Consider the following 57,671-nt stretch of genomic DNA (forward strand, 5'->3'; position numbering starts at 1 on the left):
GCCGTAGCTGACCGGCAGGACCAGCGTCAGGTCGTCGCCGTCGCGGCCGAAGACCTTGTCGGCGCGGACGTGCACGGTGACGAACAGGTCACCGGACGGGGCGCCGCGCAGTCCCGCCTCGCCCTGGCCGGCCAGCCGGATGCGCTGGCCGTCCCGGACCCCGGGTGGGATCCGCACCGTGATGGTGCGGGTGCGGTTCTGGACACCGGACCCCCGGCAGTCGGTGCACGGCTCGTCGATGATCGAACCGGTGCCCCGGCAGTCGTCGCACGGTTCGGAGAATCCGAACGCACCCTGGTTGCGCGAGACGATGCCACTTCCGTTGCAGCGCGGGCACACCCGCGGGCTGGTGCCGGGACGGGCACCGCTGCCGTGGCAGGTGGTGCACGGCGCCGGGTTGGTCAGCCGCAGCGGGACGGTCACCCCGAGCGCTGCGTCGCGGAAGTCCAGCGTCGTCTCGGCGTCCACGTCCGACCCGCGACGGGGTCGCGACGTGGTGCGCGCGCCTCCACCGCCGCCGCGGTTGAACAGACCGCCGAACAGATCGCCGAGACCGGGGTCGCCGGCCCCACCACCCCCGCCGCCGAACAGGTCGCCGAGATCGAAGGTGGTGGTGCCGCCGGAGAACCCTCCGCTACCGGCACCGGGACGGAATCCGCCGCCGAAGCCGCCGGAGGCGAACATCTGGCGGGTCTCGTCGTACTCCTTGCGCCTGGCCGGATCGGACAGCACGGCGTACGCCTCGCTGACCGCCTTGAAGCGCTCCTCCGTCTTGGTGTCCCCGGGGTTGGCGTCGGGATGCAGGTCCCGTGCCAGCTTGCGGTAGGCCTTCTTGATGTCGTCGGCCGACGCGTCGGAGGAGACACCCAGCTCCTTGTAGAAGTCCTTCTCGATCCACTCCCTCTGGCTCACCGGGTGTCTCCTCCTCTCGCTTCTTCTCTGTACTTACTCGTTGTCCGCACCGGAATCCGGCTTTTCGGCCGGTGCGTCGCCCGAGGGGACCGTGTCCGTCACGGTCACCATCGCGTGCCGCAGGATCCGCTCACCGAGCCGGTATCCCTTGCGCAGCACCGTGTCGAGCACCGGATTGGCGCCGTCGCCCTCCATGTGCACGGCCTCGTGGATCTCCGGGTCGAAGGCGTCGCCCGGGTCACCGAAGGCCTGGAGCCCCAGGCCCGACAGGACGCCGGTCAGCTTGTCCGCCACCGACTTCAGCGGCCCCTGCTCGAGGTCGCCGTGCGCGCGGGCCCGGTCGAGGTCGTCCACGACGTCGAGCAGCTGGGTGACCACCGAGGCCTTGGCCGCCTCGGTCGTGGCCACCCGCTCGCGCTCCACCCGACGCCGGTAGTTGGCGTACTCGGCGGTGAGGCGCTGCAGGTCCGCGGTGCGCTCGGCCAGCTGAGCCGATTCGGGCGACGGCTCGGCCGCGAGCGCGGCCTCCTCGTGTTCTCCCGCAGCCGGAGCTTCGGTGTCCGCCTCCTCCACAGGCTGCGACCCGGCGTCCGGGTCGCGCACCTCGAAGGTGTCGGGGTCGATCCGACGCTTGTCGGTGACGGTCACCGGCTCCTGCTCGGGCTGCCCCGCCGTCACTTCTTCTCCGAGTCGGTCGGCTCGTCGACGACCTCGGCGTCGACGACGTCGTCCGAGCCCGCAGCCGCGCCGTCACCGGCGGCAGCACCCGCGTCGGCGGCCTGCGACTCGTACAGGGACTGACCGAGGGCCTGCGACTCCGTCGCGAGCTTCTCGACGGCGGTCTTCACCGCACCGATGTCGGTGCCGGCGAGGGCGTCCTTGGTCTCCTTGATCGCGGCCTCGACCTTGCCCTTGGCGTCGGCAGCGACCTTGTCCGCGTTCTCCTGCAGGAACTTCTCGGTCTGGTGCACGAGCGACTCGGCCTGGTTGCGGACCTCGGCCTCCTCGCGACGCTTGCGGTCCTCCTCGGCGTGCGCCTCGGCGTCCTTGATCATCCGGTCGATCTCCTCCTTGGAGAGGCCGGAGCCCTCCTGGATCTTGATCGTGTTCTCCTTGCCGGTGCCCTTGTCCTTCGCGGTGACGTGCACGATGCCGTTGGCGTCGATGTCGAAGGTCACCTCGATCTGGGGGACGCCGCGCGGAGCCGGGGCGATGCCTCCGAGTTCGAACGAGCCGAGCAGCTTGTTGTGCGCCGCGATCTCGCGCTCACCCTGGAAGACCTGGATCTGCACCGACGGCTGGTTGTCGTCGGCCGTGGTGAAGGTCTCCGACCGCTTGGTCGGGATGGTGGTGTTGCGCTCGATGAGCTTGGTCATCACGCCGCCCTTGGTCTCGATGCCGAGGGACAGCGGGGTGACGTCGAGCAGCAGCACGTCCTTGACCTCGCCCTTGAGGACGCCGGCCTGGAGGGCGGCGCCGACGGCGACGACCTCGTCCGGGTTCACGCCCTTGTTGGGCTCACGGCCACCGGTCAGCTCGCGTACCAGGTCGGTGACGGCGGGCATACGGGTCGAGCCGCCGACCAGGACGACGTGGTCGATGTCCTTGACGGAGATGCCGGCGTCCTTGATGACCTGCTGGAACGGTGCACGCGTGCGGTCGAGGAGATCGGAGGTGATCTTCTGGAACTCGCTGCGCGAGAGCTGCTCGTCGAGGAACAGCGGGTTCTTGTCCGCGTCGACCGTGATGTACGGGAGGTTGATCGACGTCGACTGCGAGCTCGACAGCTCGATCTTCGCCTTCTCCGCGGCCTCGCGCAGACGCTGCAGGGCCATCTTGTCCTTGGTCAGGTCGACGCCGTGCTGCGCCTTGAACTTCTCGACCAGCCAGTCGACGACGCGCTGATCCCAGTCGTCACCGCCGAGGTGGTTGTCGCCGGAGGTCGCGCGGACCTCGACGACGCCGTCGCCGATCTCGAGCAGGGACACGTCGAAGGTGCCGCCGCCGAGGTCGAAGACCAGGATGGTCTGTTCCTTCTCGCCCTTGTCCAGGCCGTAGGCGAGGGCGGCAGCCGTGGGCTCGTTGACGATGCGCAGCACGTTCAGACCGGCGATCTGCCCGGCCTCCTTGGTGGCCTGGCGCTGCGCGTCCTCGAAGTAGGCGGGGACGGTGATGACGGCGTCGGTGATCTCCTCACCGAGGTAGGCCTCGGCGTCGCGCTTGAGCTTCATGAGCGTGCGCGCGCTGATCTCCTGGGAGGTGTACTTCTTGCCGTCGATCTCCACGCTCCAGTCGGTGCCGATGTGGCGCTTGACCGAACGGATGGTGCGATCGACGTTGGTGACCGCCTGGTTCTTGGCGGGCTGGCCGACCAGCACCTCGCCGTTCTTGGCGAAGGCCACGACCGACGGGGTGGTGCGCGATCCCTCGGAGTTCGCGACGACTACGGGCTCGCCGCCCTCCAGCACGGAAACGACGGAGTTGGTGGTTCCGAGGTCGATACCGACCGCACGAGCCATAGTGCTTCTCCATTCTTCGCTGCGGCACGTCCGTGCCACATGGGTGTTCATGCACAACCTGAGCCGATCCGACTCAGCTGAGCGCAGTCGACTCAAGCTTGCACCCGCCGGGAATCCCCAGTCAAGTCAAAGTTGAGTCGTAGTCGCTCAAGTTGTCTGCCTTCTCCAACGGCACACCACCGCAGGTTGTTCCCGCCGTGATTCGCATCACACGAAATGCCGGAAGCTACGATCCCGGGGTGAGCACACGTCCGCAGCCGCCGCGCCCGGAGTTCTCGGTCACCCCGCTCCGCACCGCCGACACACCCGGCCCGCGCATCGGCGCCGCGGTCTCGGCCTGGGTCCTGTCGTTCGTCGTCTTCGCCGGTCTCCTCGGCGCCGTCTACCTCGACCGCGAATCCGTCCGGGACGCCCTCGAGCAGTCCCTGCGCAGCGCCAACCCCGGCACCACCGCCGAGAGCATCGCCGACACCGTCGCCCTCACCCTCGCCGGCTTCGCCGCCGCCGGCCTGCTCCTCGTCGCGCTCGCCGCCGTCTTCCTCGAACTGCTGCGCCGCGGCCGGCCCTGGGCCCGCCCCGCGCTCGCCGTCGTCTCCACCGCCACCGTCGCCACGGCCGTCGCCGCCCGCAGCGTCCTCGCCGACGCCGGCGACGCCACCGCCGGCGTCCTGCTGTGGGCTCCCCTGCTGTGGGCCGGGCTCACCGTCGTCGGCGCCGTCGCGGCCTGGCGTCGCTGACCTCACGGCTCGTCGCGCGCGAAAGTGCCGTTTGCGCTCGTTCTTACGCGCGCAAGAGGCACCGACGCGCGCAAGGAGTTGTCCACAACCGGCGGCTTCGTCCACAGATCCCGCCCGCACGCGCGCTGAGCGCGCATCACGGACGGAGGTAGACCGCACGCTGAGCGGTATGAACAACCCGACTCCACTACGGCGCGCGGCCCTGATCGCCTCCGGACACACACCTGCCGAACTTCGCAACGCCCTGCGAACGGGACGGCTGCGGAAGATCGCTCCGGGCATCTATCTTCGCCGGGACGAGACCGACGGCCTCGACGACGTGGACCGGCATCGGCTGCGCCTGGAGGCCGTGGCTCCCACGCTGGACGCCGACGCGGTCTTCAGCCACGTCTCGGCCGCCGTCCTCCACGGCTTCGACCTGTGGAACGTGGACCTCTCCCGCGTGCACGTCACCCGCGGACGCACGTCGGGGGGCCGCCGGACTCCCCACCTGCACGTCCACGTCGGTGGCTGTGCCGCCGACGAGATCGCCAAGTGCGACGGACTGCCGGTCACGTCCGCCGCCCGCACCGTCGTCGATCTGGCCCGCACCCTGCCCGCGGACCGCGCCACGGTGATCGGCGACTCGGCACTGCGCCTGCGCCGTGTCGACCCCGGCGCGCTGTCCGCCGCGCTGTCATCCGCGGGGACGAAGGCCGGCGTCGCCTCCGCACGGCGGGTGGTGCCCTTCCTGGACGGACGTAGCGAAAGCCCGGGTGAATCCCTCAGCAGGCTGCGGATTCTCGAAATCGGGATGCCCCGGCCGCAGTTGCAGCACGAGCTGCGGACCGGCGAAGGCCGGTTCGTCGCGCGCACCGACTTCTACTGGGAGGGAATCGCCGGCGAGTTCGACGGCATGGGAAAGTACGGTGCCGACGAGCCCGGTGCGACCGCCGAGATCGTCCGCCGGGAAAAGCTGCGGGAGGACGCCATCCGGCAGCTCGGCTTGGAGGTGATCCGGTGGACGTGGCCGGATCTGTTCCGTTTCCATGTCGTGCAGGCGCGGTTCGAACAGGCGGCACAGCGGGCGCGACGTTGAAGCCCACGAGCCTTGCGCGCGAAAGTGCCTCTTGCGCGGGTTCTTACGCGCGCAAGAGGCACCGACGCGCGCATCAGCCTGCGACGTCGGCGAGGATGCCCTCGCCGCTGCGGGCCGCCACGCTGCACGCGTTCGCGGTGAACCGGTCGAGCAGGGGGTGCTCGGCGCGGGCGCGCCAGGTGCGGACGGCGGCGACACCCGCGGCGTGGATCTCGGCGACGGTCGCATCCGGCGCGAGACCCAGGCGCTGGGCCGGGCCGATACCGAAACCACCGATCAGCCGCTGCAGTTCGAGCACGTCGTCCTCGCTCAGCGTGACCCGGGTCGAGCGCAGACGGCCGAGCAGGCGCAGCTCGGTGAAACCGTGGACGTCGGCGAGCAGCCGCTGCACGGAGGCGAGCAGAGGGCCGTCGTGGTGGGCGCGCAGGACCCGTTCGAGCGACATCAGCGCCGAATGGGCCTTGAGCTGATCGGCGCGCTGGCCGAACTGCACGTCGATCACCTGGCGCAGCTCGTCGAGCCCGCTGCGCGCCACCAGTTCCGCGGCCAGCGTCGGCGAGTCCCGCACGCCCAGAACGATCAGCGTGACGGCCATGCGAATCCCGAACAGGCCGAACCGGTCGACGAGGTGCGCCCGGGTGCCCGGGTCGACGGGCAGCGCGATGTCGGGACGGGCGAACCGATCCGCCGACAGCATCGCCACCTGGAGGTCCTGCGACGGCACCTGCGCGAGCGCCTCGAACGCGGCGAACTCGCTCTGCCGCAACGTCCGCGCGCCCAGCGCGAGCAGCCCCGCGACCGGCACCACGGCCTGGCACAGTCCGGTGCGCTCGAGCTCGCCGGCGAACCGGGCTGCCACCTCCTTGGCCGACATCATCGCGTCCATCCGGCCCGCGCCGACCTCGTCGGCACGCGAGACCACACCGATCACGCCGAGCGGGCCGGATTCGCCGCCCACGTGCTGGCCGATCCGGCCGAGGAACTGCACGTCGGCGGCCCCGAGGGTGCGCATGAGGTAGACGACGGCGTCGGCGCCGGAGGCGTCGTCGTCGGGGGTCAGCAGCTCGAACGTCCGGGCCGAGACGTCCTGTGACAGCGACGACGTGCCCGGTGTGTCGATGATCGTGGTCTGGGACAGCGCACTGGCCGGCCATTCGACGTCGATCCGGTCCACCCGGTCCGCGGTCAGCTCACCGAGATCGAAGGTGAGCCGGCCGTCGCGGCGCTGCACCGGCACCGGCAGGATCCGGTCGCCGTCGTAGTGGGCGGTCACCGAGGGGGTCGAGCCGCTGCGATACCACGTGACGACGCGCGTGCACTCGGTGGCATCGGTGGGGGCGATGTCCTGTCCGACGAGGGCGTTGAGCAGCGTCGACTTGCCGGCCTTGAGCGATCCGGCGAGCGCGACGCGCAGCGGCTGTTCGAGCCGCGCCGCGCACAGCGCAAGCTGCTCGGCGGCGCGCGGGTCGCTTCCGTACCGGGCACGCGCGGCCGCGACGAGTTCGCGGGCCTGCTCGACACTCACGCGTCGACCCCGGCCAGCTGTGCGGCCCGTTCGCGCAGCGTGGTCAACGCCCGCACGTGCGTCTCGAGTTCGGCGACGCGACGCTGCCGCTGCGCTTCCTCGACCGTCGCGGCCTCCTGCGCGGCGCGCAGCGACTCCGACAGCGACCGCAACGTCTGCTCGGCCAGCTCGGTGAAGTGGTCGCGCAGCTGGCGCTGGATCAGCCGGAGCCGGTCCTTCGACTCCTTGCCCACCTGGAACCCGACGTCGTCGGTGAACTTGCGAACGGCGACCTTGGCGTCCGCGCGGCGCTTGGCGATGCGTGCCTGCTTGTCGTCGCGATAGGCCTTGGTGCCGAGCACAACTCCCGCGCCGACGGAGATCGGGTTGACCAGGGCCATACCCATGAGCGTGGTGATCAGCCCGAACATGAGCACGCCGCCGTAGGAGCCCTTCATTCCCACCAGCATCTTCTGGCCGACACCGATGCGGCCCGATTCGAGGTCCGAGAGCCGGGAGACGGGCTCGAGCAGTCCCTCGAGGTCGCCGAGGTGCAGATCGGGCAGGTCCACGGCACCGCTGTCGGCGAAGTGCCCCGCGACGACCTCGGCGAGCCACACCGAACGCTCGTGGGCCCACACGAAGTTGTCGCCGACGGACTCGGCGACCTGCTCCCCGAGCCATTCCCCGATCCGGGGCCACTCCTCGCCCGGGTCGCATTCGTCGACGGTGGCTTCGGCCTCGCGGGTGACGCGGCGCAGCCGGTCCCGCAGGTCGTGGTCGATGTCGGCGGCGAGGTCGGCGATCCCGTCGGCCAGGGTCTGCTGCCACTGGGCGGCCCGCGTGCGCAGCGCCTCCGCGGTGGCCTTGGCCCGCTGCAGTTCCGCGACGGCCGCCGCACCGGTCTCGGGATCGCGCAGCGCCGCGAGCTCGCTGCCCAGACTCAGGGCGACGTGCTCGACGACCGACTTCACGTCCAGCGCGACGGAACGCCGGGCGACGTCGGCCCCGCGCGCGACGACCCGCTCGCGGAGGAATCCGTAGACCGATTCGAAGCCCGACTCCTCGTGCAGCGACGCGTCGTCGAGGCGCAGGGCGTGACTGCGCAGCAGCGACGAGACGGGCAGCAGGGGCACGTCGAGGTCCGCGCGCTGCAGGTGCCCACGGTCCGCGGCGACGATCTCGCGCCAGTGCGGGTACAGGTCCGTCTTGGTGATCAACACTGCCGCGGCCGGGCACAGCTGCAGCACCTGCCGCAGGAAGCTCAGTTCCGGCTCGGTGAACTCCTGGCTGGCGTCGGAGACGACGAACACCGCGTCGGCCGCCGGCAGCAGTCCCAATGTCGCTGCGGCGTGCGGGTTTCCGTGTCCACCGACACCGGGCGTGTCGACGAGGACGAGTCCGTCGGCGAGCAGCGGGCTCGGCACGTTCACCTCGAGGCGGAGCACCTCGCGGCCACCCGCGCGCGGCGTGGCGGGCGTGACGCGCTGCAGCTCGTCGACGGGCAGGTCCACCCGGACGGGCTCGCGGCCGGGCTCGGCGAGCACGAGTTCGGCGAAGGTGCGGTCCGCGTTCTGCACGACGGTGGGGACGGCGGTGGTCTCGTCGTCGCCGACCGAGCACACCTCGAGGTTGAGGAGCGAGTTCACGAACTGGCTCTTGCCCTGTTTGAGCTGGCCGACGACGACGACCCGCAGGCGTGGGTCGACGACGCGGGTGCGCGCCGCGTCGAGCCTGGTGGCGAGGTCTCCGCGCTCGGCGGCGCGGATGTGTTCGGCGGCCGCGTCGATCAGGTCGACGAGGGCCGCGCGGCGAGCGGCGGCATCTGCGGAGGACGTGTGCATGGTGATCGCTTCGACTCGCCTTCTGTCGGAGTGCGGGCTGCACCGAGATTATGTCCTCTGCGAAGAACGCCGGCCCCGCGTGGTGCACGCGGGGCCGGCATCGGGGTCCGTGCAGTGAGTCAGCCGAGGAAGGTGTCGAAGTCCGGGTCGGTGTCCGCGCCGGCGCCGGCGTCGATCCCACCGTGCAAGTCGGCACCGGTTTCGGCGGAACCGAACAGGCCACCGGTGCCGCCGGCGCTGCCGAAGGCGTCACCGGCGTCGATGGACGACCAGGCACCGGTCGCGCCGTCGGCGGTGCCCGAGAGCTGGCCGCCGAGCTGCGAGGTGCTCTCGACCGCACCGCCGAGGCCGGCACCGAGCGAGCCGCCGGCGTCGGCGGCACCCTCGACACCGCCGGTAACGGCGCCCTCGATACCGCCGGTGACGGCGCCCCCGAGCTGCGACGCGCCGCCCGCGGCGCCTTCGAGGTTGGCACCGAGGCTGCCGCCCAGGTCGGTCGCGCTGTCCAGGCCACCGGTGAGCTCGCCACCCAGGTCGGTCGCCCCGCCGAGACCACCGGTCAGGCCCCCACCGAGACCCGCACCCAGATCCGCGGCACTGTCGAGCCCACCCGTCAAGCCACCGGCCAGCTCGCCACCCAGATCCGCGGCCCCGCCGAGACCGCCCGTCAGACCCGCACCCAGATCCGCGGCACTGTCGAGACCACCGGCCAGGCCCCCACCGAGACCCGCACCCAGATCCGCGGCGCTGTCGAGTCCACCGGTCAGTCCACCGGCCAGCTCCCCGCCCAGGTCGGCCGCCCCGCCGAGACCGCCGGTCAGGCCCCCACCGAGTCCGGCGCCGAGGTCGGCGACGGTATCCAGGCCACCGCTCAGACCACCGGCGAGATCGCCCGCCGCCTCGCCGCCGCCGGCGAGCTGCCCGCCGAGGTCGAGCGCACCGTCGAGGGCGTAACCGAGCTGACCCGTCAGGTCGGCGTCGACGCCCAGACCGCCGCCGATAGCGGTGGCCAGCTGCGAACCGAGGTCCGCGGTGGAGTCGACGGTGCCACCGAGGCCCGCCTCGAGCACGCCACCGAGCGCGGAACCGAGGTTCGCGCCGGCCTCCCCGCCGACGGAGAACGCGGAGCCGAGCACCGCGGACAGGGTGCCGTCGGCACTCGATTCGACGGATGCGGACAGGTCGAGCGCGACGTCGAGGGCGTTGCCGAGTTCGAGGGTGGCAGAGTTCTCGAGGCCGAGTGCGCCGCCGAGCAGCCCGCCGACCGCGGTGCCGAGGTCCAGGCCGCCGGTGGCGTCGCCGCCGAGGAGGGCGCCGAGGTCGATGCCCCCGACGAGCCCTCCGTCGGCGCCGGCCTCGAGCACGGCACCGAGCGTGCCGCCGAGATCACCGGCGACGGAGCCGCCGGTCTCGAGCAGCGCAGACAACGAGGCACCGAGTCCGGCGGTGACGCCGGTAAGGGCGTCGAGGTCCAGACCACCGGCGAGGCCGGTTCCGAGCTCGAGGACGGAGTCGAGGGCGCCACCGAGCTGGGCGGTGAGTTCGGTGCCCAGGCCGAGCGCCCCGCCGAGGGTCGCGCCGACCGCCGTCGCGAGATCCGCGCCCCCGGCGAGTGCCGCCTCGACGGCGGCGGAGAAGTCACCGCCCGCGGCGAGTGCCGTGTCGAGCAGCCCGCCCAGCGCCCCACCGAGCTGACCACCGAGCTCGCCACCGACCCCGAAGGCGGCTTCGAGCGCACCGGACAGGTCGAGCGCCGTACCGGCCGTCGCCCCGACCGCCGCATCGAGCGCCGCGCCCAGATCGGCGACGACGCCGGTTGCGGCATCGAGTCCGAGGCCGCCGGCGAGTGCACCGGAGAGCACCGCGCCCAGGTCGAGGTCGCCCGCCAGGTCGAGGGCACCGGAACCGATGCCGCCGAGGGCACCGCCCGCACCGAGGGCCGCGCCGAACGCCGCGCCGAGTGCGGCACCGAGTTCGCCGCCGAGTTCCAGCGCCGCACCCAGCGTGCCGGTGAGACCGGCGGCCAGCTCGGCCGCGAAGTCGGTGTCGATGCCGAGCCCGCCGCCGAGTCCACCGCCGACAGCACCGGCGAGACCGAGGCCGGCACCGCCGGCGAGACCGAGGCCCGCACCGCCGGCCAGGCCCCCGGCGAGACCTCCGGCCGCACCGGCACCGATGGCGCCGGCCGCGCCCGCCGCCCCGCCGAGTGCCGCGGTGAGTTCGGCGGCCGTGCCCGCGAACAGTCCGCTGTCGGCGACCAGGGGTGCGACGGCGACGATGTCGGCGTGGCACACGTCGGCCAGTCCGGCCTGGGCCAGGGCGGCGTCGGGGTTCGCGCAGTAGCGGGCGAGGGCCTCCTCGTCGCGCAGCAGGCTGAGGATGAAGTCGAGCACAGCGTTGGTGGACATCGCATCTCCTGGGGTCGGTGTTCTGCGATTCACGCTACGAACGGCCGGTCCCCCGCCCAAGGGGGCCGAGACCCCCATCGGTCCGGGGCCCGTACGGGGGTGCGCGTTAGGGGATCGGGGCGGACAGGGGGATCGCCCCCGCACCAGGGTCGAAGGTCTCGTATCGGGCTAACGAGATCGTGTCCGATGACGACATTCAACGCGACACGGCGGACACGTCCGCCCCGAACAGGGAGCGAAACGACATGGCAGCAGGGCTCGGAGTCACGATCGGTTCGGCGGATTCGGTGGCGGCCACCGCGTTCGATCGCGCCGACACGTACCGCCCGGTCGTCCTCTCCCGTGCCAGCGAACTGCACCTTCCCCCCGACGACGCACCGCACCTCGGTCACCGTCCGGCCGCTCCGGGGGCACTGGTGTTCACCGACTTCGTGAGCCGCGTCGGGGACCCGGTCGGGGTGCTCGCCGACAACGGAGCGTCGTACTCCGGGGCGGACCTGACCGCGACGGCGATCGGCTGCCTGGTGCACGAGGCCTCGCTCGACCTGCCGGAGGCCCCCACGATCACGGTGGCGCATCCGGCGACCTGGGCCGGCTACACCGTCGACGCGCTGCGCGAGGCCCTGGCGCAGGCCGGGCTCGCGGACGTGACGCTGATGCCCGAGCCGATCGCCGCGGTGCGCTGGCTCGAGTCCACCCAGGGTTCCCTCGACGACGGTGTGGTCGTCGTCTACGACCTGGGCGCCCGCACCCTCGACGTCTCGGTGGTACGCACCGGCGCCGAGCCGGTTCTTCTCGGCCGCCCGATCGCGAGTGAGGACGTGTGCGGCGGCCACCTCGACCATCTGGTCACCACCCATCTGCTGGACACGGTGCGCGACGACGTCCCCGACTTCGATCCGTTCGCCGCGCCGATGACGGCGGCGCTGGCGGAGCTGCGTACCCGGTCGAGGACCGCGAAGGAGCAGCTGTCGACCGACACCGAGACGGTCGTCGCGATCGATCTGCCCGGTGTGCGGCGGGACGTGCGTCTCGTCCGCGACGAGTTCGAGGAACTGGCTCGCGGCCCGCTGCAGGAGTCGATGGCGCTGGTGCACGAGGCCCTGCGCGGGGCCGGGGTCGAGCCGTCGGATGTGGGGCGGGTGCTGCTCACCGGGGGCGGCGGCGCCATCCCCCTGGTCGCCGAGCTGCTCTCGGCGGAGCTGGGCGTCGCGGTGGCGGCCGGGCCGCATCCGGCCCACACCGCAGCCCTCGGGGCGGCTCAGCCGCGGGCGGGAGCCGCGGTCGCCGCCCCGGCGGACGACGACGTACCCACCACCGTGCTGCCCGTGACGACGGACCGGCGGACCGAAGCGATCTCGCCGGTTCGCCCGGCAGTCGTCCCCACCGCGACTCCGGCCGCCGCGGCTCCGGCCCCCTCCCGGTCGCGGCGCTACGTGCTCGCGGGGGCCGCGGCCGCTGCGCTCGTCGTGCTCGGTGCGGGTGGCCTCGCGGTGGGAACGCTCGGCACCTCCGACGCCTCGGAGGCCGGCGCGGGCGTCTCCACCTCCGCGACCGTCCCGGGCGCGACCCCCGCCTCGGCCGGGGGGCCGGCGACGACCGCGACCACGGGGTCCGGCACGAGCAGTGCCGTGCCCGGGACGACACCGGGTACCCGGGCCGCGGCCACGGCGGCGACGCCCGGGGCGCCGGGCACCGTCGCCCCTGCCGGGTCTGTTCCTGCCGGCACCTCCGCACCCGGTGCGGCGCCGGCAGCGCCGGCGCCGGGAGCCCCTGCTCCCGGAACCGTCGCTCCGGGTGCCCCCGTCCCCACGACCACGGTCGTCCCCGCTCCGGCTCCGGCACCCGCTCCGGCACCGGCACCGGCCCCGGCGCCCGCGCCGAACTACGGTTCGCAGGTCGGTGACGCCCTCGGCGGTGCCGGTCAGGGTGCCGGTGCGGTCGTCGGCGGCGCCGGCAACGCGGTCGGCGGTGTCGTCGACGGGGTCGGCGGTGCCGTCGGTGGCGTCGTCGACGGTGTCGGCGGACTCCTCGGCAACTGACCGATGCCGCAAACTGTTTCCCTGCCGCGCGACGTCGCGCAGGCCGTCGCCGCGAGCCCACCCCGGCTGCTGCTCACCGGTCCCGCCGGCAGCGGCAAGTCCGCGTTGCTGTCCTCGGTGCGGCAGACGCTCGCCGAGCGGGGCCTCACCGTCGGCACCGATCCGGATTCGTCTGCGACGTCGGCGCTGGTGGTCGACGACGCGCACACCCTGCCCGCCGAGTCCGTCCTCGCGCTCGCCGAGCAGGTGCGGCGTGGCGAGCGGGCGGTGGTCGTCGCGACGGAGCCGCGGCCGCACCGCAGCGATCTGCGCGCGTTGTCGTCCGCGTTCGGCGCGCATTCGGCGCTCGTCGAACTGCGCCCCCTCAGCCCTCGCGAAATCGCCGGTCGGGCAGCAACTCTCGGACTCACGCCGCGCCCGGAACCGATACGCGCGGTGCACCGCCTGACCGGCGGGACCCGCGACGTCGTGGACGCGGCTCTCGTCGCACTGCGCGACGGCACCGATCCCCGACGGGTCGCCGCGGCCCGCGTCCGGGACCGGCTCGCCGGCGGCGACCCGGACCTGCCTCGGGTGCTGGTGCTCGCCGCCCTCGGCGGCACCCTCGATCCCCTCGAGGTCGCCCCCGTCCTCGGCGTCGAGGCGGACCGCGCGCGTGAACTCGTCGACGCCGCGCGGGCCAGCGGTCTGCTCACCGTTGACGGCGACGTCCCGATCCCCGCGGCCGCCGCGGTGCCCGCCACCGTCCTCGGGTCCCACGGCGTCCGCACGCTCGCGCACCGGCTGGCGACGCTGCGTCTCGACGCGGGGCTAATGTCTGCCGACGCCGCCCGAGCCCTCGCCGACGCGGGCGTGGCCGACGCCCGCCTCGCGGACCTTCTCGTGACCCTCGCCGCCGAGGCCGCGCCCGCGCAGGCCCTCGCGCTGTACGACGCCGCCATCCGCGCCGGGGCCGACGCCGACGCGCTCGAGGTGCGCCGCGCCGAGACCGCCGGGCTCGCAGGTGATCTCGCTACCGCCGCCCAGCTCACCGACCGGCTGCTCGACCGCGCCGCGACCCTGCCCGGCGACGAGTTGACCGCCGCGACCCGCATCGCCGCGACCGTCGCCGCGCGCCGCGGCATGCTCGGCCGCAGCGCGGATCTGTACGAGTGGCTCGGCCCGGAACGCGCGGGCGCCGATGCGCCGATCGCCGCGACGGTGCTGCTCGCCGCGGGCCGTCCCGGCGCCGCTGCCCGGTTCGGCACGGCTGCGCCGGCACCGACGTCGTCCGCGGCGTCCGCTCAGCTGCTGGCTGCCGGCCTGCGCGAGTCCGTCGGCGGCGACGGGCGCGTCGCGATGAACAGCCTCACGCGGGCCCTGTCCGTGCACGGCGCCGGCGACCGGACACGGCTGCTGCCGGACACCCCGGAGGCAGTCACGGCACTGCTGTGCCTGCACTCCGGCGAACTCGCCCATGCCGCCGCCGTGCTCGGCCGCGCCACCACCGTGCCCTCCGTGCGGCACCGCCTGCTCGCGGCCTGGACGGCGCTCGTCGGCGGCGATCTGCCGGCCGCCACGGCCGCCGCCGACGAGCTCGCCTCCGCGGTCACCGAGCAGCGGGACCAGCTGTTCCTGCACGGGCTGCGGGTGGGCCTGGCCCGCCGCGGCGGCGACGTCGGCGCGCTGACCGCCGCCTGGACCGCGGCGCAGGGCGTGGTGACCGAGTACTCGGTGGACCTGCTGAGCCTGCTGCCCCTCGGTGAGTTGTGGCTCGCGGCGGTCCGGCTCGGCGAGGCCGACCGCATCGCCCATCTGATCGCTCAGGCGCAGGATCTCCTGTCGACCCTCGACGAACCGCCCCTGTGGGGCGCGACGCTGCACTGGTACGGGGTGCAGGCGGCCATCGCCGCGGACCGACCCGCGGAACTGTTGCCACACGCCCGCGCGCTCGGGGCGGCGGCGGAGTCCACCGCCTACGCGTCAGCCCTGGCGCGGGCCGGTCAGGCGTGGCTGCGGGTGCTGCAGGGCGACGTCGACCCCGTGCGGGTGCAGGCGGCCGCGGAGTCGCTCGCCGCGATCGGCCTGCCCTGGGACGGAGCACGACTGGCCGGCGAGGCCGCGTTGCGGGTGGACGACACCGCGGCGGCGACGGCCCTGCTGCAGGTCGCGCGGGCCGTGCGGCACCCGTCCGCCGGGCCGCGCACCGCCGCACCGGCACCCGCGGCCGAGGCGCCGACGGCCCCGAGTCCCCTGTCGGATCGGGAGGCGGAGGTCGCCGACCTCGTCGTCGCCGGACTGACCTACCGCGAAGTAGGGTCCCGCCTGTACATTTCCGCGAAGACTGTCGAGCATCACGTCGCGCGCATCCGGCGGCGGCTCGGCGCCGGCTCGCGATCGGAGCTCATCTCGATGCTCCGTGCGCTCGGGCACGGGGCCGAGGCTCGGCAACCGGCAACCAGTGGGAACGGGGGGACTTCCGCATGTCCGTAGGCGTGGGCCTGAGAGTCGGCACCGTCGTGTCCGCCGTGGCCGTCACCTCCGCCGAGGGCATCCGTCCCGACCCCGAACCGGTCGAACGCCTCACCCGCCTGCACCTGCACTCCGACGGCACGGCGACGCTCGGCGTCCGCGACCCCGGCACCGGCGTGTGCAGCTCCTTCTCCGGCTTCGTCGACCGGGTGGGCGATCCGGCCGGGGTGCGCGCCGAGGACGGGGCGCTCTCCCGCGCCGAGGACCTCGTGGCGACCGCGATGGAATGCCTCCTCGCCGACGCCGCATCCCTGGTCGGCGACTCCCCGGCGACGGTGGCCGCCGCGCATCCCACCGAATGGTCGCCGGCTACCGTCGCAGTACTGCGCAACGCCCTCGACTACGTCGGGTTGCGGCACGTCGCCCTGGTGTCGGACGCCGAGGCCGTCGCGGCGTGGTTCGAGGCGCGGGTCGCGCAGCAGAGCGGCCGGCTCGTCGCCGTCTATCACCTGGACGCCGGCGGATCGACGGTGACGCTCGTGCGTTCCGGTGTCGCCGCGGGCCGCGCGTTCCGCTATCCCGAGGGCGACGCCCCGTCGGTGCCCTCGCAGCTGTCGGCCGCGCTCGGTGCGTTCGGCTGGCTCGTCAGCAACCTCGACGCCGTCGTGATCAGCACCGAGGACCCCATGGACCCGTCGGCGGCACAACTCGTCGCGCAGGCCGTGAAGGCCGGGATGGGCGTGCGGTGCGTGCTGCCCCCGCAGCCGCAGCATACGGTGGTGCGGGGCGCGGCGCTCGCCGCCGCGGCCGGATCGGCAGACATGGTCGGCGCCACCCGGATCATCCCGGCGGTCCGTTCGGGCGCCGCCGCACGCACACCGCTCGAGCCCCCTGTCGCCACCGAACCGCCTGTCGCCACCGAACCCCCTGTCGACGCCGTCGCGACGACCGTCACCGACCGGACGCCCGCCGAGCCGGACCCCGCCCCGCGCAACCGGCTCGTCGTGAGCGGCGCCGTCGCGGCAGCCGTCGCGCTGCTCGTGGGACTGGGTGCCCTGGTGTTCTCGCTGCGGGACACCCCGGCCGGCACCCCGGTACGGGAGGCGGGCGCCGCCTACGAGTCGCTGTCGAGCGCCGTGCAGGTGCCGTCGACCACCGGGACACCGACCGGCACCACCGCCGCCCCGGCGGCCACCCCCGACGCGGCGCCGGTCGCCGTCGACTCCGGGCCCGTCGACGCCGGGCCCGTCGTCACCGAACCGCTATCCACCGCCGCGGTCGCACCGTCGGTCCGGTCCACCACGTCCCGCCCGGCGCCCACCACCACGCGCTCGACCACTACCGAACCCACCACGAGCGAGGCCACCCGCGACCGGAACCGGCCCACCCGGACGACGACCCCTACCGCCACCACGACCGTCGCGCCGACCACGACGTCCACGTCGACCCCCACCGGAACCACGGAACCGGACCCAACGGACACCACCAGTTCGGAGGCACCGGAGTGATACCCACCGTCCCGTACGCTGTCACACGGTCGTGCTCGCTCCCGCGACACGATCACGCACGAAACCCGTCAACTCATTCTCGAAGGGCCCCCATGCGTTACTCGTCGGCGTCGCGCGCCGCTGCTCGTACCACCGTCCGCCGTGTCGTCGTCGCTGCGGCGTCGGCACTGCTGCTGGCGGGGCCGCTCGCCGCGACCGCCCACGCCGACCAGCTGCCCGCGGATCAGCTGCCCGCCGAACTCGTCGAGGCCATCAGCCGGGACCTGAAGATCAGCGCCGACGAGTACCTCGAGCGGTCCGAGCGCGCCCAGGAACTGGCGGACTACGCGCGCACCTTCCGCGCCGAACGGCCGGACGACTTCGCAGGGGCATGGCTGGGCACCGACGGCCGGCCTGTCGTCGCGGTCACCAACCCCGACGCGGCCCGGCAGGCCGAGAACGACGGCTACCACGCCACCGTCGCGCCGGTGTCCGCGGACGGGCTCGAGCAGTCCCTCGCCGAGCTGAACCGCTGGGTCGCCGCGCTGCCCCGCGAACTGGCCTCCCAGGTGAACTCCACGTCGATCGACGTGTTCAACAACCGTCTGATCGTCGACATCGCCAACAGCCCCGCCGGCCGCGCCCTGAACCTGCCGACGCTGATCGCCAACGTCCAGGTCATGCTCACCCCCGGCCAGCCGCCGAACGAGCCGGGCCCGCTCGGAGGCGACACCTACATCACCGCCGACGGTGACGTCCGCTCGACGCCGCTCGACCGCATCGGCGTGTGCTCGTTCGGCTTCAACGCCGTCGACGCCGACGGATCAGCCGTCAACATCACCGCCGGTCACTGCGACGCGGTCGCCCGCGAGGAGGGCGGCTCCACCGTCTACCTGCCCAACCGGGAGAACATCGACGAGAGCGTGAAGATCGGCGCGTTCACCCGCTCGACCGTCGACGAGGGCAGCACCCTGGACTACGGCATCATCGGCCTCGACCAGGCGGGCGTGGACGTCGGCCTGAACCGGCCCGTGATCCGCGGCGGCAACGGCTCGACGCTCACCGTCACCGGCACCGCGGCGCCCGTCGCCGGTGCCCCGGTGTGCAAGTCCGGGCAGTCGTCGTACTTCACGTGCGGCATCGTCGCCGCCGACCGGATCGAGACCCAGCTGGTCCGCGCCGACGGCACGAGCACCACGATCCGGGGCTTCGCGACCACCGTCTGCACCCTCTCCGGCGACAGCGGCGGTGCCATCGTCACCGGCACCCTCGCGCTCGGGGTGATCAGCGGCTCCAACAGCTCCGGCGCCCCGGACTGCGTCGAGGCCAACCTCGTCCTCGCGCCGCAGGGCGGCACCTCCAGCCTCGGCATCGCGATCCAGGACATCGAGGCCGAGACCGGTGCGCGGGTGCGCACCGGCGCCGCGGCCTGACCGGTCCCGCGCCACGCCGCGCGGCTGGGTGTTCGCGCGGCCGACCCCATATGATCGTCCCGTCCAGCACCGGCCCGCCCGGGGCCGGTATCTCCACGCACCGTCGCGGAGATCAACGAGGAAGGCATCCATGCGACGCTCCTTCGCCCGTCGAGCAGCGGTCTACGGTTCGGCAGCGCTCATGCTGTTCGGCCCTGCCGCCGCCATCGCCCAGGCCGAACCGGCCCCGATCGAGGCGACGGCGCTGCCGAACGAACTCGTGGAGGCGCTGGCCCGGGACCTGCAGATGAGCCCCGAGCGGTACCTGACGGACGCTGCCCGCAGCCAGGAGCTGGCCCGCTTCGCCGAGACGGCGCGGGAGAAGTTCGCTGCCGTGTTCTCCGGGGTGTGGCTCGAGCAGGACGGCACGCCGAAGGTGGGGCTGACCGAGGGTGACGGTTACGACGCTGCCCGTGAGGCCGCCGAGGACGTCGGATTCACCGTCGAGGACACCGACCGGACCGAGACGGAACTGCGCGACGAGCTGAAGGCGCTGAACGACTGGCTGGCCACCCAGCCGCCCGCCGTCGCCGACCTGGTTCGCGGCGTTGCCATCGACGTCGTACACAACGACGTCGTGCTGCGCACCGAGAACGTCGCCGGGATCCAGCTGCCCGACTTCCTGCAGGGCGCCCGGGTGCTGTTCGCGCCCGCACCGCTCGTCCCGGAGCCGGCCGCAGGAGACCTGCAGCCCGTCGCCGATCTCGCGGCCCCGACGGCCCTGTTCGGCGGCGACGCCTATGCCGCTCTCGGTGCCGGCGAGGGTCTGCGCTGCTCGCTCGGCTTCAACGCCGTCGACGGCTCGGACCGGCCGGTCAACATCACCGCCGGGCACTGCGACCCGAACCGGCCGTCGGCCGGCACCGAGTTCGCGTCGAAGGTGTACCACCTGATCGGCGAGGAGCTCGGCCAGCAGGTCGGCACCTTCGAGAAGACCAGCCTGGACGGTCACGACTACGCCCTGGTCCGGCCCACCGGCGAGGCACAGGGGCGGTTCGAGAACAACGGGGTGCGGGTGCCGCTCGCGGCGCCGCTGCCGATCACCGGTATCGCCGAGCCCGTCGTCGGCGCCCCCGCGTGCAAGTCCGGCGTCCGCTCGGGCTACAGCTGCGGTGTCGTGACCGCGTCGGGTCAGACCGTCGAGGTCGGCCACCGCGTGCTGCGGGACGGCTTCTCCACCAACCTGTGCGCCCTGCAGGGCGACAGCGGCGGCACGATCGTCACCGGCACCCTCGCCCTGGGCATCTCCAGCGCCTCGAACGTCGGCCAGTACGGCATGTGCGAGATCGCCGGCGTGGTCAGCGGACTGCTCGGCGAGTCGCCGGAGTTGTTCGCGACGCCGATCTCCGCGATCCTCGCCGAGAACCCCGGCCTGCGCGTGCGTACCTGGTGATCGTCACTGGGTGAGAGCTTCACGCTGAGTGCCTGACGAGGGCCCGCCTCCGATCCGGAGGTGGGCCCTCGTGCTGTGCGGCGTGTCGCGCCGTTCGCGACGACCGGATACCATCCGACCGGTTTAGGATCCTGAGCGTCCCGAGGTCCGGCTGTGGAGTGCTCCGCAGCCGGACTGTTGTATATCCCGGCGTCCGTCGACGGCCGGTTCGACAGAAGGTGAGTGGCCGGTGTCAACAGAGCTTGTGCCTTTGGGCTTGAACTTGATCGTCGCGGCAGGCGATGTCGTGGTGAACTTTGCGAGAATCCTGCTGCTGAAATGGTGAGTACTGACCCGAAAATGTAAGGGCCCCGTCACCGCGTTGGTGACGGGGCCCTTACGGGAAGGAAGTCGTACTTGCTTACTTTTCGGCCCACTGCGTCGTGCCCGGAGGAGCCATGAGGTCCTGAACCAGGCCGATACCGGCCACGACTGCAGTCGGTCCACCGGCCAGGAAGGTTCCGATAGTGGCGCCGGCGCCACCACCCGCTGCACAACCGCCGATGAATCCGGGGACTACTGCCGCGGGGATACCGATTATGCCGCCGATGATGCAGCCGATGATTGCACCCGAAATGGCTCCGATCGCCGTCGCCATACCCACCTGCGAGATGAAGTTCTGCTGCGCCTTGAGGTTCTCCTCAGGCGAAGCAACGTCCTGCAGCTTCAGGGCCACGGGCGTCAGGCCCGGGGTCACCTTGTCCTCGGGGGCAACCGGAGTTGCCTGGGACATGTCGGTGACCGGGGTGAGAGTGAGGGTCTTGCCGTCCTCACTGATCTCCCGCTCGAAGGGCAGCTGCAGGTCGCCGAGCTGAATGGCGAGCGGCAGGCTGATGACTGTGTCACCGTCACCGTTCTGGACCTCCACGCTCTTGCCGTCGCCGGACACGGCGAACGAACCGGCGTCGATGACGGTGACGACGGAGTCGCCTTCCGCCTGGGTCTCGTAGTTGATCTTCTCCGGTGCCGTGACCGCGGGTGCGGCGTAGGACGTGCCGGCGGTGAGGCCGACGGCGGCGATGGTCATCGCCGCCACGGCGGCGAGCTTCCTGAACTTCATTCGATTCCGTTCTGTGACTTCGGCGCACGCCCCCGACGGACGCCCCCCAAGTTCTGACACCAATGCGCCCCTGCGCACCGTAGGCCCTGATCGCGGGTGCGCGAAGCACATCTCGCGCAGCATCATAACCGACATCACAGCGATCGTCGCGTCCGGAATGTGGCGAATCCGTTGCCGGTCTGTTGTCCGACTCGGCAGTAGAGATGCCGAAGCGTGACCGGTTACCGCACGTTAGGTATGCCTGACTCAATGAGTCGAAAGGTTTAACGCTTACCGTGAGCGGACACTCACGCTACGGCGCGATGCGGCAATTCGGCCGCCCCCCACGCGGTCGACCTCCACCAGGCACCGCGCCGCAGCACCGCGAGACTAAACTACCGGCCGGTAACTTCCTATAGCTACCGGCTGGTAACTTAGTTCGGGTTACGATGCGTGGGCTTATACCAGGCGGCCGCGGCCGCCCCCGACACGAAAGGCCACCTATGAATGCCCTGACGATCACGTTGGGCACGATCGGCGTGCTGCTCAGTCTGGTGTGCTGGTACTCGTTCATCGGTGGCGCGATGAAGATGGTGAACGTCGTTCGGATCGGCCAGCCGGCTCCGGATCGGTGGCAGCCGTTCTTCCCGCGCTTCAAGCAGATGCTCGTCGAGTTCGTCGCACACACCCGGATGAGCAAGTTCCGCACCGTGGGCTGGGCCCACTGGCTGGTGATGGTCGGCTTCATGCTCGGCGCGATCGTCTGGTTCGAGGCCTACGGCCAGACCTTCGATCCGGCGTTCCACTGGCCGCTGATCGGCAACACCGCCGTCTACCACCTGATCGACGAACTGCTCGGCCTCGGAACCGTGATTGGCATCACCGCGCTGATCATCATCCGGCAGCTGAACCACCCGCGGAAGCCCGAGCGGCTCTCGCGTTTCGCCGGCTCCGACTTCCGGGCCGCGTACTTCGTCGAGGCCGTCGTCCTCATCGAGGGCCTCGGCATGATCTTCGTCAAGGCCGGCAAGATCGCGACCTACGGCCACGCCAACCCGTGGACCGACTTCTTCACGATGAACCTCGCCAAGCTGCTGCCGGCGAGTGCTGTGATGGTGTCGATCTTCGCGTTCGTGAAGCTGATGTCCGGCATGATCTGGCTGTACGTCGTCGGCCGCAACATCACGTGGGGCGTCGCCTGGCACCGCTTCGCCGCGTTCTTCAACATCTACTTCAAGCGTGAGGACGACGGTGGCGTCGCCCTCGGCGCCGCGAAGCCGATGACGTCGAAGGGCAAGGCCATCGACATGGAGACGGCCGATCCGGACACCGACACCTTCGGTGCCGGGAAGATCGAGGACTTCTCCTGGAAGGGCTGGCTCGACTTCAGCACGTGCACCGAGTGCGGCCGCTGCCAGTCGCAGTGCCCGGCCTGGAACACCGGCAAGCCGCTGTCGCCCAAGCTGCTCATCACCTCGCTGCGCGACCACGGCTTCGCCAAGGCTCCCTACCTGCTCGCCGGTGGCCGTAAGGACCTCGGTGGCGACGAGATCGGACTGGTCGACGCCGAGGGCAACCCGGACGAAGCCAAGCTCGGAAAGATCCCGGCCGCAGCGCTGGCCGAGACCGACCGCCGGCTCGTCGGTGAGACCGTCGAAGGCGAGCTCGCACCCGTCATCGACACGGAGACGCTGTGGAGCTGCACCAACTGCGGTGCCTGCGTCGAGCAGTGCCCGGTGGACATCGAGCACGTCGACCACATCATCGACATGCGCCGCTACCAGGTGCTCATCGAGTCCGACTTCCCGTCCGAGCTCGCGGGTCTGTTCAAGAACCTCGAGAACAAGGGCAACCCGTGGGGCCAGAACGCCAAGGACCGGCTCAACTGGATCTCCGAGCTCGACTTCGACGTTCCGGTGTTCGGCCAGGACGCCGACAGCTTCGCCGACTACGAGTACCTGTTCTGGGTCGGTTGCGCCGGTGCCTACGAGGACCGGGCCAAGAAGACCACCAAGGCCGTCGCCGAGTTGCTCGCGACCGCCGGCGTGAAGTTCATGGTGCTCGGCGCCGAGGAGACCTGCACCGGTGACTCGGCCCGTCGCGCGGGCAACGAGTTCCTGTTCCAGCAGCTCGCGATGCAGAACATCGAGACGCTGAATTCGGTGTTCGAGGGCGTCGAGGACTCCAAGCGCAAGATCGTCGTCACCTGTGCGCACTGCTTCAACGCGCTCAACAACGAGTACCCGCAGGTCGGCGGCAACTACGAGGTCGTCCACCACACCCAGCTGCTCAACCGCCTCGTGCGGCAGAAGAAGCTGGTGCCGGTGGCGTCGGTGAGCCAGGACGTGACCTACCACGATCCCTGCTTCCTCGGCCGGCACAACAAGGTGTACGACGCGCCGCGCGAGCTGATGGCTGCGTCCGGTGCGAAGCTCACCGAGATGCCGCGGCACGGCGAGCGGTCCATGTGCTGTGGTGCCGGTGGTGCCCGCATGTGGATGGAAGAGAAGATCGGCAAGCGGATCAACATCGACCGCGTCGACGAGGCGCTGTCGACGAGTCCGTCGAAGATCGCCACCGGCTGCCCGTTCTGCCGCGTCATGCTCAACGACGGTGTCACCGCTCGCCAGGAGAAGGGCGAGGGTGAGGGCGTCGAGGTCGTCGACGTCGCGCAGCTCATGCTCGACTCGATCACGCGTCTCGAACCGGCGCAGCTCGGCAAGAACCTAGAGGTGATCCCGAGTGAGCGGCCCGCTCCCGCACCGGCCGCGGACTCGAAGGGCGCCGCCGTGGCGTCCGAGGCCGTCGCCGAGACCGAGGAGAAGGAACGCGTCGAAGAGATCGAGGAGGCGGCCGCGACGCCGGCAGCCCCCAAGACGGCCCCGGCCGGCGGTCTGCAGATGAAGGGCGCCGCCAAGGCTCCCGGCGCGAAGCCGGGCGGACTGCAGATGAAGGGTGGACTCAAGGCTCCGGGCGCCAAGGCTTCCGGTGACGGCGCCGCAGCCGAAGCTCCCGCTGCACCCGCCGCCAAGCCCGGCGGACTGCAGATGAAGGGCGGACTCAAGGCTCCGGGCGCCAAGAAGGCCGCCCCCACCGGCGAATCCGCTCCGGCCACCGCCTCCACGGGCGAATCGGCCACCGCCTCGACGGGCGAATCGACCCCGGCGGCACCGAAGGCCAAGCCGGGTGGGCTGCAGATGAAGGGCGGGCTCAAGGCCCCGGGCGCCAAGAAGGCCGCCCCGGCAGCTCCGACCGCCGAGGCCCCCGCCGCCGAGGCCCCCGCCGCCGAGGCACCGGCCGCACCGTCGGTCCCGAAGGCCAAGCCGGGTGGGCTGCAGATGAAGGGTGGGCTCAAGGCTCCGGGCGCCAAGAAGGCCGCCCCGGCGGCCGAGGCTCCCGCTGCCGAGGCTCCCGCTGCCGAGGCTCCCGCTGCGGAAGCACCCGCTGCGGCGGCACCCGTTGCCGAGACTTCGGCGGCTCCCGAGCCGCCGAAGGCGAAGCCGGGTGGCCTGGCCTTCAAGGGTGGAGCAAAGGCTCCCGGCGCCCGTAAGGCCGCCGCGCCGACGGCTCCGGCCGCGACGTCCGAGCCGCCCGCGGAGAAGCCCGAGCCGGCTGAGAAGCCCGCCCCCGCGAAGGCACCGGAACCGGCGCACGCACCCCCGGGTGAGGCACCCGATCCGGACGCCCCGCCGGAGAAGGCACCGGAGCCGGAGACGCCGTCGACCAACGGAGCGGAAGCGTCGGCCAACGGTGCCGAGGCACCGGCCCCGCCGCAGGCCAAGCCCGGCGCGCTGGGCTTCCGGTCCGGCGCCAAGGCCCCCGGCCGGCGCTCGTAACACCCGCGACGCCCCCCACCTCGTGTGGGGGGCGTCGTCGTCTTCCTGAGCAGACACCTTTTCTACCGTGCTTGCACCCCCTGCAACGGGGGCAAGCACGCGACAGGGGGTGCAAGCTCGACGTCAGGGCCGGAACGTTCCGGTGGGCCGCGGCCCTCGCGCGGCCCGCACAATCGCCTCCCGGACACGCTCGGCGACCACAGCGGGTGTGGCCAGCTCGTCCCACACCCAGCGCACGACGGTCCAGCCGGCATCGCGCAGACGGTCTTCGCGCTGCTTCTCCCGCCACACCGTCTCCTCCGGCGCCACGTCGTCGCCCCGGTACTTCACACGACCGTCGAACTCACCGATCACCCCGTGGTCCGCGAGCAGGAAATCGACCCGGGCCAGCCACCGTCCACGGGCGTCGAGGATCGTCGCCTGGGTCAGGGGCATCGGAAGGCCGTCGCGGACGAACAGCACGCGGCTGCGGGACTCGCCGACGCTCTCGCTCCGCCCGTCCATGAACTGCGCCGCGCGCACGCCCTTCGCATGGCCGGGGTGGCGGACGTTGCGCGCCAGCGCATCGGTCACGTCGGCGACGGAGATCCCGCACGTGCGCAGGGCGTGATCCCCGGTGACGACGGCCTGCTCGAACGGAAGGGTGCGGACGAGGTCGGCGACCGTGCGCGCGACGGTGAGCACGCGCGCTCCGTCGACATCGGTGACCTCGTCCGGAGCGAACGGCGACGCATGCAGGTTCCGTCCCGGCGTGCGCTTCGCTCCCCCGGCGCGATTGCGGGTCAGGTGGACGTCGTCGAGCGGGGTGTTCCACAGGGCGAGGCCGTGCAGGACGGCGGCAGAGACGTGGCTGAGCGCGGCGTCGGACCGCATCCCGCCTGCCACCGCGACAGCCCGCCGCCGGTGGCGGCCGTATTCGTCGAGCTGCGCGAAACTCTCGGCCGGCAGGTAGGCGCCACGGTGGACGCGGTGCCAGTGACCGCGCCCGCACAGGCGCTGGATCTCGCGATCGCTGACGCCCCGCTCGAGTGCCGCGGCGCGCCGGATGATGTCGTGTTCGTCGCCCATGCGGTCACAGTGCCGTATCGGCCCGGGCGCGCACCGCGACGACGACGGGACCGTCTCGATCTGTGGATGGATCTTCCGGTTGTGGACAACCGTGCCCGCACCGGAAACCGCGTGCCGACACCCGAATTCGAGGGCGACCGCGGATGCACGGTGTTCAGCTGTGCCGGGCGATCAGTTCCTCGCGACGTGCGGGATCGAGGTTCGCGCGTGAGACGTCCCCGTCGTAGTGGTCGAGCAGCCGCGGATCCATCACCTTGCGCCACAACGACGGGACGAACGACAGCAGGATCATGACCGCGTACCCGGCGGGCAGTTGCGGCGCCTCTTCCATCGTGCGCAGCGTCTGGTAGCGCCGCAGCGGGTTGGCGTGGTGGTCGCTGTGCCGCTGCAGGTGGTAGAGGAACAGGTTGCTGCAGCTGTGGTCGCTGTTCCAGCTGTGCCGCGGCGCCACGCGCACATAGGAACCGTCGGGTCGCTGCTCCCGCAGCAGGCCGTAGTGCTCGAGGTAGTTGGCGGCCTCGAGGAACATCACCGCCAGAACCGCCTGCACGATCAGCCACGGCGCGACGGACCACCCGAACACCGCGATCAGCCCGGCGTACAGCGCGACGGTCAGCGCCCAGGCGTTCAGGACGTTGTTGCGCGGGCTCCACCAGGGCAGTCCGCGACGGGCGAGGCGTTCGCGTTCGTACCGCCAGCCCGACCGCAGGCCCCCGAACACCGAGCGCGGCAGGAACTTCCAGTACGACTCGCCGAGCCGCGCCGTCGCGGCGTCCTCGGGGGTGGCGACGCGCAGATGGTGACCGTGGTTGTGTTCGACGAAGAAGTGCCCGTACCCGGACTGGGCGAGGGCGATCTTGGCGAGCCGGCGTTCGAGGTCGGTGCGCTTGTGCCCGAGTTCGTGGGCGGCGTTGATGCCGACGCCGCCGACCACGCCGACGGTGGCGGCCATCGCGAACCGCTCGGGCCAGCCCATCGGTGCGACGGTCCATACCCAGCAGGCGAAGACGAGTCCGGCGTACTGCAGCGGCAGGTAGAGGTAGGTGCACCAGCGGTAGTACCGGTCCTCCTCGAGCTCCCGCACGAGCTCGTCGGGCGGGTTGGCCTTGTCGACGCCGGTGAACCGGTCGACGAGCGGCACGATCACCGCGATCAGCAGCGCCCCGAACGCCCAGAACAGCCCGAGGTGCAGGTACTCCACGAGCGCCCACGCGACGAACGGGCTCAGCGGGACGGCGAGTCCGCAGAGCCACAGGTACCGTTTGCGGTCCCGCCACTGCGCCACAGCGGCACCGTCCCCCACCATCTACACCAACCCCCTGGTTGTCTCACCCGTCGTCCCCCGAACATCACGGTTTTCACCTTCATATGCCCGCGACGCGCCGGAATGTTACCGAATGGTAGGACAAAAGAGACGAAGTGCCCACGGCGTTGTGACCCGGCCCGAGCCCACCTGACCGGAAAACAGCAGCGGCGCCGCACCCGAGGTGCAGCGCCGCCGAGATGTCGGGACGAACCCGCTCAGATGGGACGAACCCCCTGGGCCTGCGGACCCTTCTGTCCCTGTCCGATCTCGAACTCGACCCGGGCACCCTCGTCCAGCGACTTGAAGCCGGAACCCTGGATCTCCGAGTAGTGAACGAACACGTCGGGCCCACCGCCGTCCTGCTCGATGAAGCCGAAACCCTTTTCGGCGTTGAACCACTTCACAGTTCCCTGTGCCATACCGTACGACTCCTCAATCCACCCGCGCGTCACCCCGACGCAACGGTCACAAGTCGTCATGATTGCACTTTTCGGGCCGAACGTCGCGGTGGACGCGGCAATGCGCGCCAAATCCGGCTGAAACCCGGTTGCGGCCGGGTGGCACCATGGACGCCGTGAGTACAGGAGAACAGGGCCACCTTCACCACCGCATCAGCCGGAAGCTCGAGCAGTCCGCGAAGCTGCAGAACGTGCTGTACGAGATCCGCGGGCCGGTGCACGCGCACGCCGCGCGGCTCGAGGCGGAGGGGCACCGCATCCTCAAGCTCAACATCGGCAACCCGGCGCCGTTCGGGTTCGAGGCACCGGAGACGATCGTGCAGGACATGATCGCCGCGCTGCCCCACGCCCAGGGCTACTCGGAGTCGAAGGGCATCGCGTCGGCGCGCCGGGCCATCGTCACCCGCTACGAGCTCGTGCCGGGCTTCCCGAAGCTCGACATCAACGACATCTACCTCGGCAACGGCGTCTCCGAACTAATCACGATGACGATGCAGGCCCTGCTCGACGACGGCGACGAGGTGCTGATCCCGGCGCCGGACTACCCGCTGTGGACGGCGATGACGTCCCTGGCCGGGGGCACGCCGGTGCACTACCTGTGCGACGAGTCCAACGACTGGAATCCCGATATCGAGGACATCGAGTCGAAGATCACGGACAAGACCAAGGCCCTGCTGGTCATCAATCCGAACAACCCGACGGGCGCCGTGTACTCGCTCGAGGTGCTCGAACAGCTGGTGCAATTGGCCCGCCGGCACCAGCTGTTGCTTCTGGCCGACGAGATCTACGACAAGATCCTCTACGACGACGCCAAGCACATCTCCCTGGCCACCCTCGCCCCCGACCTGCTGTGCCTGACCTACAACGGCCTGTCGAAGGCCTACCGGGTGGCGGGATACCGGTCGGGGTGGATGACGATCACCGGTCCGAAGGAGCACGCGGCCGGCTTCCTCGAGGGCATCGATCTGCTCGCCTCGACCCGCCTGTGCCCCAACGTGCCGGCTCAGCACGCCATCCAGGTCGCGCTCGGCGGGTACCAGAGCATCGAGGACCTGATCCTGCCCGGTGGCCGGCTGCTCGAGCAGCGCGACGTGGCGTGGGAGCGCCTGAACTCGATTCCCGGGGTGAGTTGCGTCAGGCCCCGCGGCGCCCTGTACGCCTTCCCGCGCCTCGATCCGGACGTGTACGAGATCCACGACGACGAGAAGCTGGTCCAGGACCTGTTGCTGCAGGAGAAGATCCTGATGGTGCAGGGCACCGGTTTCAACTGGCCGGATCCGGACCATCTGCGGATCGTGACGCTGCCCTGGGCTCGCGACCTCGCGGTGGCCATCGAACGGTTCGGCAACTTCCTGTCCAGCTACAAGCAGTGATCCCGGCCGGTAACGAGCCGACCGCGACACGCCCGGGATGCGCGACACGCCGAGCGTTGTCGAAAGTATATGTTGCCGCGAACGAACCGCATCGTCGCAGGCCGAGCGGGTGGGAACGAGCGTTCGGCCGGGTTCCGGTGAGGACCGACACACCGTAGGTACTACCCGGTGGACCGACAGACGCAGTACGTTTGTCTACGGCACCTCAGCGTGCTGGGCTCCCTGATCATCGCCACCCCCCCTGTGCGAGATCAGGTCGACGGTGGCGGGGACACCCCCCTGCTCCCCGCCACCACCAGCCCTTCCCCCTCGAGTGACCGCGTATTCCGCGATGCGACCTCACCGCGACCGCGTCGTTACCCTGTGGCAGTGACACCAGCAGAGCCCACCGGCCACGGACACGGACACGGCCACGGACACTTCTCCGGGCCCGTCCCTGTCGGACCCACCGCCGCGAAGGTCGTCGTCGGACTCCTCGTCGTGATCGGCATCGCCGTGCTCGCGGGCGCCGTCGCCCTGTGGCCGAGCCGCGAGGCCGTCGACATCCCCGCCCCGCTCCAGACCACCGGCGGCGGAGCCGTCGTCACCGAAGCCGGCACCGTCGTCGAACAGGACATCGGCGCGTGCGGCAGCAGTTCGGCCGGCCGCCCCTTCACCGGCGACCCCGTCCCGCCTCCCACCGAGGCCTACCAGTGCCAGCGCAGCATCGTCACGATCGATTCGGGCCCCAACGAGGGCACCCGCACCCTGCTCGAGATCGGGCCCGGCCCGGGGCAGCCCGACCTGCGTGTCGGCGAGGAGATCCGGCTCGTGCGGCAGGTCGACCCGTCCGGCGCCACCCAGTACTCGTTCTACGACTACGCCCGCAGTCTCCCGATCGCACTCATCATCACCGCCTTCGCCGTGGTCATCGTCGCCGTCGCCCGCTGGCGTGGCCTGCGCGCCCTGATCGGCCTGCTGATCGCGTTCGGTGTGCTCGTGGTGTTCATGCTCCCCGCGTTGCTCGACGGCAAACCCGCCGTGCCCGTCGCCCTGGTCGGTGGCGCGATCATCCTCTACGCCGTGCTGTACCTCGCGCACGGGGTCAACCTGCGCACGAGCTCGGCCCTGCTCGGCACCCTCGCGTCGATGTTGCTCGCCGCCGTGCTCTCGTACGTCACGATCCGGATGACCCATCTGACGGGACTGTCCGAGGAACAGAACACCGACGTGCAGCTCTACCTCGAACAGGTCAGCATCACCGGTCTGCTGCTCGCCGGATTCATCATCGGCTCCCTCGGCGTCCTCAACGACGTGACCATCACCCAGGCAGCCTCGGCCTTCGAACTGGCGGCGCTCGATCCCACCGCCTCGCGCCGGAAGGTGTTCTCCTCCGCGATGCGGGTCGGCCGCGACCACATCGCCAGCACGGTCTACACCCTCGTGCTGGCGTACGCCGGTGGCGCCCTGCCGCTGTTGCTGCTGTTCAGCGTCGCCGGCCGGTCCATGTCGGACGTGCTCACCGGCGACGCCGTCGCCATCGAGGTGGTGCGGGCGTGTGTGGGCGGTATCGCACTGGCGCTGTCCGTTCCGCTGACCACGGGCATTGCCGCGCTACTGGCCCGGCCCGGCGCCCCGGAGCCCGCAGCCCGCAAGGGCCGCCATGCGCGGTGACCGGTTCGACGGCCGCGGGCGTCGGTGAACGTGCGAACGATAGGTATTCTTCCCCTGTTGTCGTCCGGTGCGAGGGACCGGAGTCACGACACACGAGATCGAAGGGCAGGGGCCATGTTCTCCGAGCAGCACAGGCCTGCCGGCGCACCACCAGGAATAGGCACCACAACTTCGCCGGTCGCTCTGGACACCGACTGGGCCCAGGAGGAGCCGTCGGTCCTCCTGATCGAGGACGACGCCGGCGATGCGCTCATCGTCGAGGAGCTGGTGGCGGACAGCGCGCAGGGCATGCGCCTGGAATGGGTCCAGACGATGGCCGCGGCCCGCGCCGAACTGGCCGCCGGTCTGCCCGACTGCATCCTGCTGGATCTGCATCTGCCCGACGCCCAGGGCATGGACGCCCTCGCGCGAGTCCAGCAGTACGCCGCCGGCGTCCCGGTCGTGGTGCTCACCGGCCTCGCCGAGGAGCAGACGGGCCTGGCGGCGGTCGCTGCCGGCGCCCAGGACTATCTCGTCAAGGGCCGCGTGGAGCCGGACCTGTTCGGCCGGACCGTGCGCTACGCCATCCAGCGCAAGCAGGCCGAGCACGCCGCCGTCGCGTTGCAGGCCAGCCGGCTGCAAGCGCAGGAGAACACCCGCCTCGAACGCGGACTGCTGCCGTCGCCGATGCTGCACCACGCCGGCGACGTGGACATCGTGGCGCGGTACCGGCCCGGAAGTGAGCAGTCGCTGCTCGGCGGGGATTTCTACGACGTCGTGCAGACCGAGGACGGCGCCGTGCACGTGCTCATCGGCGACGTCTGCGGGCACGGTCCCGACGAGGCCGCCCTCGGGGTGAGCTTGCGGATCGCCTGGCGCACCCTCGTGATCACCGGCGTCACCGGTGTCGCCCAGTTGCAGAAGCTCGAACGGATCATGGTCGCCGAGCGGGCGAACGAACGGCATTTCGCCACCCTCACCAGTCTCGTCATGTCGCCGGACCGGCGCCGGGTGCAGGTGATGCGCGCCGGGCATCCGGGTCTGCTGCTGCACAGCTCCCGGGGGGTCGACTGGGTCGAGGCGCCCGGCGGACCCGCGCTCGGGTTGCTGCCCGGTGTCTCGACGTGGCCCGTGCACGAGTTGGAGCTGCCGGAGGGCGGCGGCATCATGATGTTCACCGACGGGCTGTTCGAGGGCCGGGTCGGCGACGGTGGGGAACGCCTCGGCGAGGAGGGGCTGCTGCGGCTGGCCCGCGAGGAGGGGCACCTGGCGCCCGAGGCCTTCGTCGACACCCTGATCGACCGGGCCGAGGCCCTGGCGGAAAGTCACGGAGGACTCGGCGACGACGTGGCCGTGGTGCACGTGCGATGGAGCGAGAAAGTAGCGGAGCAGACATGAGAGACCCGTCGATGCCCGAACCCAAGGTCGAGCGGGTGCGCTCGCGGTTGACGGTCCAGAGCTGGTTCCAGGTCGCCTTCGCGGTCCTTGCCGTGTTCGTCGTGCTCGGCACCATCGTGGGCGGGTACTTCATCCAGCGCACCGCGCAGATCACCGACGAGCTGGTCGACCAGATCCAGCCGGCCCGCGCCGAGGCGTACCGGCTGCAGGCGGCTCTGCTGGATCAGGAGACCGGCGCCCGCGGCTACGCCGCCACCGCCGACGTCGAGTTCCTCGCGCCGTACCTGACGGGCAAGCAGGTCGAGCAGGAGGCCTCCGACCGGATGCGGGAGTTCACCGCCGAACACCCGGAGCTGCTCGCCGACGTCGTCGAGATCGAGGCGGCGGCCGAGGCCTGGCGCACCGACTATGCCGACCCGCTCGTCGCGAGCGTCGTCCCCGGCGTCCCCGCCCCGGTGGATCCCGCGGCCACCGAGCGCGGCCGGACTGCGTTCGACGCGATGCGCACCCTGTTCGAGGAGCAGAACGCCGCACTCGTCCAGGCCCGTGCGGACGGCTACGACGACCTCGTGCAGGCCCGGACCATCCGCAACTCCGTGCTGGTGGCGATGGTGGCGGGCTTCCTGCTCACCGGCCTGCTCATGGTGATCCTGGTGCACAACCTCGTCGCCATGCCACTGGTCAGCCTGCGCGCGGCGACGCGGCGGGTCGTCGCAGACGGCAACTTCGACCAGCACATCCACCCTCAGGGCCCGAAGGACATCCGGATCCTGGCCCGGGACGTCGAGGCGATGCGTGGGCGCATCGTGTTCGCGCTGGCTGCCGCCCACACCCAGCACCAGCAACTCGCCCAGCAGAAGGCGGACCTCGACACCCAGGCCGAGGAACTGCGCCGTTCGAACGCCGAACTCGAGCAGTTCGCCTACGTCGCGTCCCACGACCTGCAGGAGCCGTTGCGCAAGGTCGCGTCGTTCTGTCAGCTGCTCGAGAAGCGCTACGGCGACAAGCTCGACGAGCGCGGCGCCCAGTACATCGCGTTCGCCGTCGACGGCGCCAAACGCATGCAGGTCCTCATCAACGACCTGCTGACCTTCTCCCGCGTCGGCCGGGTCAGCGACGACCACGTGCGCGTCGACCTGGATCAGCCGCTGGACAAGGCCGTGGCCAATCTCGCCGCCGCGATCGACGAGTCCGGCGTGCGCATCGAACGTCCCGAGAATCTCCCCGAGATCACGGGCGATCCGACCCTGCTGACGATGCTCTGGCAGAATCTGGTGGGCAACGCGATCAAGTTCCGCCACCCCGACCGCACTCCCACCGTGCAGATCACCTGCGACCGGGACGAGGGGGATCAGGACGGGCCCGGAGCCTGGACGTTGTGCGTCACGGACAACGGCATCGGCATCGACGCCGAGTTCGCCGAGAAGGTGTTCGTCATCTTCCAGCGTCTCCACGGCCGCGACGTCTACACCGGCACCGGCATCGGGCTGGCGGTGTGCAAGAAGATCGTCGAGTACCACGGTGGCAGGATCTGGATCGACACCGAGCACACCGAGGGCACCCGGTTCTGCTTCACGGTCCCCGCCCTGCCCGACGAAGAACCCGAAGCGCCCGCCCCGGCCGACGCCGACCTCGAAGGAGCCCCCGCATGACCCCCGCCGAGCCCATCGACGTCCTGCTGGTCGAAGACGACCCGGGCGACGAACTGATGACCCGCGAGGCCTTCGAGGACAACAAGATCGGCAACGAGCTGCACGTGGTCCGCGACGGCGAGGAGGCCCTGGACTTCCTGTACCAGCGCGGCGCGTACACCGAGGCGCCGCGTCCCGACCTGATCCTGCTCGACCTCAACCTGCCCAAGTACGACGGGCGGCAGGTCCTCGAGAAGATCAAGTCCGACCCGGATCTGTCCGACATCCCGGTCGTGGTGCTCACCACCTCGGCCGCCGAGGAGGACATCCTGCGCAGCTACCGGCTGCACGCCAACGCGTACGTCACCAAGCCGGTCGACCTCGACCAGTTCATCGGGGCGGTCCGGCAGATCGACGAGTTCTTCGTCCAGGTGGTGCGGCTGCCCCGCCGTCGCCAGTAGTCCCGGGCGGCCGGACCGGCGTCAGATGCTCCAGCGCATGGTGACGACGGTCCCGCTGTCGGCCGGGGCCACGGTCGCCGTGTCCGCCAAGGAGTTGATCAGGGTGAGGCCGTGCCCGCGCGAGCTCGTGCTCGGGTCGGTGTCGTTTGCGCGCCAGCTGCCCCGGTCGATGATGGCGACCTCGACCTGGCGGTCGGCCGGGATCAGCGTCGCCTCGAGGTCGAGCGTGCCCGATGCACCGTCGCGGTAGGCGTGCTCGACGGCGTTGGCGAGGGCCTCGTAGCTGGCCAGCAGCACGTCGCGGGCCAGCTCGGGGCTCACGTGCACCGCGTCGAGCCAGCGTTCCAGGGCTCGCCGCAGCACGGTCAGCTGGCCGGGCTCGGCGCGCACGCGCCGATAGGCAAGCGTGACCGAGTCGCACAGCGGGGTGTTCTGCGGCGAAAACATCGTTTGTACTCTAGCCTGTCGCGCTGGGCGCCATCGGGTTCGCGGGTCCCCGGCGGCGGACGGGGCCCGTCAGATGGGTAACCGCAGCTCCGGCGGCACTTCGATCGTCGGCAGCGGCGGTAGCGGCGGCAGCGTCGGCACCGGGATGTTCAGGCCGGGGATCAACGGCGGCGGTGCCGTGGCGGGGGTCGGCGGAGGCGGCACCACGCGCGCGGTCGTGGGGTCCTCGACCGGCGGGACGGTCGTGGTCGTCGTTGTCGGTGCCGGTGCCGGTGCGACGGCGGGCGCCGGCTGCGGGGTCGGCGACGGCGTCGTCACGATCACCTCGGTCTGCCGGATATCCGACTCGTCGTCGCCGGCGAGGGTGTTCTGGGCGCCGAGCGCCAAGCCGATCATGGCAACCACGCCCAGGGCGGTGCCGGCCAGCCCGGCCCCGCTGATCTGCCGTTTGGACACGTGCGGTTCGTGAGCGGTCGCCGCCCGCTTCCGCCTCGGTGTCCTGGTCTCGCCGGACGGGGCCGGTGCGGGCGACTCGGCACGCGACAGCCGCTCGGTGCGGTGCGGCGCCGTGCCGCCGGGCGGGACGATGCGTTCGGTCACCGCCGGCGGCACGAGCAGTTCGGTGACCGCCGGTTCCGCGGCGACGGCGCGCAGGGCGCCACCCTTGGCCAGGACGAGCTCGGGTTCGTGCGGAACCACGACGGGCAGCTTCGTCCACGTCTCGAGCACCCGGCGCACCAGGCGGACGTGGGCGCCCCCACCGAGCAGCACGATCGTCTCGGGCCGGGCGCCGGACCGCTGCACGACGTCGCGCACGAACCGCGCCGAGGCCTCGACGAGCGGGGTGATCAGCGGTTCGAACGTCTCCAGGGACATCAGGATCACGCCAGCGGTGCCCGGCACGGCGACGGCGTCGCTGCCGGACAGCTGTTCCTTCGCCGCGCGGCACTGGGCGACGAACTCCTCGTCCTGCGGGTCGTCGGGCCGCCACACGCCGTCCGAGCCGAGCAGGTGCAGGCGCACCGCGTCGTCGAACAGGCGCCCGGCCACGGACCCGGTGCGTTCGGTGTGCACGGCGCCGGTGCTGCGGTCGGCGACGGTGACGGTGAGTCCGGACGCGCCGAGGTCGTAGAGGACCGCGACGTCGGCGGTGAGCTCACCGGTGGCCCGCAGGTACGTCAGGGCCGCTTCGGACTCGCCGACGAGGCTGTACCGGTCGAGTCCCTGCTCGGCCATCGCGGCGCGGAGCCGTCCGGCCTCGGCGGCGTCGCGGTACACCAGGCCCGCGCGCTCGACGCTCTCGCCCGCGATGCCGGCCTGCACGAGCACGCCCACGGTCTGCGCCGCGAGGCGAGCCGGGTCGTCCTGTCTGGTCTCGACCACCTGGAACTGGTAACCCGCGGAAGGTGCGTCCGGATCGATCGGACGAACGATCCGGACGGCACTCGTCCCTGCGGTCACCCCGAGAACCGAACTCATCAGCCGCCTTCTGATCGTGTTGTGCGCCGCACAGCCTCCCCCGGCGCATCCCGACCGCCCGATGCTACCGAACGGTCCGGACAGACCCCCTGGCGAATTGGACATGCGGCCCGGCAACCGGACGAATGGCCCGGGGGCTGCCTAGGATCGAGCGATGCGGGTTCTGTACGTCTGTACCGGGAACATCTGCCGATCGCCCACCGCCGAACTGCTGACCACCGCGTTCGCGCGGGAAGCGGGCCGGGGTGAGCTGTCCGCGCACAGCGCCGGCACCCGCGGCATGGTGGGCCGGCCCATGGAACCGACGGCGGCGCTGGTGCTGCGCCAGCTCGGCGGCGAGCCCGACGGCTTCGTCGCCCGGCGGCTGTCGCCGCGCATCGCGCAGGACGCCGACCTGGTGATCACGATGGCCGAGGCGCACCGCGGGGCCGTGCTGCAGTCGGCACCCCGGATGCTCAAGCGGACGTTCACGCTGCGGGAGGCCGCTCGGCTGCAGCAGCTCAGCGGCGCCGAGACGGTCACCGAACTGGCAGCGGCCCGGGCGCAGTTTCCCGCGCCCGGGCCGGAGGACGTGACCGATCCGATCGGCCGCGACGAGGACACGTTCGTCACCGTCGGGACCGAGATCGCCGATCTGCTGCTACCGCTGCTCGCCCGGATCCACGACTGATCCGTTGCGCGGGCCCGGCAGCGGCGAGGGCGCGACGGGTCGCGACACCGCCGTCGGCACCGACTGTTCGCGGTAGGCGGGCTCGGCGGAGTACGCCTGCGGGGCGCGGTAGTGCTGCCCCGCCTGTGCGTCGTCGTGGCCCTCCTGCTCCGGCCGGTACGGTTCCGGCCGGGTGGGCTCTCCGCGGTGGCGACGGCCGCCGGTGGGTTGCGCGGCGGGCTGCTGCGCCGGCGCGTCCTTCTTCACGTCGGACTCGTAGTAGTAGCGGTACTCGTAGGCGCCGCGGCCCTTGTTCGGTGTCATCGTCATGATGGTGCCGAGCAGGTGCGCGCCGGCGCTGCCGAGATTGCCGACGGCGCGGCTGAGCTGCTCGCGGGTGGTCTTGCCGTGACGCGCGATGAGCAGCGCGCCGTCGGTCGCCGCGGCGAGCACGACGGAGTCGGTGACGGGCAGGACCGGCGAGCCGTCGATGATGACGTACTCGAAGCGCGCCCGCAGGTCGTCGATGACGTGCTTGGCGGTGTCGGAGCCGAGCAGCTCGCTGGGATTGGGCGGCAGTGCGCCGGAGGCCAGCACCCACAGGCCCTCGTACTGGCTGGGCTGCAGCACGTCCTCGAGACCGGCTTGACCCGAGAGCACGGTGCTGAAGCCGACGTCGCCGACGACGCCGAGGTACTTCGACACCCGCGGCCGGCGCAGGTCACCCTCGACGAGCACGACGGAGTGACCGGCCTCGGCGAGCACCAGTGCGGTGTTGATGGCGGTGGTGGTCTTGCCCTCGGCGGGCAGGGCGCTGGTGACGACGATGACGCGCGGCGGGTTGTCGACGTCGAGGAACTTCAGGTTGGTGCGCATCTCCCGGTACGCCTCGGCGCTGCCGGAATTCGACTCCTGGAACGCGATTGCCGCGTGCTCCTGCCGTTCCTTGTCGAGCGGGATGGTGCCGACGAGGCCGGTGTGGGCGAGTTCCTCGACCGTCTTACGGTCCTTGACCGTGTTGTCGAGCCGGTCGCGCAGCACCGCGAGGGCGATGCCCAGGAGCAGGCCGACGGCGAAGCCGAGCGCGAGGTTGCGCTTCGTCTTCGGCGACACCGGGGTCGCCGGGGTGTCGGCGTGCTGCTCGACGACGACCCGTGCGGTGGGCTCACCGCCGTTCTCGGGAGTCTCGAGCTCGCGGGCCATCACGACGAACTCGTCGGACAGGGCGTTGGCGAGGTCCCGGGCCCGTTCCGGCGACGCGTCGTCGACCTTGACGTCGACGAGCACGGTGTCGGGGGCCGACGAGGCGGTCACCTTCTCCGCCAGCTGCGACGGCGTCAGGTCGGACAGTCCCAGCCGGTCGAGGGTGCGCTGCGCCAGCGTGGTGCCGGTGAGCAGCTTCGTGTAGGAGGCGACGCGCTGCTGCGAGAACAGGTTGCCCTGGTAGATCTCGTTGACCGAGGCCCCCGACGAGGTGGAGACGAACAGCCGGGTGCTCGCCTGGTAGATCGGGGTGGTGAGCAGGGAGGCGCCGAGCGCACCGAGTACCGCCACCACGGTCGTCACGGCAACGATCTTCCATCGCGCCTGCAGGATGCGTAGGTAGTCGTGTACTTCCATTACGGTGTCTCCCTCGTTGCTGTGACACTGTCGGTGCACCCTACGGGCGCGGAAATCTGTCGTTCGGTCAGGTGGCGGGCGAGCGTGGGGCCGATCACGGCCAGCGCGCCGGGGGTGGTCAGGTCGGAGTGCGGGTAGGGCACATCGTGCGCGGTGACGCGGCCGCGGACGTGCCGTCGCCAGCTCGCCGCGAGGTCGGGTCCGGCCGGTCCACCGGGGCGGGCGCGGAACAGCAGCGCGTCACCGTCGAGGACGCGGGGCGTGTGCGCGGTGACGGCCTCGTCGAGGGCGCCGCCCGCGGCGAGCGCCCGCTTCCGGATCTCGGCGACGAACGCCGACGGCAGGCCGGGCACCTCGAGTTCGACGACGGGCTCGTCCGGCAGGGCGGCGACGTCGGGGAGGGTGTCGGGGGTGAGCGTGTCGAGCAGGATCAGCGACGCCACCTGCTCCCCCGCCTCGTGCAGTTGCACGGCCATCTCGTGCGCGATCGTTCCGCCGAGGGACCAGCCCAGCAGGTGGTAGGGACCCGCGGGCTGGACGGCGCGGACCTCGTCGAGGTAGCGCGCGGCGAACTCGGCGACGGTGCGCGGCAGCGGCTCGAGCCGGGTGGCCTGCAGCCCGTACAGCGCGACGCCGGGTAGGTGCGGCGCGAGTCCCGTGTAGCACCAAGACATTCCGCTGATGGGGTGGACGCAGAACAGGGGTGTGCCGTCGGGGCGTCCCGCGAGCGGCACCAGGGTGGCGAGGGGGTCGGTGTCGTCGCCGCCGTGGTCGATCCGGTCGGCGAGGTCGGCGACGGTCGGCGCGGTGAGCAGCCAGTCGAGCGGGACGTCGCGGTCGAGCGCGGCCCGCAGGTCGGCGGCGACGGCGACGGCGCCGAGCGACGTGCCGCCGAGGTCGAAGAACCCCTGGTCCGGGGACACCGGCCGGCCGAGGTGCCGGGCGAACACCTCGGCGACCGCCTCGGCCGTCGGGCCGGCGGGAGGAACGAAATCGTCTGCGGGGACGGCGAAGTCGGGTGTGGGCAGCGCGGCGCGGTTGACCTTGCCGGACGGCAGCAGCGGCAGCGCGTCGACGACGGTGATCGCGGTGGGCCGCAGCGCCCGCGGCAGGTGCGCGGCGGCGCGGGCCCGCAGCGCGGCGGCGTCGGCGCCGCCCTGCACGTAGGAGACGAGGACGGCCTCGCCTGCAGGGCCGGGCACGGCGACCGTGACGGCGGCGTCGACGTCGTCGGCGGCGGTGAGCACGGCGTCGATCTCGGCGGGTTCGACGCGGATGCCGTGCAGCTGGATCTGCTCGTCGACGCGGCCGAGGATGTCGAGTTCGCCGACGGCGGTGACGCGGGCGAGGTCGCCGGTGCGGTACAGCCGCCCGCCCGGCGCACCGTACGGGTCGGCGACGAATCGTGTTGCGGTGAACCCGCTTCGACGGTGGTAGCCGCGGGCCAGGCTCGGCCCGGTCACGTACAGCTCCCCGATCACCCCGGCCGGGACGGGGTGCAGGCGCGCGTCGAGGACGTGGGCGGTGGCGCCGGCGACGACGGTCCCGGCGGTGGGCCGGGCGCCGGGTTCGAACGGGCCGCCGAACGACACGGCAATCGTGAACTCGGTGGGCCCGTACCCGTTGAGCAGCCGGTGCCGCTGCCAGCGTTCGACGACGGGCGCGGTGAGCGCCTCGCCCTCGGACAGGACGGTGACCGGGCGCGGCAGCGTGTCCGGGTCGAGGGTGGCGAGCACGGAGGGGGTGGCGACGACGTGGGTGACGTGCTCGGCGACGATCAACTCCTGCAGTGCTTCCCCGGCGTACACGTGGTCGGGTGCGACGACGAGGGTCGCGCCGTGCGCATGGGCGGTGAGCAGTTCGAACACCGACGCGTCGAAGGTGTGCGACGCGGCGTGCAGCACCCGGCTGCCGGGCGTGACGTCGAGAACGTGCGCGTCGGTGAGGGCGGTCAGGCCACGGTGCGGCACGGCGACGCCCTTGGGTGCGCCGGTGCTGCCGGAGGTGTAGATCAGGTACGCGGTGTCGTCGGGGTGCGGCTCCGCGGCGACATCCGGGGCATCGTCTTCGGACTCGTCGGCGGTCAGGTCCAGCCAGTCGATGCCCTCCCCCGCCGGGGCCACGCCCGGCACGGTCAGGCCGACGGTGGCGCCGCTGTCGCGCAGCACGGTCGCGATGCGGGCGGGCGGCTGCGCCGGGTCGACGGACACCCATGCCGCGCCGGCCTTCGCGACGGCCCACACCGCGAGCGGCCAGTATTCCCCGCGCGGCACGGCCACCGCGACCACGCCGGTCACCCCGCGGGCGCGCAGCCGCGCGGCGACGGCGGCGGCGCGGGCGTCGAGCCCGGCGTAGGTCCAGGCGACGGTTCCGGCGCGCACGGCGATGGCGCCGGGGTGGGCGCGGACGGTGGCGGCGAGGATCTGCGGCAGCGTCCGCGGCGCCGCGGCGGGGGCGGTCAGCGGTGCCGGCGCCGGGGCGGCGAGATCGCCGACGGCGGAGGCGGGGTCGTCGAGCGCGGCGCCGAGCAGCGCGAGGTAGTCGGCCAGCAGCGTGTCGGCGGTGGTGGCGTCGAACAGGTCGGTGGCGTACACGAGGCGCACGTCGATGCCGTCGTCGCCGCGTTCGGTGACGTCGACGGTGAGGTCGAACTGGGCGGCCGGGGTGCCGGCGTCGAATTCGCGCACGCGCAGCCCGGGCAGCTGGGGCAGGTCCTGCCCCGCGGGCACGGTGCGGTGGGCGAGCAGCACCTGGAACAGCGGGTGGTGGGTGCCGCGGGCCGGCGCGACCCGCGCGACGACCTGATCGAACGGGACGTCCGCGTGGGCGAGGGCGTCGAGGTCGGTGGTGCGGACGCGGCGCAGCAGGTCCGCGAACGGCTCGGCGCCGTCGACGGTGGTGCGCAGGGTGAGGGTGCCGACGAACATGCCGACGAGGGCATGCAGGCGCGGGTCGGCGCGGCCGGCGACGGCGGTGCCGACGGCGATGTCGGCGCGGCCGCTGCGACGGGCGAGCAGCGCGGCGAGGGCGGCGTGCAGCACCATGAAGCCGGTGGCGTCGTGGGCGCGCGCGACGTCGCGCACGCGGCGGTGGGTGGCGGCGTCGAGGTGGGCGGTGACGGCGCCGCCGACGTGGCTGGGCCGCGCGGGCCGGGGCCGGTCGGTGGGCAGCGGCAGCGGCGTGTCGGGCAGTCCCGCGAGAGTCGTTGCCCAGTGGTCGAGTTGGCGGGCGGCGAGACTGTCCGGGTCGGCGGGGTCGCCGAGCAGGTCGTGGTGCCAGCGGGCGTAGTCGCGGTAGCGGACGGGCAGCGGCCACCAGATCGGTGCGGCACCGGCGACGCGGGCCGCGTAGGCGTGCTGCAGGTCGGTGAGCAGCGGCGCGACCGAGCCGCCGTCGAACGCGATGTGGTGCACGGCCGCGGCGAGCACCCGTTCGCCGGCGCCGAGGTCGATCAGCCGGAGCCGCAGCGGCGCCTCGGCGGTGAGGTCGAACGGCGCGGTGAGCACCTCGGTCACGGCGGCGGTCACGTCGGTGCCCGGAACCGATTCGAGCACAGGAGGATCCACCGTCGTAGCGATGCCGTCGGGGTAGGCGGTGCGCAGCACCTCGTGCCGGTCGGCGACGTCGGCGACCGCCGCGGCCAGCGCGGCGGTGTCCAGGTCGCCGCTCAGGTGCAGCGCGACGGGCACGGTGTACGCGGTGCTGCGCGGTTCGGCGCGGCCGAGCAGCCACAGCCGCTGCTGCGCGGGAGCGAGCGGGGTGGGCGCGTCGTCGTCGTAGCGGCGCAACGGGATCCGGGTGGTGTCACCGTCGCGCAGGTGCGCGGCGAGCGTCGCGAGCGTGGGGGCCTGCAGCACCGCGCGGGCGGGCACGTCGACACCGAAGGCGTCGGCGAGGCGGGCGGCGAGGACGACGGCGGACAGCGAGTCGCCGCCCGCGGCGAAGAACCCGGCGTGGATGTCGGGCCGGGCGCCGAGCACGCTCTCGGCGACGGTGACGACGAGGTCCTCGACGTCGGTGAGAGGCCGGTCGTCGGCGGCGTCGTCGCGGGCGGTGTCGAGCTCGTGCAGGGCGGCGACGTCGAGTTTGCCGTTGACGGTGGTCGGCAGCTCCGGCAGCAGCCGCAGGCGGGCCGGCATGCGCTGCGGGGGAACGGTTTCGGCGAGACCGGCACGCACGCGGGTTTCGTCGACGTCCGGTTCGGCGGCGGCGAAGGCGACGAGCGCCCCACCCGAGGCCAGCACGACGGCGTGCCGGATGCCGGGTTGCGCGAGCAGGGCGGCCTCGAGTTCCCCGGGTTCGATGCGCACGCCGCGGACCTTGAGCTGCCGGTCGGTGCGACCCCGGAAGGCGAGGGTGCCGTCGGGGCGGCGGTGCACGAGATCGCCCGTGCGGTACCGGCGGGTGCCGCCGGGGGCGGCGACGAACCGCTGCGCGGTGAGGCCGGGGGCGCCGAGGTAGCCGAGGGCGACGGACGTCCCGGCCAGGTACAGCTCGCCGACGGCGTCGTCGGGCACCGGGCACAGCCGGGCGTCGAGGACGTGCGCGACGGTGCCGGGGACGGGCCGGCCGATGCCGCCGCGGCCGTCGACGTCGGTGAGGGTCGCGACGATCGTGGCCTCGGTGGGGCCGTACGCGTCGAGCATGTGCCGGGCCGCCGCACTCGAGCCCCGGGTCCAGCGGGCGGCGAGCGCGGGCGGCAGGGTTTCGCCGCCGGAGGCGACGACCCGCAGGTCGGGCAGCTGCTGCGGGTCGAGGGTGCCGAGCACCGCGGGGGTGGACAGGTAGTGGGTGATGCGCTGGGCGCTCAGCACCTGCTGCAGGTCCGCGCCCGCGTACACCTCCGGCGGGGCGACGACGAGGGTCGCGCCGGTGGTGTGGGCGAGCAGGAGCTCGAGCAGGGCCGCGTCGAACGCCGGGTGGTAGCCCTGCAGCACGCGGTCGCCGGGTCCGACGCGGTAGCGGCGGGCGGCCTCGGCGGCGAGCGGCGCGAGACCGCTGTGGGTGACGGCGACGCGTTTGGGAGCGCCGGTCGAGCCGGACGTCGACACCACGTACGCGACGTTCGCCGGGGCGGGCTCGTCGGCGGCAGCGGCGGAAGTGGCACTGGTGAAGGCGGCGCCGGTCTTGGTGATCGCCCACAGCCGCAGCACGTGGTCGAGGCCGCGGGGACGGTCGATCGGGATCACGGTGCCGGGGCCGGCGCCGGCGGCGCGCAACTCGTCGGCGAGCGCGTCGGAGCGGGCGTCGAGTTCGCGGTAGGTCAAGGCGGTCTCGCCCTCGCGCAGCGCTTCCCGGTCCGGGTGCGCGGCGGCGGTGGCGCGCAGCAGCTCGGGCAGCGTACGGGCGGGGGCGGGTTCGGCTCCGGTCAGCGGCGCGGCGGGCCGGTCGACGGGCAGGTCGCCGACGAGCGCGTCGGGTGCGGCGACGACGTGCCGCAGGACGGCGACGAACCGGTCCGCGAGCCGGCGCGCCGTGGATGCGGCGAACCGGGACGCGTCGTGCACGAGGGTGCCGGTGTAGCCGTCCGCGGCGGGCGCGAGCGCGAACTGCAGGTCGAACTTCGGTGCGCCGGCGAGGACTTCCTGCGCGTCGACGGTGAGGTCCCCGATCCGGACGGGGTCGAGGGCGAAGTCCTGCAGGGCGAGCGCGACCTGCGGGGCGCGGCCGGACAGGCCGGCGAGGATCTGCTCGTAGGGCACCCCGGCGTGGTCGAGGGCGGCGACGTCGAAGTCGCGGACCTGCGCGAGCAGCCCGGCGAACGGCATGTCGGGTTCGACGCGGGCGCGCAGTACGAGGGTGTCGAGGAACGGGCCGACGAGCTGTTCGACCTGCGCCCAGCGGCGGGCGGAGACGACGGCGGCGACGGCGACGTCGTGGCCGGCGCCGACGCGGGCGAGCAGCACCGACAGGGCGGCGTGCAGCACCATGAACTCGGTGGCGCCGTGGACGCGGGCGAGGGCGGCGATCCCGGCGCGCACGTCGGCGGGCACCTCGAACGCGACGGTCTGCGCCGCCGCCTCGGAAGTCTCTGTGTTCGTGGGCAGCTCGACCGGGTCGAGGCCGTCGAGGGCGCGTCGCCAGTGCGCGACGTCCGGCTCGGGGATGCCGCGGGCCTGTTCCCACAGCGCGTAGTCGGCGTACTGCAGCGGCAGCGGCTCCCACCGCGGCGGCTGTCCGGCCGCGCGGGCGGCGTAGGCGACGGCGAGGTCGCGCAGCAGCGGCGCGAGCGACGCCCCGTCCGCCGCGGCATGGTCGACCGCGAGCCGCAGCCGCCGGGTGCCGTCGGTCCCCTCGAGGTCCCAGTGGACAGCACGGTCCGCGAGGACCTGGTGCGGGCCCTGCTCGTCGACGACGATGCGGGTGCGCAGGATCTCGTGCCGCGCCGCGACGTCGTCGAGCGCGGCCTCGAGGGCGGGCACGTCGAGGGGCCCGGTCAGGTGCACGTCGGCGCGCAGCCGGTAGGCGTCGGGGTCGAGGCGGCTCAGTCCCCACAGGCGACGTTGCGCCCGGCTCAGCGGGATCCGGGCGGGGCGCGGGTGGACGGGCACCGGTCCGGTCTCGGCGTCGAGTCCGCCGGCGTCGAGCGCGGCGGCGAGGGACTCGACGGTGGGGTGCTCGAAGATCAGCCGCAGCGGCACCGCGGTGCCGGTCTCCTCGCGGAGCCGGCCGACGAGGACGGTGGCGAGCAGCGAGTTGCCGCCGACGGCGAAGAAGTCGTCGCCGCGGCCGGGGTCGGTGCCGGTCAGTTCGCCGAAGATCCGCGCGACGAGACTCTCGGTCTCGGTGCCGGGTTCGTCGCGCCCGCCGAGGTCGGGTGCGGGCAGCCGCGCGACGTCGAGTTTGCCGTGTGCGGTGCGCGGGACCGCGTCGAGCGGTACGACGGCGACGGGCACGAGGTGGGCGGGCAGGCTGCGGCGCAGCTGCCGTCGCGCGTCGTCGGCGTCGACGGTCGCGGGCACGACGTAGGAGACGAGCGCCCCGTCGCGCACGACGGTCGCCGCCTGCTGCACCCCGGCCACCCCGCGCAGCGCGGCGTCGACCTCCCCCGGCTCGATCCGCACCCCGCGCAGCTTGACCTGATCGTCGCTGCGCCCGACGAACCGCAGGGCGCCCCCGCCGCCGGTGCGTCCTTTGGGCTGCCCTGGCCGCCCAAAGGACGCACCGGCCCAGCGGGCCAGGTCGCCCGTGCGGTACCAGCGACGGCCGCCGGGTGCGGCGACGAACCGGGTCGCGGTGCGGCCGGGATCGCCGCGGTAGCCGTCTGCGAGCCGCGCCCCCGCCAGGTACAGCTCCCCCGCGACGCCCGTGGGCACGGGCCGCAGCCGCTCGTCGAGCACGACGGCCTCGACCCCGCGGACGGGGGTGCCGATCACGACGTCCGCGCCGGGCGTCAGCGGCGGCGAACAGGTCGCGAAGACCGTGGCCTCGGCGGGGCCGTACCCGTTGTAGAGGCGACGGCCCGCGCCCCACCGCGCGACGAGCTCGTCGCTCACGGCCTCGCCGCCGAGCATGAGCACCCGCAGGTCCGGTAGTGCGCGCGACGGCACCGTCGCCAGCGCCGACGGGGTCAGGCAGGCGTGGGTGATGCGTTCACGCGCGAGCAGATCGGCGAGGGCGTCACCGCCGTAGGCGTCGGCCCCGGCGACGACGAGGGTCGCGCCCGACGTACCGGCGACGAGCAGCTCGAGCATCGCCGCGTCGAAGCTCGGCGACGCGACGTGCAGCATGCGGTCGCCGGGCGCGGCGGCGAACAGTTCCGTCAGGTCCTCGACGAGGGCGCTCACGCCGCGGTGAGTGATGCTGACGCCCTTGGGGTTTCCGCTGGTGCCGGAGGTGAACACCAGATAGGCGGGCGCGCCCGGATCCGGGTCGGCCACCGCGACGGTGCCGTCGCGACTGTCGGCGACGTCGAGCCAGGTCACGGCGTCGGGCAGCGACCCGAGGTGCGCGGCGCCGGTGACGCCGACGGTCGTGCCGGCGAGCATCGAAGCGAGCCGCACGGCGGGCTGGGCCGGGTCGACGAGCATCGGCGCGGCCCCGAGCCGGGCGATCCCCCACACGGCGACGACGGCGTCGAGCGAGCGAGGCAGGGCGCACGCGACGGCCGTGCCGGGCCGGATGCCGGCGGCGTGCAGCCGGGCGGCGAGTTCCTCGGCGCGCGAGAGGAGTTGCGGATACGTCAGTTCCACGTCGCCGTCACGCGCGGCGACACCGTCGCCGCCGCGGGAGGCACCGTCGGCGAGCCACTGCCACAGCGTCCGCGCCGCGGCGGGCTCGGGTCCGGCGGCGGGGACGAGCGCGGCCCGCTCCCGCTCGGTGAGCAGGTCGATGTCGCCGATCCGCACGGCCGCGTCGGCGACGGCGGCGCGCAGGATCGCGACGTACCGGTCGGCGAACGCGGCGACAGTGCCGGCGTCGTACAGGTCGGTGGCATAGACGAATTCGAGGTCGACGTCGGTGCCGGTCTCGGTGACGACGAGCTGGAGGTCGAAGTTGGCGTGCTCGTCGGCCACCGGCAGCACCCGCGCGGTCAGGCCGGGCAGCTCGAACGCGTCGACGCTGGGGCGCCGCAGCGACAGCGCGACCTGGAACAGCGGGTGCCGGGCCGGGTTGCGGGCCGGGTTGAGGCGCTCGACGAGGGTCTCGAACGGCGCATCCGGGTGGGTGTAGGCGGCCAGATCCCGGGCGTGGACATCGGCGAGCAGGTCGGCGAACGCGGCGTCCGGGTCGACGGGCGTGCGCAGCACGAGAGTTCCGGCGAACATGCCGACGAGGTCGTCGAGCTGCGGGTCGCCGCGCCCGGCGACGACGGTGCCGACGGCGATGTCGGCGCCGGCGCCGTGCCGGGCCAGCAGCACGGCCAGCGCCGCGTGCAGCACCATGAACGTCGTCGCGCGTCCTTCCCGCGCGAGCCGCGACACACCGTCGGCGACGACGGGATCCACGGTCGTGCGGTGGGTGGCGCCGCGCCCGGTGGGGCGGGCGGGCCGGGGCCGGTCGCCGGGCAGGGTCACCTCGTCGGGCAGGTCGGCGAGCACGCCCGTCCAGTGTTCGAGTTGCGCGTCGGCGCCGGCGCGCTGCCAGCGGCTGAAGTCGGTGTACTGCACGGGCAGCGGCGCCCACCGCGGCTCGTGCCCGGCGAGCCGGGCGGTGTAGGCGTCGACGATGTCGCGCAGCAGCGGGGTGAGCGACCATTCGTCGGCGGCGATGTGGTGCACGACCACGGCGAGCACGTGCCGCTGCGGCGCGAGCCGGTACAGCCGCATCCGCACGGGCGGCTCGTCGGTGAGATCGAATCCAGGGTCAGCGAATTCGCGGACGAACTCGTCGAGCCCCTCGGCGGGCACGGCGACGGGTTCGAGGACGGGTCGCGCGACGGGCCGCACGACCTGGGCGGTGGGGTCGGGGTAGACGGTGCGCAGGGTACGGTGCCGGCCGAGGACGTCGGCGACGGCGGTGGTCAGTGCGGCGACGTCGAGCCGGCCGTCGAGGCGCACTGCGAACGGCAGGTTGTAGCTACCGGATTCGGGGTCGAGGCGGTTGACGAACCACAGCCGCTGCTGCGCCGGGGACAGCGGCGCGGGGGTGCCGTTGCCGGCCGCGACGAGCGGGGCGCGGCGGCGGGGTGTGCCGGCGCGGGCGGCGAGCAGGGCGGCGAGGTCGGTGACGGTGGGGGCGGCGAATACGTCGCGGACGGTGACGTCGACGTCGGCGATGTCTGCGAGGCGCCCGGCGAGGCGGGTCGCGAGCAGCGAGTTGCCGCCGAGGTCGAAGAAGTCGTCGTCGGCGCCGACGGACCCGACGGCGAGCAGTTCCCGGTACACCTCGGCGACGAGTTCCTCGAGCGGCCCGTGCGGGGCGAGGCCACCGCTCGGTGCGACGGTGGGTGCGGGCAGCGCCGACCGGTCGAGTTTGCCGTTGGCGGTGCGCGGCAACGTCTCCAGCGCGACGGCGGTGGCGGGCACGAGGTAGTCGGGCAGGGTGCGGCGCAGCTCGCGCAGCGCCGCGGTGGGGCTGCCGCCGACGAGGTAGGCGACGAGCCGGTCGTCGCGCAACACCACGGCGGCCTGGGTGACACCGTCGCAGCGCAGCAGCGCGGCCTCTATCTCGCCCGGTTCGATGCGGTAGCCGCGCAGTTCGAGCTGGTCGTCCGCGCGGCCCCGGTGGTGCAGCACGCCGTCGCGGCCGCGGCGGCCGAGATCGCCGGTGCGGTAGCGGCGGACGCCGCCGGGCGCGGCGACGAACCGCGCAGCGGTCAGGGCGGGGCGGTCGCGGTAGCCGCGGGCGAGTTGCGTTCCGGCGACGTAGAGTTCGCCGACGGTGCCGGGTGGGGTGCGGCGCAGCGACCGGTCGAGGATCTGCACGTCCAGTCCGGGCAGGGGCCGGCCGACGCCGGGCTGGTCGGCGGGTCCGCGGGTGACGTGCACGGTGGTCTCGGTGATGCCGAACATGTTCACCGCGCGCACGTGCGGCCGGTCCGCGAGCCACGGCCGGGCCTGTTCCGGGTCGAGGGCCTCGCCGCCGAAGATCAGCAGCCGCACCGTGTCCAGTGGGGTGTCGACGGTGGCGAGCTGGTGAAACGCGGTGGGGGTCTGGTTGAGGACGGTGACACCCTCCCCGTCGAGCAGCGCGGCGAAGGCGCCGGGGTCGCGGGCGGTGTAGTGGTCGACGACGACGAGCCGGCCGCCGGTGGTGAGTGCACCCCACATCTCCCACACGGAGAAGTCGAAGGCCGGGGAGTGGAACAGCGTCCACACGTCGCGCGGCCCGAACCCGAAGTCGGCGGTGGCGGCGAACACCGCGGCGGCGGCCTCGTGGCTGACGAGCACGCCCTTGGGGGTGCCGGTGGAGCCGGAGGTGTAGATCAGGTACGCGCCCGCCCCGGCCGGGACTGCCGCGTCGCATTCGCCGCCGGCGTCCAGGCGTTCCCGGATCTCCGTCGAATCGATCTGCAGCGCAGGTACTTCCACATCGACTGCGAAGTCTGTGTCGCACAGCACCGCAACGGGGGCGGCGTCGTCGAGCAGGGCACGCAGCCGCGCCGGCGGGTGGGTGACGTCCAGCGGCAGGTACACCGCGCCGGCGCGGGCGACGGCGAGGATCGCCACCACCAGATCGAGGGAGCGGGGCAGCGCGACGGCGACGACGTCCTCGATGCCGAGTCCGCGCTCGGCGAGCAGCGCGGCGAGCGCCCCGGAGCGGGCGTGCAGCTGCCCGTAGGTCAGGGTGTCGTCGCCGTGGGTGAGCGCGATCGCGTCGGGCCGGCGCCGCGCCTGCTCGGCGACGAGCGCGGGCAGCGTCGCCGTCGCCGGGTCCGCCGATGGTGCGGAGGTGTCGCCGTCGGGGCCGAGCAGGTCGATCTCGCCGACGGCGGCGGCCGGGTCGGCGGTGACGACGTCGAGGATGCGCAGCAGGAACGGCGCCCACCCCGCGACGGTGTCGTGGTCGAACAGGCCGCGGTCGTAGGTCAGCACGCCGTCGAGCCCGGTGGGGGTGCCCGCGTCGGAGCGGTTCTCGCGGACGGTCACCTCGAGGTCGAATCGTGCTGTGCCGGTGGACAGCTCGCGCACACCGGTGACGTCGGGCACGTCGAGGCCGTCCAGCGCGAAGCTCTCGTAGGCGAGCATCACCTGGAAGATCGGGTGGTGGCCGGCGGTGGAGGCACCGAGCGCGTCGACGACCCGGTCGAACGGCACGTCGGCGTGGGCGAACGCGTCGAGGTCCACGCGGCGGGCGTCGGCGAGCAGTTCCGCGAACGTCGCGCGGGCGGGTACGGGCAGCCGTAGCGCGACGGTGCCGACGAACATGCCGACCACGTCGTCGAGCATCGGGTCGATGCGCCCGGAGACGGGGGTGCCGACGGTGACGTCCTCGGTGGCGGCGAGCGTCGCGAGCAGCACGGACAGCGCGGCGTGCACGACCATGAACGTCGTCGCGTCGTGGGCGCGGGCGAGTTTGTCGACGGCGGCGTGCAGTTCGGCGGGCACCGAGAAGCGCACGCGTCCGGCGGTGGAGTCGCCGTCGCCGCGGGGCCGGTCGGTGGGGAGGGCGAGCAGCGGCGGGGCGCCGGCGAGGGTGCGGGTCCAGTGCGCGAGCTGCCGGGCGGCGAGGCTCTCGGGGTCGGCGGGGTCACCGAGCAGGGTGTGCTGCCAGCGGGCGAAGTCGCGGTAGGTGACCGGCAGCGGCGGCCACGCGGGGCTGCGTCCGTCGCGCCGGGCGGCGTAGGCGACGGCGAGGTCGCGGCCGAGCGGCAGCAGCGACAGCCCGTCGACGGCGACGTGGTGCAGCACCACCGCGAGGGTGTAGCCGGTGGCGGTGCGGTACAGGCGGGTGCGCAGCGGCGGGTCGACGGTGAGATCGAAACCGGCGCGGGCGAAGTCGGCGGCGTCGAGATCGGTGGGCGCCGCGTGCGGTTCGAGGTCGAGGTCGATGCGCGGCAGCACCTGCTGAGTAGGTCCGTCCGGGCCGTCGGGGTGGACGGTGCGCAGCACGGCGTGCCGGGCGATCACGTCCGCGGCGGTGGCCGCGAGGGCGTCGAGGTCGGTGCCGGCGTCCAGGTCGACGACGAACGCGACGTGGTCGCCGGGGGCGGCGTCGGCGACGTCGAACCGGTTGGCGAGCCACATCCGCTGCTGGGCGGGTGCGAGCGGCACCGGCCCGCTGTCGCCGGTCGGCAGCAGCGGCAGCCGCTCGCCGGCGAGCGGATCGGTGACGGCGGCGGCGAGGCCGGCGACGGTGGGGTGCTCGAAGATCTCCCGCACGCCCACCCGGTGACCGGCGACGGCGCCGAGCCGCGCGGCGAGCTGGGTGGCGAGCAGCGAGTTGCCGCCGAGCGCGAAGAAGTCGTCGTCGGCGGCGACGGCGGGCAGGTCCAGCAGGTCGGCGACGACCCCGGCGACGAGTTCCTCGGCGGCGCTGCGGTATCCGGCCGGGGCGCCGGGGGCGACGACGGGCTCGGGCAGCGCGGCGCGGTCGATCTTGCCGGTGCTCGTGAGCGGCAGCGCGTCGAGGACGGTGACGGTGGCGGGCACCATGTGCCGCGGCAGCCGCGCGGCCGCGAACTCCCGCAGCTCGGCCGGGTCGAGGCGGGCGGGGTCGGGTCCGTACACATACGCGGCGAGCGCATCGCCCCGCACGACGGTGACGGCCGCGGCGACCGCCGGGTGCCCGGTGAGGGTGGCCTCGATCTCGCCGAGCTCGATCCGGAACCCGCGCAGCTTGACCTGATGGTCCACCCGCCCCACGAACTCCAGGGCGGCTCCGCCGCCCGTGCGCGTTTCTGGTAGCTCCGACGACCAGAAACGCGCACGGGTCCAGCGGACCAGGTCGCCGGTGCGGTACATGCGACCACCGCCGAACGGCGACGCGACGAACCGGCTCGCCGTCAGCCCCGGCATACCGAGATAGCCGCGCGCGACGCCCGGCCCGAGGAGGTACAACTCCCCGACGACGCCGACGGGAACGGGCCGCAGCCGCGGACCGAGAACGAGCGCAGTGACGCCGTCGAGGCCGGTACCGATGGTCAGCCGCTCCCCCGGCACCAGCGGCGCGCTGGCGGTGGCGAGGACGGTGGTCTCGGTGGGCCCGTACACGTTGAGCATGGTCCGGCCGGGCGCCCAGCGGGCGGCGGTCTCGGCCGGCCACGCCTCCCCGCCGACGGCGAGCACCCGCAGCGTGTCCAGACCCGACGGGTCCAGCAGGGTCGGCACGGCGGGAGTGGAGAACCAGTGCGTGATCCGCTCGCGCCGCAGCAGTTCCAGCAGCTCGTCGCCGCCGTACACGTCGGCCGGCGCGACGACGAGGGTGCCGCCGGCCGCCGCGGCCAGCAGGTATTCGAGCACCGACGCGTCGAACGCGGGCGACGCGAAGTGCAGCACCCGCGCCTGCGCGTCGAGGTCCATGCGACGACGCAGCGCCGCGACGAGCGGTGCGAGCCCCCGGTGGGTGACGACGACGCCCTTCGGCGTGCCCGTCGAGCCGGAGGTGTAGACGAGGTACGCGGCGTGGTCGGGTCGCAGCGGACGCACCCGGTCGGCGTCGGTGATCGGCGCCGGTTGCGCGGATCCGGCGTCCGGGTCGATGCGGGCGACGCCGTCGGGCAGCGACGTGCCGGGCCGGGCGACGGCATACCGCACGTCGGCGTCGGCGAGCAGCCGGGCGATGCGGGCGGCGGGCTGGGCGGGGTCGACGGGCACGAACGCCGCCCCGGTCAGCGCGACGGCCGCCACCGCACGCACCGAGTCCACCGACCGCGGCAGCAGGATCGCGACGCGGTCCTCCGGCCCGAGCCCGCGCTCGAGCAGGTGCCACGCCAATGGTGTTGCGGCCGAGATCAACTCGATCGGCTCACCGCCCGGCGCGACGACGTGCAGCGGGTGCGCGGCAAGCAGTTCCGGCAGCGTCGCGACCGGCCCGGCCGGGGCCACGACGATCTCGGGGGCGCCGAGGTCGAGATCGCCGACGGGGACATTCGGCGCGGCGACGGCCGCGTCGAGCACCGCGTGCAGCCGGGCCACCGCGTCGGCAACCGTCGCGCGTTCGAACAACCCGCCGTCGTAGATCACCCGCCCGGCGAGTGAGCCGTCGGGCAGCTCCCGCACCGCGAGCTCGACGTCGAATCGGGCGAGACCGGAGGGGATCTCCTCGGCACGCACCCGCAGGCCCGGCAGGTCGAGGTCGGGCACGGCGACGTTGTCGTAGGCGAGCATCACCTGGAACGGGGCGAAGCCGAGCGTGTCGACGACGCGGTCGAACGGCACCGTCGCGTGCGCGTACGCGTCGAGGTCGGTGCGACGGGCGGCGGCGAGCAGGTCGGTGAACGACGCGGCCGGGTCCACGTCGAGCCGCAGCGCGACGGTGCCGACGAACATGCCGACGAGGGCGTCGAGGTCGGGGTGTTCGCGGCCGGCGGTGCCGGAGCCGACGGCGACGTCGCGCCCGCCGGTCCACGTCGACAGCCACACGGCGACGGCGGCGTGCACCGCCATGAACGCGGTGGCATCGTGCGCGGCGGCCAGGCGGCGCAGTGCCTCGAACCGTGCGGCGGGGACGGCCAATTCGAGCGACTCGGCCGGGCCGGGGCTGCCGGCGCGGGGGTGGTCGGTGGGCACGGTGGGGGCCTCGCCCAGTCCGGCGAGGGCGGTGGTCCAGTGCGCTAGTTCGCGGGCGGCGAGGCTGTCGGGGTCGTCCTCGTCGCCGAGCAGGGCGCGGTGCCAGCGGGCGTAGTCGGAGTACTGCAGCGGCAGCGGCTCCCACCGCGGCCCGTGCCCGGCGGCGTGGGCGGTGTAGGCGGCGGCGACGTCGAGGGTGAGCGGCACGAACGACGCGCCGTCTACGGCGATGTGGTGGGCGACGACGGCGAGCACGTGCCGGTCCGGCCCCACCCGCAGCAGCCGCGCCCGCAACGGAATGTCGGTGGTGAGGTCGAACGGCGCGGCGGCCCATTCGGCGATCAGGGCGTCCACGTCGGCGGGGTCGACTGGTTCGGCGTCGAGGTCGGGCAGCACCTCGGCGACGGGCTGGACGTGTTGGCGCGGGCCGGGTTCGGTGAACACCGTCCGCAGGATCTCGTGCCGGTCGAGGACGTCGCCGAGCGCGGCGCGCAGCGCGGCCGGGTCGAGGGTGCCGTCGAGGTGCAGTGCGAACGGCAGGTGGTAGGCGGCGGTGTCGCCCTGGGCGAGCAGCCACAGCCGGCGCTGCGCGGGGGCGAGCGGGGCGGGCGTGTCGTCGGCCGAGCGCACCGGGGCCGGCACGGACGCCGCCGGTCCGCCGTCGACGGCAGCGGCGAGTGCGGCGACGGTGGGGTGGTCGAACACGTCGCGCAGGTGCACGTCGCGGCCGAGGGCGGCGCCGAGCCGCGCGGCGAACTGGGCTGCGCCGAGCGAATGTCCGCCGAGGGCGAAGAAGTTCGCGTCGGCGCCGACCGCCTCGACGCCGACGATCTCGCACATCAGCTGCGCGACGAGGGTCTCGGTGGGTCCGGCAGGCGCCCGCGAGTCGGTGGCCGTGTCCACGGCGGGTGCAGGCAGCGCACGACGGTCGATCTTGCCGCCCGGGGTGAGCGGCAGCGCGTCGAGCACGGTGATCGTCGCGGGCCGCAGGTAGGCGGGCAGCCGTTCGGCGAGGCGGGCGTGCACATCGTCGGGCGCGACGTCGCCGACGACGACGGCCGCGAGGGTGTCGCCGTGGACGACGACGGCCGCGTTGGCGACGCCGTCGAGCGCAGTGAGCGCTGCCTCGACCTCGCCGGGCTCGATGCGGTAGCCGCGGATCTTGACCTGCCGGTCGGCGCGCCCGACGAACTCCAGGACGCCCCCGCCCCCCGTGCGCGTTTCTGGTAGCTCCGACGACCAGAAACGCGCACGGCTCCAGCGCACCAGGTCCCCAGTGCGGTACACGCGGCCGAACGGCGACGCGACGAACCGGGCCGCGGTCAACGCCGGGTCGCCGAGGTAGCCGCGCGCGACGGCCGGCCCGCCCAGGTACAGCTCGCCGACCGCGCCGACGGGCACGGGCCGCAGCCGCGCGTCGAGCACGAGCGCCGTCACGTCGTGGACGGGTGCGCCGATGGGCACGCCCCCGCCCGGGTGCAGCGGGTCGCTGAGCGTGGCGAGGACGGTGGTCTCGGTGGGCCCGTACGCGTTGAGCATCGTGCGTCCGCGCGACCACCGGTCGGCGACGTCGACCGGCAGCGCCTCCCCACCCGCATCGAGCATCCGCAGAGCCGGCAGGTCGGCCTCGGGCGTGACGGCCAGGACGGCGGGTGCGGTGATCGCGTGGGTGACGGCCTGCTCGCGCAGCAGCGCGGCCAGGTCCGGTCCGCCGACGACGTCGGGCGGGCAGATCACCAGGGTGGCGCCGGCGTCGAAGGCCAGCAGCAGTTCCTGCAGCGACGCGTCGAAACTCGGCGCGGCCACATGCAGGACGCGGGAGTCGGCGTCGGCCGGGTACCGCGCACGCAGCGTCGCGACGAGTCCGGCGAGACCGCGGTGGCCGACGGCGACGGCCTTGGGGGTGCCGGTGGAGCCGGACGTGTGGATCACCCACGCGAGATGGTCGGGGTGCAACGGACGCACCCGCTCCCCCACCTCGAACGGCGCCGACGACGTCTCACCGTCGGCCGGGTCCACGCGGGTCACGCCGTCGGGCAGGGCGACGTCGTCGCCGCACACCGCGACGGGCACGTCGCGCAGCAGTTCGGTGAGCCGCAGCGTGGGGGTGGCCGGGTCGATCGGGGTGTAGGCGGCGCCGGTCTTGGCGACGGCCCACAGCGCGATCACCGAGCCGGCTGAGCGCGGCAGCAGCACCGCGACCCGGTCGTCGGGTCCGACGCCGGTGGCAATGAGCTTGCGCGCGAGCGCAGTTGAACGATCGTCCAGATCGCGGTAGGTGAGCTCGGCAGCACCGTCCCGCACGGCGACGCGGTCCGAGCCCGCGTGCGCCGTGAGCACGTCGGCCAGCAGACACACACCGTCGGCCTGTGGGCCGCGCGCGGGCACGAGGCCAGCCAGTTCGTCGGGCGTCGCGAGCGGCAGATCCCCCACCGCGCGCTCGGCCGACCGGGCGAATGCGCCGAGGAAGTCCAGGAAGCGGCGATGGTGCCGGGTGAGCGTCTCGTCGCCGTACAGCCGCGGGTTGGCCTCGAAGTCCACCCGCACGCTGCGCCCGGCGATCCCGGCGTACACGTTCACCGACAGGTCGTCGACCGGGCCGGTGGAGAGCAGGTTGTACTCGCCGGAGATGTCGCCGTATGCGTACTCCGGGTTGAACATCATCAGGTTCACCACGGGCCCGAACGCGCTGCGCGTCTCCCGGTGGTCGCCGACGGCGTGCAGGTCGCGCAGCATGTCCTCGTAGCGGTACCGCTGGTGCCGCAGCGCCCCGGTCAGCTCCACCTGCACGCGGCGCACCAGGTCGGCGACGGTGATGTCGGATTCCACGCGGACCCGCAACGGCACGATGTTCGAGATCGACCCGGCCGAGCGGCGCAGCGCTGCGGTGGTGCGGGCCGAGACCGGCAGGCTCAGCGCGACGTCCGTGGTGCCGTTCATGCGGGCGAGGTACGCCGCGAAGGCGGCGACGACGATCGGCACGTCCGTGGAGTTGGCGCTGCCGGCCAGGTCGGCCACGGCGGCGGTCACCTCGGCGGTGAGTTCCGCGCCGACGTGCCGGCACGGCATCGTGGGGGCGGCGGAGCCGGGGGCGAGCGTGACGGGCGGCGGCAGGTCCACCAGGCGCTGCGCCCAGTGCTCGCGGTCGGCGGCCTGCCGCGAGCTGCCGACGTAGGCGAGCTCGTGCTCGGCGATCTGCTCGAGGCTCAGCGCCTTGATCGGCGGCGGCTCCTCCCCGCGCGTCCACGCCGTGTACAGCTCGGCGCTGCGGCCGAGCATCACCATGCCGCCGTGCCCGTCGAGGGCGAGGTGGTGGATGTAGGTGAACAGGTAGAAGTGCTCGTCGGCGAGCTGGATCAGTGTGGTGGCGATGAGCCGGTCGCGCAGCGGGTCGAGCGGACGGGTGTACGTCTCGTCCATCCACCGTCGCGCCTCGGCCTCGGGATCGTCGTGGCCGCGCAGGTCCAGGTAGCCGGGGTAGTCGTCGACGTCGAGGATCACCCGCTGGTGCGGCTCGCCGTCGACCATCTCGAGGAACAGCGTGCCGGATTCGACCTCGCGGGCAGCCTGATTGCAGGCGGCGCGAATCAGATCGGCATCGAGCGGGCCGTGCAGGTCCAGGTACTGCGCGATGGTGAACGGGACGTCCGGGGTGAGCTGCTGAGCGAACCACAGTCCACGCTGACTCGTGGACATGGCAAAAGACGGCACCGCACCCCCTCGTGTTTCCCTCGAGATCGACGGGCGTGCAGTAGGGACCCCTCGATCGACAACGGCGTGGACGCCTCCCTGCATCCATCACCGTCGAATACATCGACCCTAACGATCCTCAGCGTTACTCACCACTCGAACCGACCAGGCGACCGGTTTCTCGGTTATGGTCACCCCGGAGGAATCGAAGGGGGCAGGACCGCGTGAACGATGTTACCGACGAGTCACTTTCGCCGGAGCCACGCCGACGCAAAGTGCGCCGGCGCAAGACCGACGAGCAGATCGCACAGGAGCGCCGCAAACGCCGGAACCTCGCGATCGGTTGCACCGCAGGCGCGGTCGTCGTCGCCGGAATGGGCGTCTGGCTGGCTTACGAAGGGCTGCAGGCCAAGTCGAGCCTCGAACAGGCCCGGGAGTACGCCACGAGCTCGAAAAATGCCCTGCTGGCGGGTGATACCGAGACAGCTCTGCGCACGGCCGGCGACGCCGACAAGTACGCGAAGCAAGCACAGGACTCCACCCACTCGCTGCCGTGGAGCATCACCGCGGCGATCCCGTGGCTCG

Annotated in this window: 29 protein-coding genes (2 of these 29 running past the window's edge); 15 read left to right on the forward strand and 14 right to left on the reverse strand. The window is 72.7% G+C overall.

Translation table 11 applies throughout. The annotated features are described in order from the left end of the window. The 3 genes in view from dnaJ to dnaK are tightly spaced (at most 33 nt apart) and all read right to left on the reverse strand, a layout consistent with a single transcriptional unit that may run on beyond the window. Window positions 1-912, reverse strand: partial view of a molecular chaperone DnaJ gene (gene dnaJ, locus AC2IPW_RS19650; RefSeq protein ID WP_371382379.1) — the 5' portion only. It extends 270 nt beyond the left edge of the window; 912 of the gene's 1,182 nt are visible here — the first part of the coding sequence; it begins with the start codon at window positions 910-912; its stop codon lies beyond the left edge, outside the window. A gap of 33 nt (window positions 913-945) precedes the next feature. Continuing rightward, window positions 946-1,590: a nucleotide exchange factor GrpE gene (gene grpE / locus AC2IPW_RS19655; protein WP_289379443.1), complete on the reverse strand. Its 645-nt coding sequence runs from the start codon at window positions 1,588-1,590 to the stop codon at window positions 946-948. Next, entirely contained in the window at window positions 1,587-3,431 is a 1,845-nt protein-coding gene (dnaK, locus tag AC2IPW_RS19660) for a molecular chaperone DnaK (protein WP_003938409.1), read from the reverse strand. Before dnaK ends, grpE begins: the two co-directional genes overlap by 4 nt. A 239-nt stretch (window positions 3,432-3,670) precedes the next feature. On the opposite strand from dnaK, the gene AC2IPW_RS19665 reads away from it, so the two are divergent. Next, the gene (locus tag AC2IPW_RS19665) at window positions 3,671-4,168 is read left to right on the forward strand and encodes a hypothetical protein (RefSeq protein ID WP_450121280.1); all 498 of its coding nucleotides are present in this window, start codon (window positions 3,671-3,673) and stop codon (window positions 4,166-4,168) included. A 169-nt stretch (window positions 4,169-4,337) separates the two neighbouring features. Continuing rightward, window positions 4,338-5,246 (forward strand): type IV toxin-antitoxin system AbiEi family antitoxin domain-containing protein, encoded by a 909-nt coding sequence (locus AC2IPW_RS19670; protein ID WP_486375436.1) that lies wholly within the window; start codon window positions 4,338-4,340, stop codon window positions 5,244-5,246. A gap of 73 nt (window positions 5,247-5,319) precedes the next feature. Here AC2IPW_RS19670 and AC2IPW_RS19675 read toward each other — a convergent pair whose 3' ends face one another. From AC2IPW_RS19675 to AC2IPW_RS19685, 3 genes are all read right to left on the reverse strand, one after another. Continuing rightward, window positions 5,320-6,771, reverse strand: coding sequence for a dynamin family protein (locus tag AC2IPW_RS19675; RefSeq protein ID WP_416061675.1), 1,452 nt, complete (start codon window positions 6,769-6,771; stop codon window positions 5,320-5,322). Continuing rightward, the gene (locus AC2IPW_RS19680; RefSeq protein ID WP_486375437.1) at window positions 6,768-8,594 is read right to left on the reverse strand and encodes a dynamin family protein; all 1,827 of its coding nucleotides are present in this window, start codon (window positions 8,592-8,594) and stop codon (window positions 6,768-6,770) included. The genes AC2IPW_RS19675 and AC2IPW_RS19680 overlap by 4 nt, the downstream gene beginning before the upstream one ends. Window positions 8,595-8,713: 119 nt before the next feature. After that, window positions 8,714-11,002 (reverse strand): IniB N-terminal domain-containing protein, encoded by a 2,289-nt coding sequence (locus tag AC2IPW_RS19685; protein WP_486375438.1) that lies wholly within the window; start codon window positions 11,000-11,002, stop codon window positions 8,714-8,716. 245 nt (window positions 11,003-11,247) lie between these two features. Between AC2IPW_RS19685 and AC2IPW_RS19690 the strand changes: the two genes are divergently transcribed. From AC2IPW_RS19690 to AC2IPW_RS19710, 5 genes are all read left to right on the forward strand, one after another. After that, window positions 11,248-13,044, forward strand: coding sequence for an Hsp70 family protein (locus AC2IPW_RS19690; protein ID WP_486375439.1), 1,797 nt, complete (start codon window positions 11,248-11,250; stop codon window positions 13,042-13,044). 3 nt (window positions 13,045-13,047) lie between these two features. Next, window positions 13,048-15,516: a LuxR C-terminal-related transcriptional regulator gene (locus AC2IPW_RS19695; protein ID WP_486375440.1), complete on the forward strand. Its 2,469-nt coding sequence runs from the start codon at window positions 13,048-13,050 to the stop codon at window positions 15,514-15,516. Further along, window positions 15,507-17,003, forward strand: coding sequence for a hypothetical protein (locus AC2IPW_RS19700; protein ID WP_486375441.1), 1,497 nt, complete (start codon window positions 15,507-15,509; stop codon window positions 17,001-17,003). The genes AC2IPW_RS19695 and AC2IPW_RS19700 overlap by 10 nt, the downstream gene beginning before the upstream one ends. Window positions 17,004-17,095: 92 nt before the next feature. Then, on the forward strand, window positions 17,096-18,415 hold the full coding sequence (locus tag AC2IPW_RS19705) for a S1 family peptidase (protein WP_486375442.1): 1,320 nt from the start codon (window positions 17,096-17,098) through the stop codon (window positions 18,413-18,415). A gap of 130 nt (window positions 18,416-18,545) precedes the next feature. Next, the gene (locus AC2IPW_RS19710) at window positions 18,546-19,847 is read left to right on the forward strand and encodes a S1 family peptidase (RefSeq protein WP_486375443.1); all 1,302 of its coding nucleotides are present in this window, start codon (window positions 18,546-18,548) and stop codon (window positions 19,845-19,847) included. A 400-nt stretch (window positions 19,848-20,247) separates the two neighbouring features. On the opposite strand, the gene AC2IPW_RS19715 is transcribed toward AC2IPW_RS19710, so the two are convergent. Beyond that, window positions 20,248-20,946 (reverse strand): DUF8020 domain-containing protein, encoded by a 699-nt coding sequence (locus AC2IPW_RS19715; protein ID WP_486375444.1) that lies wholly within the window; start codon window positions 20,944-20,946, stop codon window positions 20,248-20,250. Window positions 20,947-21,428: 482 nt separating this feature from the next. Between AC2IPW_RS19715 and AC2IPW_RS19720 the strand changes: the two genes are divergently transcribed. Continuing rightward, window positions 21,429-24,761, forward strand: a complete 3,333-nt coding sequence (locus AC2IPW_RS19720) for a heterodisulfide reductase-related iron-sulfur binding cluster (RefSeq protein ID WP_486375445.1) — start codon at window positions 21,429-21,431, stop codon at window positions 24,759-24,761. A 123-nt stretch (window positions 24,762-24,884) separates the two neighbouring features. Here AC2IPW_RS19720 and AC2IPW_RS19725 read toward each other — a convergent pair whose 3' ends face one another. The 3 genes from AC2IPW_RS19725 to AC2IPW_RS19735 all read right to left on the reverse strand — a co-directional run bounded on the left by AC2IPW_RS19725 (window position 24,885) and on the right by AC2IPW_RS19735 (window position 27,554). Next, entirely contained in the window at window positions 24,885-25,829 is a 945-nt protein-coding gene (locus AC2IPW_RS19725; protein ID WP_486375446.1) for a type IV toxin-antitoxin system AbiEi family antitoxin domain-containing protein, read from the reverse strand. 154 nt (window positions 25,830-25,983) lie between these two features. Next, window positions 25,984-27,135 carry an alkane 1-monooxygenase gene (locus tag AC2IPW_RS19730; RefSeq protein ID WP_486375447.1) on the reverse strand — a complete coding sequence of 384 codons (1,152 nt, stop codon included), beginning with the start codon at window positions 27,133-27,135 and terminating at the stop codon, window positions 25,984-25,986. A 215-nt stretch (window positions 27,136-27,350) separates the two neighbouring features. After that, entirely contained in the window at window positions 27,351-27,554 is a 204-nt protein-coding gene (locus tag AC2IPW_RS19735; protein WP_003938894.1) for a cold-shock protein, read from the reverse strand. A gap of 146 nt (window positions 27,555-27,700) precedes the next feature. On the opposite strand from AC2IPW_RS19735, the gene AC2IPW_RS19740 reads away from it, so the two are divergent. From AC2IPW_RS19740 to AC2IPW_RS19760, 5 genes are all read left to right on the forward strand, one after another. Further along, window positions 27,701-28,966 carry a pyridoxal phosphate-dependent aminotransferase gene (locus tag AC2IPW_RS19740; protein ID WP_486375448.1) on the forward strand — a complete coding sequence of 422 codons (1,266 nt, stop codon included), beginning with the start codon at window positions 27,701-27,703 and terminating at the stop codon, window positions 28,964-28,966. Window positions 28,967-29,329: 363 nt separating this feature from the next. Then, a complete protein-coding gene (locus AC2IPW_RS19745) occupies window positions 29,330-30,619 on the forward strand; it encodes a YibE/F family protein (RefSeq protein WP_486375449.1) in 1,290 nt (429 codons plus the stop codon). Between the two features lie 114 nt (window positions 30,620-30,733). Next, window positions 30,734-31,996 carry a PP2C family protein-serine/threonine phosphatase gene (locus AC2IPW_RS19750; RefSeq protein WP_416061687.1) on the forward strand — a complete coding sequence of 421 codons (1,263 nt, stop codon included), beginning with the start codon at window positions 30,734-30,736 and terminating at the stop codon, window positions 31,994-31,996. Window positions 31,997-32,007: 11 nt separating this feature from the next. Continuing rightward, entirely contained in the window at window positions 32,008-33,648 is a 1,641-nt protein-coding gene (locus AC2IPW_RS19755; protein WP_486377035.1) for a sensor histidine kinase, read from the forward strand. Next, window positions 33,645-34,088, forward strand: a complete 444-nt coding sequence (locus AC2IPW_RS19760) for a response regulator (RefSeq protein WP_003938889.1) — start codon at window positions 33,645-33,647, stop codon at window positions 34,086-34,088. The genes AC2IPW_RS19755 and AC2IPW_RS19760 overlap by 4 nt, the downstream gene beginning before the upstream one ends. A 21-nt stretch (window positions 34,089-34,109) precedes the next feature. On the opposite strand, the gene AC2IPW_RS19765 is transcribed toward AC2IPW_RS19760, so the two are convergent. Then, on the reverse strand, window positions 34,110-34,535 hold the full coding sequence (locus AC2IPW_RS19765) for an ATP-binding protein (protein WP_010593278.1): 426 nt from the start codon (window positions 34,533-34,535) through the stop codon (window positions 34,110-34,112). A gap of 69 nt (window positions 34,536-34,604) precedes the next feature. Further along, a complete protein-coding gene (locus AC2IPW_RS19770) occupies window positions 34,605-36,014 on the reverse strand; it encodes a DUF7159 family protein (RefSeq protein ID WP_486375450.1) in 1,410 nt (469 codons plus the stop codon). A 154-nt stretch (window positions 36,015-36,168) separates the two neighbouring features. Between AC2IPW_RS19770 and AC2IPW_RS19775 the strand changes: the two genes are divergently transcribed. After that, entirely contained in the window at window positions 36,169-36,684 is a 516-nt protein-coding gene (locus AC2IPW_RS19775; protein ID WP_486375451.1) for an arsenate reductase/protein-tyrosine-phosphatase family protein, read from the forward strand. Here the strand turns inward: AC2IPW_RS19775 and AC2IPW_RS19780 are convergent. Both AC2IPW_RS19780 and AC2IPW_RS19785 read right to left on the reverse strand, forming a co-directional pair. Further along, window positions 36,655-38,283, reverse strand: coding sequence for a tyrosine-protein kinase domain-containing protein (locus AC2IPW_RS19780; protein ID WP_289382312.1), 1,629 nt, complete (start codon window positions 38,281-38,283; stop codon window positions 36,655-36,657). The genes AC2IPW_RS19775 and AC2IPW_RS19780 overlap by 30 nt on opposite strands. Further along, on the reverse strand, window positions 38,283-57,092 hold the full coding sequence (locus AC2IPW_RS19785) for an amino acid adenylation domain-containing protein (protein WP_486375452.1): 18,810 nt from the start codon (window positions 57,090-57,092) through the stop codon (window positions 38,283-38,285). The genes AC2IPW_RS19780 and AC2IPW_RS19785 overlap by 1 nt, the downstream gene beginning before the upstream one ends. 269 nt (window positions 57,093-57,361) lie before the next feature. Between AC2IPW_RS19785 and AC2IPW_RS19790 the strand changes: the two genes are divergently transcribed. Beyond that, window positions 57,362-57,671, forward strand: the beginning of a protein-coding gene (locus AC2IPW_RS19790; RefSeq protein ID WP_486377036.1) for a DUF4012 domain-containing protein. Its footprint extends 1,472 nt past the window's final position; 310 of the gene's 1,782 nt are visible here — the first part of the coding sequence; its start codon is at window positions 57,362-57,364; its stop codon lies beyond the right edge, outside the window.

The organism is Rhodococcus sp. NS-SX18 (genome assembly GCF_057367935.1).

Excerpts from the sequence above, each read along its gene's own strand:
- dnaK (WP_003938409.1), bottom strand. The coding sequence starts at position 3,431 with ATGGCTCGTGCGGTCGGTATCGACCTCGGAACCACCAACTCCGTCGTT.
- AC2IPW_RS19670 (WP_486375436.1), top strand. The coding sequence starts at position 4,338 with ATGAACAACCCGACTCCACTACGGCGCGCGGCCCTGATCGCCTCCGGA.
- AC2IPW_RS19680 (WP_486375437.1), bottom strand. The coding sequence starts at position 8,594 with ATGCACACGTCCTCCGCAGATGCCGCCGCTCGCCGCGCGGCCCTCGTC.
- AC2IPW_RS19685 (WP_486375438.1), bottom strand. The coding sequence starts at position 11,002 with ATGTCCACCAACGCTGTGCTCGACTTCATCCTCAGCCTGCTGCGCGAC.
- AC2IPW_RS19690 (WP_486375439.1), top strand. The coding sequence starts at position 11,248 with ATGGCAGCAGGGCTCGGAGTCACGATCGGTTCGGCGGATTCGGTGGCG.
- AC2IPW_RS19695 (WP_486375440.1), top strand. The coding sequence starts at position 13,048 with ATGCCGCAAACTGTTTCCCTGCCGCGCGACGTCGCGCAGGCCGTCGCC.
- AC2IPW_RS19700 (WP_486375441.1), top strand. The coding sequence starts at position 15,507 with ATGTCCGTAGGCGTGGGCCTGAGAGTCGGCACCGTCGTGTCCGCCGTG.
- AC2IPW_RS19705 (WP_486375442.1), top strand. The coding sequence starts at position 17,096 with ATGCGTTACTCGTCGGCGTCGCGCGCCGCTGCTCGTACCACCGTCCGC.
- AC2IPW_RS19710 (WP_486375443.1), top strand. The coding sequence starts at position 18,546 with ATGCGACGCTCCTTCGCCCGTCGAGCAGCGGTCTACGGTTCGGCAGCG.
- AC2IPW_RS19715 (WP_486375444.1), bottom strand. The coding sequence starts at position 20,946 with ATGAAGTTCAGGAAGCTCGCCGCCGTGGCGGCGATGACCATCGCCGCC.
- AC2IPW_RS19720 (WP_486375445.1), top strand. The coding sequence starts at position 21,429 with ATGAATGCCCTGACGATCACGTTGGGCACGATCGGCGTGCTGCTCAGT.
- AC2IPW_RS19725 (WP_486375446.1), bottom strand. The coding sequence starts at position 25,829 with ATGGGCGACGAACACGACATCATCCGGCGCGCCGCGGCACTCGAGCGG.
- AC2IPW_RS19730 (WP_486375447.1), bottom strand. The coding sequence starts at position 27,135 with ATGGTGGGGGACGGTGCCGCTGTGGCGCAGTGGCGGGACCGCAAACGG.
- AC2IPW_RS19735 (WP_003938894.1), bottom strand. The coding sequence starts at position 27,554 with ATGGCACAGGGAACTGTGAAGTGGTTCAACGCCGAAAAGGGTTTCGGC.
- AC2IPW_RS19740 (WP_486375448.1), top strand. The coding sequence starts at position 27,701 with ATGGACGCCGTGAGTACAGGAGAACAGGGCCACCTTCACCACCGCATC.
- AC2IPW_RS19750 (WP_416061687.1), top strand. The coding sequence starts at position 30,734 with ATGTTCTCCGAGCAGCACAGGCCTGCCGGCGCACCACCAGGAATAGGC.
- AC2IPW_RS19755 (WP_486377035.1), top strand. The coding sequence starts at position 32,008 with ATGCCCGAACCCAAGGTCGAGCGGGTGCGCTCGCGGTTGACGGTCCAG.
- AC2IPW_RS19760 (WP_003938889.1), top strand. The coding sequence starts at position 33,645 with ATGACCCCCGCCGAGCCCATCGACGTCCTGCTGGTCGAAGACGACCCG.
- AC2IPW_RS19765 (WP_010593278.1), bottom strand. The coding sequence starts at position 34,535 with ATGTTTTCGCCGCAGAACACCCCGCTGTGCGACTCGGTCACGCTTGCC.
- AC2IPW_RS19770 (WP_486375450.1), bottom strand. The coding sequence starts at position 36,014 with ATGAGTTCGGTTCTCGGGGTGACCGCAGGGACGAGTGCCGTCCGGATC.
- AC2IPW_RS19775 (WP_486375451.1), top strand. The coding sequence starts at position 36,169 with ATGCGGGTTCTGTACGTCTGTACCGGGAACATCTGCCGATCGCCCACC.
- AC2IPW_RS19780 (WP_289382312.1), bottom strand. The coding sequence starts at position 38,283 with ATGGAAGTACACGACTACCTACGCATCCTGCAGGCGCGATGGAAGATC.
- AC2IPW_RS19785 (WP_486375452.1), bottom strand. The coding sequence starts at position 57,092 with ATGTCCACGAGTCAGCGTGGACTGTGGTTCGCTCAGCAGCTCACCCCG.